Source organism: Pseudomonas ovata, assembly GCF_003131185.1.
Classification (GTDB): Bacteria; Pseudomonadota; Gammaproteobacteria; order Pseudomonadales; family Pseudomonadaceae; genus Aquipseudomonas; species Aquipseudomonas ovata.
In genome coordinates this window covers 1-57,671 of record NZ_QFFU01000030.1, presented here as the reverse complement: position 1 = coordinate 57,671, position 57,671 = coordinate 1, and the positions used below count along the sequence as shown (strand labels likewise).

48 protein-coding genes and 1 pseudogene are annotated in these 57,671 nt (G+C 62.9%); 25 read left to right on the top strand and 24 right to left on the bottom strand.

The window, feature by feature from the left end:
- Positions 1-442: 442 nt before the first annotated feature.
- Genes DGA31_RS30525 through DGA31_RS26495 form a run of 4 tightly spaced genes read right to left on the bottom strand, consistent with a single transcriptional unit; the run spans position 443 to position 6,822 of the window.
- Complete coding sequence (locus DGA31_RS30525; protein WP_109514514.1) at positions 443-3,427, bottom strand: bpX6 domain-containing protein; 2,985 nt, start codon at positions 3,425-3,427, stop codon at positions 443-445.
- Entirely contained in the window at positions 3,420-5,252 is a 1,833-nt protein-coding gene (locus DGA31_RS26505; protein WP_056837911.1) for a hypothetical protein, read from the bottom strand. The genes DGA31_RS30525 and DGA31_RS26505 overlap by 8 nt, the downstream gene beginning before the upstream one ends.
- Entirely contained in the window at positions 5,252-5,704 is a 453-nt protein-coding gene (locus DGA31_RS26500; protein WP_241509655.1) for a bpX5 domain-containing protein, read from the bottom strand. Before DGA31_RS26500 ends, DGA31_RS26505 begins: the two co-directional genes overlap by 1 nt.
- Positions 5,701-6,822, bottom strand: coding sequence for an AAA family ATPase (locus tag DGA31_RS26495; RefSeq protein WP_056837908.1), 1,122 nt, complete (start codon positions 6,820-6,822; stop codon positions 5,701-5,703). Before DGA31_RS26495 ends, DGA31_RS26500 begins: the two co-directional genes overlap by 4 nt.
- Positions 6,823-7,040: 218 nt before the next feature.
- On the opposite strand from DGA31_RS26495, the gene DGA31_RS26490 reads away from it, so the two are divergent.
- A complete protein-coding gene (locus DGA31_RS26490) occupies positions 7,041-8,432 on the top strand; it encodes an MFS transporter (RefSeq protein WP_109514513.1) in 1,392 nt (463 codons plus the stop codon).
- A 38-nt stretch (positions 8,433-8,470) separates the two neighbouring features.
- On the opposite strand, the gene DGA31_RS26485 is transcribed toward DGA31_RS26490, so the two are convergent.
- Positions 8,471-9,022: a hypothetical protein gene (locus tag DGA31_RS26485; RefSeq protein ID WP_152035084.1), complete on the bottom strand. Its 552-nt coding sequence runs from the start codon at positions 9,020-9,022 to the stop codon at positions 8,471-8,473.
- A gap of 382 nt (positions 9,023-9,404) precedes the next feature.
- Here DGA31_RS26485 and DGA31_RS26480 point away from each other — a divergent pair, with 382 nt between their 5' ends.
- The 3 genes from DGA31_RS26480 (at position 9,405) to DGA31_RS26470 (ending at position 14,203) form a co-directional block, all read left to right on the top strand.
- A complete protein-coding gene (locus DGA31_RS26480) occupies positions 9,405-11,162 on the top strand; it encodes a flavin monoamine oxidase family protein (RefSeq protein ID WP_109514511.1) in 1,758 nt (585 codons plus the stop codon).
- The gene (locus tag DGA31_RS26475) at positions 11,149-12,843 is read left to right on the top strand and encodes an alpha-keto acid decarboxylase family protein (protein WP_109514510.1); all 1,695 of its coding nucleotides are present in this window, start codon (positions 11,149-11,151) and stop codon (positions 12,841-12,843) included. The genes DGA31_RS26480 and DGA31_RS26475 overlap by 14 nt, the downstream gene beginning before the upstream one ends.
- Positions 12,844-13,117: 274 nt before the next feature.
- Entirely contained in the window at positions 13,118-14,203 is a 1,086-nt protein-coding gene (locus tag DGA31_RS26470) for an aldo/keto reductase (RefSeq protein WP_109514509.1), read from the top strand.
- A gap of 43 nt (positions 14,204-14,246) precedes the next feature.
- Here the strand turns inward: DGA31_RS26470 and DGA31_RS26465 are convergent, their stop codons facing one another.
- The 5 genes from DGA31_RS26465 to DGA31_RS26445 all read right to left on the bottom strand — a co-directional run bounded on the left by DGA31_RS26465 (position 14,247) and on the right by DGA31_RS26445 (position 19,785).
- On the bottom strand, positions 14,247-15,461 hold the full coding sequence (locus tag DGA31_RS26465) for an aldose 1-epimerase family protein (protein WP_109514508.1): 1,215 nt from the start codon (positions 15,459-15,461) through the stop codon (positions 14,247-14,249).
- A 283-nt stretch (positions 15,462-15,744) separates the two neighbouring features.
- Positions 15,745-16,758, bottom strand: coding sequence for a transketolase family protein (locus tag DGA31_RS26460; protein ID WP_109514507.1), 1,014 nt, complete (start codon positions 16,756-16,758; stop codon positions 15,745-15,747).
- Positions 16,755-17,615 carry a transketolase gene (locus DGA31_RS26455; RefSeq protein ID WP_109514506.1) on the bottom strand — a complete coding sequence of 287 codons (861 nt, stop codon included), beginning with the start codon at positions 17,613-17,615 and terminating at the stop codon, positions 16,755-16,757. Before DGA31_RS26455 ends, DGA31_RS26460 begins: the two co-directional genes overlap by 4 nt.
- Positions 17,616-17,633: 18 nt before the next feature.
- A complete protein-coding gene (locus DGA31_RS26450; RefSeq protein ID WP_109514505.1) occupies positions 17,634-18,932 on the bottom strand; it encodes an MFS transporter in 1,299 nt (432 codons plus the stop codon).
- Positions 18,933-19,035: 103 nt separating this feature from the next.
- The gene (locus DGA31_RS26445; protein WP_056837894.1) at positions 19,036-19,785 is read right to left on the bottom strand and encodes an SDR family NAD(P)-dependent oxidoreductase; all 750 of its coding nucleotides are present in this window, start codon (positions 19,783-19,785) and stop codon (positions 19,036-19,038) included.
- A 289-nt stretch (positions 19,786-20,074) separates the two neighbouring features.
- Here DGA31_RS26445 and DGA31_RS26440 point away from each other — a divergent pair, with 289 nt between their 5' ends.
- Positions 20,075-20,992, top strand: coding sequence for a LysR substrate-binding domain-containing protein (locus tag DGA31_RS26440; RefSeq protein WP_109514504.1), 918 nt, complete (start codon positions 20,075-20,077; stop codon positions 20,990-20,992).
- Here DGA31_RS26440 and DGA31_RS26435 read toward each other — a convergent pair.
- On the bottom strand, positions 20,986-21,693 hold the full coding sequence (locus tag DGA31_RS26435) for a phosphatase PAP2 family protein (RefSeq protein ID WP_109514503.1): 708 nt from the start codon (positions 21,691-21,693) through the stop codon (positions 20,986-20,988). The genes DGA31_RS26440 and DGA31_RS26435 overlap by 7 nt on opposite strands.
- 254 nt (positions 21,694-21,947) lie before the next feature.
- On the opposite strand from DGA31_RS26435, the gene DGA31_RS26430 reads away from it, so the two are divergent.
- Complete coding sequence (locus DGA31_RS26430) at positions 21,948-22,622, top strand: response regulator transcription factor (RefSeq protein ID WP_056837890.1); 675 nt, start codon at positions 21,948-21,950, stop codon at positions 22,620-22,622.
- Positions 22,623-22,919: 297 nt separating this feature from the next.
- Entirely contained in the window at positions 22,920-24,554 is a 1,635-nt protein-coding gene (locus tag DGA31_RS26425) for a phosphoethanolamine transferase (RefSeq protein WP_109514502.1), read from the top strand.
- Here the strand turns inward: DGA31_RS26425 and DGA31_RS26420 are convergent.
- Both DGA31_RS26420 and pmrG read right to left on the bottom strand, forming a co-directional pair.
- Entirely contained in the window at positions 24,538-25,356 is an 819-nt protein-coding gene (locus DGA31_RS26420; RefSeq protein WP_109514501.1) for a phosphatase PAP2 family protein, read from the bottom strand. The genes DGA31_RS26425 and DGA31_RS26420 overlap by 17 nt on opposite strands.
- Entirely contained in the window at positions 25,356-25,970 is a 615-nt protein-coding gene (gene pmrG, locus DGA31_RS26415) for a lipopolysaccharide core heptose(II)-phosphate phosphatase PmrG (protein ID WP_109514500.1), read from the bottom strand. Before pmrG ends, DGA31_RS26420 begins: the two co-directional genes overlap by 1 nt.
- Positions 25,971-26,269: 299 nt before the next feature.
- Between pmrG and DGA31_RS26410 the strand changes: the two genes are divergently transcribed.
- On the top strand, positions 26,270-27,892 hold the full coding sequence (locus tag DGA31_RS26410; protein ID WP_109514499.1) for a phosphoethanolamine transferase: 1,623 nt from the start codon (positions 26,270-26,272) through the stop codon (positions 27,890-27,892).
- Here the strand turns inward: DGA31_RS26410 and catA are convergent.
- The 3 genes from catA to DGA31_RS26395 form a co-directional block, all read right to left on the bottom strand.
- Positions 27,889-28,818 carry a catechol 1,2-dioxygenase gene (catA, locus tag DGA31_RS26405; protein ID WP_056837884.1) on the bottom strand — a complete coding sequence of 310 codons (930 nt, stop codon included), beginning with the start codon at positions 28,816-28,818 and terminating at the stop codon, positions 27,889-27,891. The two genes, DGA31_RS26410 and catA, sit on opposite strands and share 4 nt — an antisense overlap.
- A gap of 111 nt (positions 28,819-28,929) precedes the next feature.
- On the bottom strand, positions 28,930-29,220 hold the full coding sequence (gene catC, locus DGA31_RS26400; protein WP_056837883.1) for a muconolactone Delta-isomerase: 291 nt from the start codon (positions 29,218-29,220) through the stop codon (positions 28,930-28,932).
- A gap of 24 nt (positions 29,221-29,244) precedes the next feature.
- A complete protein-coding gene (locus DGA31_RS26395) occupies positions 29,245-30,369 on the bottom strand; it encodes a muconate cycloisomerase family protein (RefSeq protein WP_109514498.1) in 1,125 nt (374 codons plus the stop codon).
- A 102-nt stretch (positions 30,370-30,471) separates the two neighbouring features.
- On the opposite strand from DGA31_RS26395, the gene DGA31_RS26390 reads away from it, so the two are divergent.
- On the top strand, positions 30,472-31,338 hold the full coding sequence (locus DGA31_RS26390) for a LysR family transcriptional regulator (RefSeq protein WP_056837879.1): 867 nt from the start codon (positions 30,472-30,474) through the stop codon (positions 31,336-31,338).
- A gap of 167 nt (positions 31,339-31,505) precedes the next feature.
- Here DGA31_RS26390 and DGA31_RS26385 read toward each other — a convergent pair whose 3' ends face one another.
- Positions 31,506-33,596: a TonB-dependent siderophore receptor gene (locus DGA31_RS26385; protein WP_109514497.1), complete on the bottom strand. Its 2,091-nt coding sequence runs from the start codon at positions 33,594-33,596 to the stop codon at positions 31,506-31,508.
- Positions 33,597-34,228: 632 nt separating this feature from the next.
- Between DGA31_RS26385 and DGA31_RS26380 the strand changes: the two genes are divergently transcribed.
- The 6 genes from DGA31_RS26380 (at position 34,229) to DGA31_RS26355 (ending at position 43,250) form a co-directional block, all read left to right on the top strand.
- Positions 34,229-36,772 (top strand): TonB-dependent receptor plug domain-containing protein, encoded by a 2,544-nt coding sequence (locus tag DGA31_RS26380; protein WP_109514496.1) that lies wholly within the window; start codon positions 34,229-34,231, stop codon positions 36,770-36,772.
- Positions 36,773-36,914: 142 nt separating this feature from the next.
- Positions 36,915-38,561, top strand: coding sequence for an ABC transporter substrate-binding protein (locus tag DGA31_RS26375; RefSeq protein ID WP_056837871.1), 1,647 nt, complete (start codon positions 36,915-36,917; stop codon positions 38,559-38,561).
- Complete coding sequence (locus DGA31_RS26370; protein ID WP_109514495.1) at positions 38,558-39,508, top strand: ABC transporter permease; 951 nt, start codon at positions 38,558-38,560, stop codon at positions 39,506-39,508. The genes DGA31_RS26375 and DGA31_RS26370 overlap by 4 nt, the downstream gene beginning before the upstream one ends.
- 2 nt (positions 39,509-39,510) lie before the next feature.
- Complete coding sequence (locus DGA31_RS26365) at positions 39,511-40,425, top strand: ABC transporter permease (RefSeq protein WP_109514494.1); 915 nt, start codon at positions 39,511-39,513, stop codon at positions 40,423-40,425.
- A complete protein-coding gene (locus DGA31_RS26360) occupies positions 40,422-42,059 on the top strand; it encodes a dipeptide ABC transporter ATP-binding protein (RefSeq protein ID WP_109514493.1) in 1,638 nt (545 codons plus the stop codon). Before DGA31_RS26365 ends, DGA31_RS26360 begins: the two co-directional genes overlap by 4 nt.
- A gap of 276 nt (positions 42,060-42,335) precedes the next feature.
- Entirely contained in the window at positions 42,336-43,250 is a 915-nt protein-coding gene (locus tag DGA31_RS26355; RefSeq protein WP_109514492.1) for an SGNH/GDSL hydrolase family protein, read from the top strand.
- 110 nt (positions 43,251-43,360) lie between these two features.
- On the opposite strand, the gene DGA31_RS26350 is transcribed toward DGA31_RS26355, so the two are convergent.
- Positions 43,361-43,990 (bottom strand): LysE family translocator, encoded by a 630-nt coding sequence (locus DGA31_RS26350; RefSeq protein WP_056837862.1) that lies wholly within the window; start codon positions 43,988-43,990, stop codon positions 43,361-43,363.
- A complete protein-coding gene (locus DGA31_RS26345) occupies positions 43,984-44,394 on the bottom strand; it encodes a VOC family protein (protein WP_109514491.1) in 411 nt (136 codons plus the stop codon). The genes DGA31_RS26350 and DGA31_RS26345 overlap by 7 nt, the downstream gene beginning before the upstream one ends.
- Positions 44,395-44,521: 127 nt before the next feature.
- On the opposite strand from DGA31_RS26345, the gene DGA31_RS26340 reads away from it, so the two are divergent.
- Together DGA31_RS26340 and DGA31_RS26335 are read left to right on the top strand one after the other, a co-directional pair.
- On the top strand, positions 44,522-45,850 hold the full coding sequence (locus DGA31_RS26340; protein ID WP_109514490.1) for an aminotransferase-like domain-containing protein: 1,329 nt from the start codon (positions 44,522-44,524) through the stop codon (positions 45,848-45,850).
- Between the two features lie 86 nt (positions 45,851-45,936).
- Positions 45,937-46,221: a hypothetical protein gene (locus DGA31_RS26335; protein ID WP_421958011.1), complete on the top strand. Its 285-nt coding sequence runs from the start codon at positions 45,937-45,939 to the stop codon at positions 46,219-46,221.
- A 125-nt stretch (positions 46,222-46,346) separates the two neighbouring features.
- Here DGA31_RS26335 and DGA31_RS26330 read toward each other — a convergent pair whose 3' ends face one another.
- Positions 46,347-47,105: an SDR family NAD(P)-dependent oxidoreductase gene (locus DGA31_RS26330; RefSeq protein ID WP_109514488.1), complete on the bottom strand. Its 759-nt coding sequence runs from the start codon at positions 47,103-47,105 to the stop codon at positions 46,347-46,349.
- Positions 47,106-47,261: 156 nt separating this feature from the next.
- Here DGA31_RS26330 and DGA31_RS26325 point away from each other — a divergent pair, with 156 nt between their 5' ends.
- The gene (locus DGA31_RS26325; protein WP_109514487.1) at positions 47,262-48,170 is read left to right on the top strand and encodes an AraC family transcriptional regulator; all 909 of its coding nucleotides are present in this window, start codon (positions 47,262-47,264) and stop codon (positions 48,168-48,170) included.
- Here DGA31_RS26325 and DGA31_RS26320 read toward each other — a convergent pair.
- Positions 48,167-48,487 (bottom strand): annotated as a pseudogene (locus DGA31_RS26320) (type 2 periplasmic-binding domain-containing protein); the annotation flags it as partial. The gene DGA31_RS26325 and the pseudogene DGA31_RS26320 sit on opposite strands and share 4 nt — an antisense overlap.
- A gap of 87 nt (positions 48,488-48,574) precedes the next feature.
- Here DGA31_RS26320 and DGA31_RS26315 point away from each other — a divergent pair.
- The 5 genes from DGA31_RS26315 to DGA31_RS26295 all read left to right on the top strand — a co-directional run bounded on the left by DGA31_RS26315 (position 48,575) and on the right by DGA31_RS26295 (position 52,432).
- Entirely contained in the window at positions 48,575-49,537 is a 963-nt protein-coding gene (locus DGA31_RS26315) for an arsenic resistance protein (protein ID WP_109514486.1), read from the top strand.
- A 92-nt stretch (positions 49,538-49,629) separates the two neighbouring features.
- Positions 49,630-50,004, top strand: a complete 375-nt coding sequence (locus DGA31_RS26310; RefSeq protein ID WP_109514485.1) for a hypothetical protein — start codon at positions 49,630-49,632, stop codon at positions 50,002-50,004.
- 387 nt (positions 50,005-50,391) lie between these two features.
- Positions 50,392-51,735, top strand: coding sequence for an MFS transporter (locus DGA31_RS26305; RefSeq protein WP_109514484.1), 1,344 nt, complete (start codon positions 50,392-50,394; stop codon positions 51,733-51,735).
- 141 nt (positions 51,736-51,876) lie between these two features.
- Positions 51,877-52,149 (top strand): type II toxin-antitoxin system Phd/YefM family antitoxin, encoded by a 273-nt coding sequence (locus tag DGA31_RS26300; protein WP_191998710.1) that lies wholly within the window; start codon positions 51,877-51,879, stop codon positions 52,147-52,149.
- Positions 52,142-52,432, top strand: coding sequence for a type II toxin-antitoxin system RelE family toxin (locus DGA31_RS26295; RefSeq protein ID WP_109514483.1), 291 nt, complete (start codon positions 52,142-52,144; stop codon positions 52,430-52,432). Before DGA31_RS26300 ends, DGA31_RS26295 begins: the two co-directional genes overlap by 8 nt.
- A gap of 23 nt (positions 52,433-52,455) precedes the next feature.
- Here the strand turns inward: DGA31_RS26295 and DGA31_RS26290 are convergent, their stop codons facing one another.
- Positions 52,456-53,148, bottom strand: coding sequence for a tRNA (adenine(22)-N(1))-methyltransferase TrmK (locus DGA31_RS26290; RefSeq protein WP_109514482.1), 693 nt, complete (start codon positions 53,146-53,148; stop codon positions 52,456-52,458).
- A gap of 125 nt (positions 53,149-53,273) precedes the next feature.
- Positions 53,274-54,914, bottom strand: a complete 1,641-nt coding sequence (locus DGA31_RS26285; protein ID WP_109514481.1) for a methyl-accepting chemotaxis protein — start codon at positions 54,912-54,914, stop codon at positions 53,274-53,276.
- Positions 54,915-55,247: 333 nt separating this feature from the next.
- Here DGA31_RS26285 and DGA31_RS26280 point away from each other — a divergent pair, with 333 nt between their 5' ends.
- The gene (locus DGA31_RS26280) at positions 55,248-55,949 is read left to right on the top strand and encodes a DUF3053 domain-containing protein (RefSeq protein ID WP_056837840.1); all 702 of its coding nucleotides are present in this window, start codon (positions 55,248-55,250) and stop codon (positions 55,947-55,949) included.
- 33 nt (positions 55,950-55,982) lie between these two features.
- Here the strand turns inward: DGA31_RS26280 and DGA31_RS26275 are convergent, their stop codons facing one another.
- Positions 55,983-56,894, bottom strand: a complete 912-nt coding sequence (locus DGA31_RS26275; protein ID WP_109514480.1) for a LysR family transcriptional regulator — start codon at positions 56,892-56,894, stop codon at positions 55,983-55,985.
- A gap of 87 nt (positions 56,895-56,981) precedes the next feature.
- Between DGA31_RS26275 and DGA31_RS26270 the strand changes: the two genes are divergently transcribed.
- The gene (locus DGA31_RS26270; protein WP_056837836.1) at positions 56,982-57,359 is read left to right on the top strand and encodes a carboxymuconolactone decarboxylase family protein; all 378 of its coding nucleotides are present in this window, start codon (positions 56,982-56,984) and stop codon (positions 57,357-57,359) included.
- Positions 57,360-57,671: the final 312 nt, after the last annotated feature.

Sequence of the window (57,671 nt, the reverse complement as noted above, 5' to 3'; positions counted from 1 at the left end):
GGCAAGGCCAGTCAGTTAGCTGAAGTTTCGTCGAACGCAGGATGCTGTTGTGGGAGGCGGCTTGCCGGCGATGACGGTCTGACAAGCCCCGCGCCTGTACCGCCGCATTCGCCAGAGCGGCCGATTTCCAAGCCTTACACAATCCTGTGGGAGCGACCAGCGGTCGCGAAAGGGCCGGTAGATTCAACATCTTCAGTGCCAGATAGCCTGCATTCGCGACCGTTGGTCGCTCCTACGGGGGTAGGGCCAGTCAGCACAGACGCAGCAGATGTATTGCCTAGCTGGCCTCATCGCCGGCAAGCCGCCTCCCACAGGTTTGATGTGACCCTGAATTTCGGGCTTGGCACCAGACTGTGGAAGGCGGCCTCCCACAATTTGTGTGTCAGACGCAAAAACGGGTGAAAACCGGCCTGACTGATCGGCATTACCAGTACGTGGCGGTTCAATTGACCGAAATGTTGCGCTGGCGGCCTTCATCGATATCGAGATGACTGAACCGCCCCTCGCCATCAAAAAGCAACCAGTCATCCCCGCAACTGCGCACGATCACCTCATACAGGTCATGCTGCGGCCATTGCAGACGGGCACACAGGCGGTCACTGTCGCGGTGAATCATATGCCAGGCACTCTGCCGATCGCCGTTGACGTAAGCCACCAGCAGCCAGTGCGTGGAGGCCTTGAGGAGAACGGCATCGCTGTCATGCTCAGTGCTGGTTTCGTCCAGGCCCGGGAGGCGATAGCCCTTGCGGTCGCGGCCCTCCTCCAGCAGGAGGATGGGGGCCCCGGTGTCGACGTGCTTGAGGCGGTACTCCAGGAACTGGCCATCGAAGCAGAACACCTGGTCGCTGTCTTCATAGATCCGCGCCGGCATCGGTTCGCGTCCGGTCAGCCGGCGCTCGGGCAGCGTGTAGTGCCAGAACTGGTTATCGCCATCGGGGTTGTACAGCCACCAATGCTCATGCTTTGTGTCCTCGCGCAGGCAGATAATCTTCCCCGGCAGGTCGCTGACATGCCAGAGCGTGGCAAAGCCGTGGTCCACATCCACCACCCGCACCTGCTTGTCGCGACCGATGGTCCAGGCCGTGCCATCGAACGAGCGGGCATGGACATTGAACATCAGCACACCCAGGTCTTTGGCGGTGCGATTGACCAGGTCCAGCTTGCTGATGCGCCACACGCCATCGTGCCGGGCCAGCGCCAGGGCCACTTGCCGGCTGTGGGCAATGACCAGTTCCTGCGCCGGCACCGAGAAATGAAACAGTGTCTTGCCGCTGGCATCGATCACCGAGGCCCCCGCCTCACCCAAGGCCAGCAGGTAACGGTCATCGTCCAGCACGGCAGCGTCCAGGATCGCCCGGCTGCCCGCTTGCGGCGCGGTCCATTCCAGCGTGTCCGCCACCTTGTCCAGCGACGTGCGGGCCGCCGGCATCAGCAGCCTGGCCGGCAGGTCGGCCTGCAACAGCGGGTCCTGGCTCATTTTCATCAGTGTCTGCAACTGGCTCTGGGTCAGGCGCGTATGGCCGCAGGACTGGTCGGCCAGGATCGCGTGGACCGTCGCGCCACTGATCCAGGCCAGCGCAGCCTGTTGGTCCTGATGCTGCAACAACGCCTCGGCCAGCGCGGCGCGCTCGGTGTAGCGCTGCGGATCATCGCGCAGTTGCTCGACCCAGGCGCCATAACTGGCCAGGGTGTCGGGCAGCAGGATGGCGCGCTTGACCAACGCGCCGATGGCCAGGCGTCCACCGGCCGCCTCGGCATCGAGCAGCCATTGCGCCGCACGCGGGCGCTCGGCCGGCAGAGGCCAGACCACGTCCACCGCTTGCAGCCACAAGCCCTTGCCGATCAAGGCCTGCGCCCACTCCAGGCGCAGGCGGTCGGCCTGCTCGGGCCACTTGTCCTGCAGCATCGGCACGGCCTCGGCAAAGGCATCGTCGCGCCGGGCCACCAGCAAGGCCCGCTGCCAGTCGCCGGCCAGGCACAGCAGGCGCACGATCATCGCCGCCGGCATGTCCCAGCCCAGCGCCAGCTCGGCCGCCTGTTGATGGCGCCCGTGCTTTTCCAGGTAATCCAGCGCTTCCTGACGCACCTTGAGCAGCTCGGCCAGGACAAACACGGCCTCCTCGACCCGGCCTTCGCGGTCCAGGCGCTCGAAGGCCTGGCGGTACAACTGCTTGAGGTGCGCCTCCATGTCTTCTTCGAACAGCATCGCGCGACCGGGGCCGGTGTGCTGGCTGAGCTTCAGTTCATCGCGGCGCTGCGGCGTGCCGAAGGATTGCTCGGTGGCGCCCTGCCCGCTGCCGATGGGGATGGCATGACGCAAGGCTTCCTGCAGGTCGCCGTCCTCGAACATGGCCAGCATGCGCTGTACGTAGGCTGCCTGGCGCTTGCCGTACAGGTCAGACAAGCGCGAATGCCGGGTCAGGCGCGTCAGCCAGCGCCGCCAGGTGGCCGGTTTGTGCCAGCCTCGACGCGCGCGTGGCGCCAGCGCCGGCGGCGCCTTGCCCGGAGGCGCCGAATCATTGGCAGCCGCCTGTTGCGGGGCCTGGCGCCGGGCCTGCTGTGCAGCCTTGGCCGAGCCTGGTGCACCGCCCTGGCGGACCGGCACGTCACGCTGGCGCAGCAGTTTGCGCAGGCCCATCAGCAACAGCGTGAACAGCACGACCCCGATGAGCAGGCTGATCAGCACCGCGCCGATGCTCACGGAACCGGAGGGACGTGCTTGATCGAACTGCGCGGCCAGCGCGGACATCAGCATCACCAGCCCGAGAAACACGGCCATCTTCAGCCAGTCGGGATACGGGCCACTCGGCGCACGCCAGGGGTCACTGCGCGCAGCGGTTGCAGGCTGGGCGGACGGCGACTTATCTACCGCCTGGCGCTGACGCGCCTGCAAGGCCTGCATTACCCCTTCGCGCTCGGGGCTGGCCGGGCCCACGGCATCGCCCAGGATGTCACGTACATCGCTGGCGATTCCCAAGGGTTCCAGTTCCGGTTCGGGCAGGGTGCTGCGGCAATCGAAGGTCTCATGCAAGGGGTAATCGCTGATCGCCAGCCAGTCACCCGGCGCCAGCGCCGTGGCGTCACGCAGGTGCAAGGCGCTGACCTGGCTGCCGCGCACCAGCCACAGGTCGGCGGTCGGCAGGTGCGCCCGCTCCTGCTCGGTCAACGGCGCTGAACACAGGCCGCGCCCCTGGCGGATCAACGGCCAGCCGGCCAGGGTGTCGCAGTGCAGCGACAGCGGCTGGCGCCAGCACAACAGGTGGCCGTCGGCGAAGCGAAAGGCACGGGCGCCGGTCTGCCAGTGCTGCACGATCAGGCGCGCGCATTGCTGCTCGGTGAAGCGTTCGGCCGGCCACCACAGGCCCTCGACCTGCTGCTGGCCGGTCAGCACCGGACGGCGGATCAGTGTGGCGTCATGCTCAGGCATCGGTGCGTTCCTTGTGTTCATCCTTGAGCTGGTTGCACATCACCTGCAGGACCAGGGTGCGGCCCGAGACCGAATACACCAGCAGCTCCCGGGCCGTGGTCAGCACGGCGACCAGGCCGCTGAGGCTGCAAAAGCTCACGCGGGCAATCGGTTGGGTCGTGGTGAACAGCACCTGTTGCTGACCCTGGCTCCAGAGCCCGATGCTGTGTTTGTCCGGCGCCATCATCACCAGCGCGTAGTGGCGGCGGCCTGGTTGCAACACCAGGCCCAGCCCTTTCCAGCCGGGGGCCAAGTGAATGTGTTCGCTGTCCATTTGCAGGCTGTGGGCCGGCACCACCTTCCAGCTCTGGCGACCATTGTCGACGCGGCCCAATGCACAGCCGCCGAAATGCTTGCGCCACAAAGGGTTGGCGGCAAACAGCACCTCGGTGACGCCATCGGCATCGCCGAGCATGCCGACACAGGTTGTGGTGCCATCGACAGTGACCGTGTAGGCATACAAATGCCCGGCCTTGTTGTGCACATAGCCCATCCAGTGCGGGTCGACCATCGACAGGCCCAGCACGTTGTCAGCCAGGTAGCAGGTCTTGCCCGCCTCCGGCGGTGCTGGCGCCTTGCCGCTGTGGGCGACCCAGTACGCCAGATGCCCTTGGGTGTCGAGCACAAACAACCGGCCACCCTGACGGCTCGGCAACCAGGCCACCGGCAACCAGTTGGCCGTGCCCGGCGGCAGTTGCAACTGCTCACGCTCGGGCTTGTCGACCGGCCTCAGACCACGCACGTTCCAGAACCACAGCCAGTCGCTGTCGCTCAGGACGGCCGTCACGGTACGGCTCATGAAGGTCACGGCCAATGGCGTGCGCGCCCCGTTCCAGAAACTGTGGTGCACTTGCAGGTTCAGTTGCTGCTCCGAGGCCGGCAGGCGGATGACCACCATGCCTGGCTCGTCGAGCAGGCGCAGGGCAATGTGCTTGCCGGTTATCGAAATCACCGGCGGCAGGGTCAGCGACACCCGCGATACGGTCCCTTTGAGCACGGACCTGACCACCTCGCCCTCGAACTGGCCCTTGAGCAGTGGCACGGCCAGGCGCGCGTCCGGTATCGGCAGCGTCACCTGCCGGGTACTGCCGGCCTGCAGTTCGACACTCAGGCGCTGGCCGTCCAGGTGGCGCTGCACCTGGACCAGGTGGGTAAAGGGCGCCACCGGCGACCTGGGCAGGCGCAGCCCCACCCCCCAGCATTCCCCGGCGCGCTGCGGCTGGTCGGCCAGAAAGGCGCGCCAGGCCTGCCAGTGCCCGTCATTGACCACCGTCCAGGTCGCGGCATCCAGCAACTGACGCAGGTGCGCGACGCTGTCGAATGCATGCAGCGTCGGTGTTGCATCCTGGAGGATGCCCCAGCGCAGCTCGGCACCGGCCTGCCGGGCACGGCGCGCCAGCAGCATCAACAGCGCCAGGTGCACCAGCCGCGCCGCGCCCAGTTGCAGGGGGCCGGCATCGAACAGCACGACCATCAGCCGATTGGCCTGGCGGGCCCGGTACTGTGGCGCCAGGAACACATGCTCGCCCTCCACCGCCCGGCGCAGAAACTCGTCGGGCAGTTCTTCAGCCAGCAGCCATTCGCTGGACAGCAGGCGCTCATAAGGACCACGGCGTTGCAGGTCGCCCAGCCCGTCCGGTTCCGGCACACCGCCTTGCTGGCGGCCATGCAGCGGTCCGAGCAAGGGATTGAGGCGCCCCAGCAGGTCGGCAAACAGCGGCAGGTAGTCGGGCGCGAACCATTCCAGCCATTGGCGCCAGGGGTGCAGCGATTCAGGCAATTGCATCAGCGGTCCGCCCAGTGACTGGCGATGCGCTGCAGCAGCGCTGCGCTCAAGGGTAACTGCCGGTCCAGCGGCACCGCCGCCCTGGGCGCATGCCAGAGCAGCAGCGGCGAGCGGGCCAGGGCCTTGGCCAGCGCCTGCCCCAGCAGATCGACGGGCACCACGGGCTCCCAACGGGTCGGCAGCCACAGGCCGGGCGCACGCTCATCGGTGCAGGCGTATTCGATGCCATCGACCCACGGCAGGTCGGCAGCCGGACCGGTAACAATCAGCCCGTCGCGATGCGCGGTGGCATGCAGGCGGCGATCAGCCCCGTCAGCGTTCAGCAACAGACGGGCATGCAGACGCCGGGCCACCTCGCCCCAGGCCACGGCCGCCTGAGGCTTGGCCGGGTGCAGGCGCGGCTGCCAGTCCCAGGCCATCGCCGGGGCCGGACTCATGACTTGCCCGGTCATACCGCGAACGTCAACAGGCGGGTCAATTGGCCACGCGCCTCCTGCAACGGTGCCGGCATCGTCTGGCTGTCGAAGTTGGAGTCGATTTCGCGCAGCAGGCTTTCCAGTTGTTCATTGGAAGGCGGCTCGCTGCTTTGCAGGTAGGCCTGGGCGCTTTCCAGCAGGCGATTGAGCCGCGACATCGGCTGCAGGGTCGCCTCCTCCACAGCGCTGAACAGATGGCTGTTGCTCGACTGCGCCAGCAGTTCACCGAGGATCTCACGCCCGTGCTGCTGGGTTTCCTGGGTCGGCAGCACGTACAGCAGCGGCCACAGGTCGGCCTCGCTGGCCTCGACACGTCCACCGAGCAAGGCGGCGGCGGCAATCAGCCGCTGCGACTTGACGATGCGTCGGTCGGACAATGCGATGCCGGCTTCACGCAGGCGACGAATCGCCTGGGCCAGCAGCGGCCGCACCACCGTAAGGTCGACCTCGCCCAGCGCCTGGCTGAGCGTGTCGAGTTGACCCAGGTCGAGCAACGCCTGTACGCGGCGCTGCTCGCTCTGCCAGCCACCGGCCAGCATGGCTTCGAGCTGGTTGTCCGGCACCGAGTCGACAAACAGGTGCAGCAGGAAGCGATCACCGAACGCCTGCAAGGCTTCGTCGTCGGGCAGGCCGTTGGAGGCGGCGACGCAGACACGCAGCGGACACTGGATCTGGGTGTGACCGCGCCGGAAGCGCCGTTCGTTGAGTACACCCAGCAAGGTGTTGAGAATGGCCGTCGAGCCCAGGAACACTTCGTCGAGAAAGACGATATCGGCTTCGGGAAGCATGCCGCTGACGTCGGTTTCTACCGTGCCTTCACGCAGCTTTTTCAGGTCGACCGTGCCGAACAGTTCCGAAGGCTCGGTAAAACGCCCCAGCAGGTATTCGAAATAACGCCCGCCCATCGATTGCGCCACACGCCGCACCACCGCGCTCTTGGCGGTGCCGGGCGGGCCGATGACCAGGATGTGCTCCTGGGCGACGGCGGCCAGCACGATCAGTTCGGCCAGTTGTTCACGCCCGATCAGGCCCTCGGTGGCGGTCCGCACGACCTGACGGATTTGCGCGGCCGCGCTGTGCAATTGAGCGTTCATAACATCCTTTCCTGAACGGGAGTGGCTCTGAAGAGGCCTTATGGACCGGTAAAAAGCCGAAAAGATCCGTAACAGAGCTGACACGCCAGTCCCGCAGCGCGCCGCTTCACTCCCCCCCCCCCCCTCGATACAGCGCCTGCAAACCCGACATTTACATTTCAGGATGTGTTATCCAGCATAAGTTGGCATGACCCACTCCGCCGCCTGGGAACCGTTCCATGACCCTGTCTCGCTCGACAAAGATCGCCCTGTTGGTCGCCGCCACCTTCTTCATGGAAAACCTCGACGCCACGGTGATCGTCACCGCCCTGCCGGAAATGGCGCGCAGTCTTGGCGTGGCGGCGGTCGACCTCAATGTGGCCATCAGCAGTTACCTGATCGCGCTGGCGGCGTTCATTCCCATCAGTGGCTGGCTGGCCGATCGCTTCGGCGCCCGCCGGGTGTTTGCCAGCGCCATTGCCATGTTCAGCTTCGCGTCGTTGTTGTGCGGGCTGAGCAGCAGCCTTGAAGCGTTTATCGCCGCACGGGTCCTGCAAGGCATCAGCGGCGCGATGATGGTGCCGGTCGGGCGCCTGGCGGTGCTGCGCGCCACCGAGAAAAAAGACCTGGTCAAGGCCATCGGCTACATCACCGCGCCCGCCCTCATCGCCCCGGTGCTCGGCCCGCCACTGGGCGGCCTGATGGTGACCTACGCGAGCTGGCCGTGGATTTTCTACATCAACCTGCCACTGGGACTGGTGGCCTTTATCGCCACATTTTCATTGATTTCCGATGAGCGCACCGAGCGCCGCCGGCCCTTCGACTGGCTGGGCTTCATCCTGCTGGGCAGCACCTGTGCCGCGTTGCTCTATGGCTTTGAATGGCTGGGCCAGGACCTGAAGAATTTCTGGCCGGCCAGCCTGCTGTGCCTGGGCGCACTGCTGCTGGGCGTCTGTTCGGTCTGGCACATGCGCCGCAGTCCGCATCCGTTGCTCGACCTGAGCGTGCTGGGCATCCCGACCTACAAGGCCAGCCTGATCGGCGCCTCGCTGTTTCGCGCCTGCATCACTGCGCTGCCATTCTTGCTGCCGCTGATGTTCCAGCTGGCGTTCGGGCTGCCGGCCATGACTGCAGGCTTGCTGGTGATCGCGGTGTTCGCCGGCAACCTGGCCATGAAAGCCTGCACCACCTGGGTGATCAACCGTTGGGGCTTTCGCCAGGTGCTGCTGGTCAACGGCGCGCTGGGCGTGGCCGCCATTGCCGTATGCGCCAGCTTCACGGCGGCGATGGATCACCGGCTGATCATGGTGCTGCTGTTTCTGGGCGGCCTGTCGCGGTCACTGCAATTCACCGCCTACAACACCCTGGGCTTTGCCGACGTGCCGCAACCGCAGATGAGCAATGCCTCGACGCTGTTCAGCATGATCTTTCAACTGAGCATGGGCCTGGGCGTAGCCCTGGCCGCCCTGCTGCTACGCGGCGCGATGCTGCTGCATGGCAACGCCGGCACGGCCGATACAGCAGATTTCCAGCTGGCCTTCGTGCTGCTGAGTGTCATGGCGCTGGTGGCGATGTATGACAGTCTGCGTCTTGAGCCGCAGGCGGGTGCAGCGATTCTGAAGCGGCCTTGAAGGGCTGCGCATGATCGCTGACAGCGCGCGGTTTGGACTCAGGCGGTTTCAATCCCTGCCTTGCCCATCAACGCCATCATCCTGGAGTCCGAACTGACTGACGCGTTGAATGCCTGATGCAAGCGCTCATTCAAACCCGGAACGCAGGCGAGGGCCTTGAACCTTGTACCAACCTCCAGGAGGCCATTGTCTTCATACAGTTGATGCAGGTGTTTTTGCGTCAGTTGTGCAAACTCGGCCTGTTCTTCAGGGGAAGCATTGTCGAAACCGACGTTGGCGGGATCTCTATAGGTTGCAGCCTGACCCAGTGCTACTTCGTTGCTGAGGTCTCGCCCATACCCCTTCAACCAATCCGCAAGCGCATAGGCCTGTACGGGGGCAGCCTGGCTGGGCGTGGTGGATACGGCACCGGGCACCGTGGCGTGTGCCGGCGTAAAGACCGGCTTTGGTTTATCTGCCCTTACAGGCGTCGTGTCTACCCGGGGTGTTCTGGAACGAGCGGTTGGCAGACTGATAGGCGACGAACTTGAAACGTTGAATGGCATAGCGGCTCCCTGCACTTCGATGCGGTATTTAACTTCCACTTTCATGGGTCAACGAAGATTCAGCAATTTCTGCGCCAGCTTCTCTGGCCGGCTATTGGTGATCAGACAGGGCTGCCGGTCCGATGCAATGGGCCATGGAGCGGCTGTTTATTGGGGCAACGCATCGCCGACTCCGGCAAGAAATGGCCAGCATGACGTTATTTTTTCCTGTTCGTTCCAGGAAATTTTTTCATTTTCAATTGCATTTTCCCCCTCGATAAAGCGACCCACCTCGTCACGAGGTGAATTCTCTTCATCATCGCCTCCTGTGCGGCTTCATCGTACCGTCACCCGATGATGGCACATTGGCATTCCGCGAAGTCCTCATCGATACTGGCCCGCAGGTCGCCCAGCGCCTCCTCCTTTTACCTTGAATAGGGATATCTTCATGACGCCTCAAGAACTGGAACTTGATGTAGCCGTTATCGGCGGCGGGGCCTCGGGTACCTACAGCGCCTGGCGCCTGCAACAGGTACATGGCGACACGCAGAACATTGTGCTGTTCGAGTACAGCGACCGGATCGGCGGGCGGCTGTTCAGCATCAACCTGCCAGGTTTGCCGAACGTGGTCGCTGAGGTCGGTGGCATGCGCTATATGCCGGGCGCAGACGGCCATGTGCTGGTCGACACGCTGGTCGACCACCTCAAGCTGGCGACCCGGCCGTTTCCGATGGGCGCGCCGGAGCCGGTGGGCTCGAAGAACAACCTGTTCTACCTGCGCGGCAAGCGTTTTCGCTACCGCGACTTCGAGGAGGCGCCGGACAAGATCCCGTACGACCTGGCCTGGTCGGAGCGTGGTTTTTGCCCCGAGGACCTGCAGGTCAAGGTCATGAACTATGTGTACCCAGGCTTCGACACCCTCAGCCTGTGCCAGCAGATGCAAGTGCAGGTGTTCGGCAAGGAGATCTGGAAGTACGGGTTCTGGGACCTGCTGTATCGCGTCATGAGCAACGAGGGCTACCAGTTCATGAAGGACGCTGGCGGCTATGAAGCCAACGTCGCCAACGCCAGCGCCGTGACCCAGTTGCCGGCCACTGAATACAAGGACACCATCCGGTTTCTGACCCTGGCCGAGGGTTTCCAGAGCCTGCCGCTGACCCTGGCACGTGAATTTTCCGACCTGCCCGGCCAGTTGCCGAGCGAAAAACGTGTGCAGATGAACCAGCGCCTGGTTTCGATCAGTTACGCCGATGACACGGTCTACCCGTACCGGCTGCACTTCCAGAGCACCGTCACCGTCGATGGCCAGACCGATGACAGCGTCGGCAGCCAGGTGGTCAAGGCGCGCAAAATCATCCTCGCCATGCCGCGCCGCGCGCTGGAGCTGATCGAGGCGCCGATCTTCAGCGACCCATGGCTGAAGAACAACCTGGGCTCGGTGCTGATCCAGTCGGCTTTCAAGCTGTTTCTGGCCTACGAAAAACCCTGGTGGCGCTCGCTGGGGCTGGTGGCCGGGCGCTCGGTCACCGACCTGCCGATTCGCCAGGTGTATTACATGGGCACCGAGTGCGAGCAGGAAGGTGGCGAAGCGACCCTCAACTCATTGCTGATGGCCTCCTACAACGACCTGGGCACCGTGCCGTTCTGGAAAGGCCTGGAAGACGGCCCGCTGTTCACCGGGTTCACCCCCGCCAGCCTGGCCGGCAGGATCAAGGCCGAGCATGTGGTGCCGCGCACCGAGTTTGCGGTGAGCGACGAGATGGTCAAGGTCGCGCAGATGCAGGTCACCCGGTTGCATGACCAGGTCGAGCTGCCGGCTCCGTATTCGGCGGTCTACCACGCGTGGGACAGCGACCCTTACGGCGGCGGCTGGCATGAATGGAAAGCCAATTACCGGATCGACCAGATCATCTGCCAGATGCGCAACCCGGTCGAGGACCAGTCGATCTATATCGTCGGCGAGGCCTACTCCTATGGCCAGGGCTGGGTCGAAGGCGCACTGACCGTGGCCGAATCGACGCTGCAGGAATTTTTCGGCCTGGACCGTCCCGACTGGTTGCCGGACACCTATGCCTTGCTGCCAGTGCCCACGCCCTATGGTTGCAGCTTCGAACCCGGCCAGCCGGTGCCCGGTAGCGACACCAGAGCCATGCTCGAGAAGGTCACCGAGTTTGCCTGGAAAGGAATCCGCAATGGCGACCAATAACCTGTTCACCGTCGCCGACTACTTGCTGGCCAGGCTTGAGCAACTGGGCCTGGACAAGGTTTTCCAGGTGCCTGGCGATTATGTCGCCCACTTCATGGACGCCCTGGCACGCAACCCGAATATCGACGCGGTCGGTGACATCAACGAACTGGGCGCCGCCTATGCCGCCGACGGCTACGCACGTTATCGCGGCATAGGCGCGGTATCGCTGCAATACGGTGTAGGCACCTTCAGCGCCCTGAATGCAATCGCCGGGTCTTATGTCGAGCGCAACCCGGTGGTGGTGATCAGCGCCAGCCCCACGGCGGCCAACCGGCAGTTGATCCGCTCCGAAGATGTGCTGTTTCACCACTCCACCGGCGATTTGCAGGTCGGGCGCAAGGTGTTCGAGAACGTCACGGTCGCCTGTGAACTGCTCGACGACAGCCGCACCGCGCCAGCCCTGATCGACAAGGCCCTGGTCGCCGCGATCAGCGAGCGCCGGCCTATCTACCTGGAGGCCTGGCAGAACGTCTGGGGCGAGGCGTGCCCGGCGCCGCTCGGTGAACTGCGGGCCGTGGCCACCCCCTGCGATGCATCATCCCTGCTCGCGGCGGTCAGCGCCTCGGTGCAACGCCTGCGCGCCGCTTCACGGCCGGTGATCATGCTCGGCATCGAGATTGCCCGCTTCGGCTTGCAGGAGCAGGCCTTGCGCCTGATCGAAGCCACCGGCCTGCCGTTCACCACCACGCTGGAAGCCAAGACCGTACTCGACGAAGCCCATCCGTTGTTCATCGGCACCTACGCCGGCACCGCCTCGCGGCCTGAAACCCGCGCGTACATGCAAGGCGTCGACTGCATCCTGGCACTGGGCGCGATCTTCACCGACGATTACCTGAACCTGCTGCAGAACGACTTTGGCAACATCATCCTGGTCAATACCGCGCAGGCACGCACCGGCTTCCAGTACTACCCGCACATCGCCCTGCCCGGCTACCTGACGGCGCTGAGCAGCGCGCTGGGCCTGTGTGGCCACTTCCCGGCCCTTGAACAGCCCTTGACCGTGCATGCGGCCTGGCCGGCGCCGCTGCCGGACACCACGCCACTGGGCTATGAGGTGTTTCTCGACGCGCTGAGTTTTTTTGCCGACCAGAACGACCTGTGGGACGACAGCGCCCTGATTCTGGGTGAAAGCTCGTCGCTGTATACCGCCAGTAACATCCTGTGGATGCCCCGCGACAGTTTTGTGGCCGAGGCCATCTGGGGCTCGCTCGGCCATGAGACCGGCTGTGCACTGGGCGTGGCCATGGGCGGTGCACGACGGCCCATCGTGGTCGCCGGCGACGGCGGCTTCATGATGATGTGCCAGTCGCTGTCGACGCTGGTGCGCAACCGCATCAACGCCGTGGTGTTCGTGATGAGCAATGAGGTGTATGCCATCGAGCAGGCCTTCGTCGACATCACGGCCTTTCAGACCGGCCACTTCGCGCCATTCGACGTGCTGCCGAGCTGGGACTACCCGGCCCTGGCACAAGGTTTCGGCGCCCAGGGCCATACGATCTCGACCCTGGGCGAACTGCGCACGCTGCTACCGCAATTGCTCGACAGCCCACACACCACGCTGGTCCAGGTGGTGATCCCGAGAACCGACCTGGCGCCCCAGATTGCGGCCCTGGCCTCGGCCACCGATCAGGATGTCTGAGCCTTTGCAGGCGCGTGCGACAACGGCTGTACATGTGCCACCGCTGTCGCCGGCAAGCCGCCGCCCACAGGGTCGCAGTGCCTGTGGGCCTGAGGCTTACCGCTGTAAAAGCGATCTGCTCAGGTCCAGTGGCTGCACAAAGCCTGTGTCGAACCAGCCTGAAGGTATCAGCCGACCCTGCAGCGGCTCCCTGAAGTCTTTTTCATAAAAAAGTGCGAACCCGTGTGTACCAGGCGGCTCAGACCCTGAGTAACCCACGCAAACGGGAGGCAACATGCACTATCGACAACTCGGCCACTCGGGCCTGCTGGTCTCGGAACTGGTGTTTGGCACCGTGCCCTTTGGTGGCCGCGACAGTTTCGAAAAATGCGGCAGCGTTGACGTGCCAATGGCCAGGCGCCTGTTCGACATCGCGTTCGAGGCCGGGGTCAACCTGATCGACACCGCTGACCTGTATTCTCACGGCCTGGCCGAGGAAATCACCGGCAAGGCACTGGGCAGCAAGCGCAATGACATTCTATTGGCGTCCAAGGCGCGCAGTCCGCTGGACGACAACCCCAATAACTCCGGAGCCTCGCGCTACCACTTGATCCGTGCCTGCGAAGCCAGCCTCAAGCGGCTGAACACCGACCATCTGGACCTGTACCAATTGCACAACTGGGATGGCCTGACGCCCATCGAGGAAACCCTCGAAGCATTGGATCATCTGGTCAAGTCCGGCAAGATCCGTTATTTCGGCACCAGCAATTTCACTGCCTGGCAGATGATGAAAACGCTGGGCAAGGCCGAGCTGCACGGGATGGTCAAGCCCATCACCCAGCAGATCTATTACACCCCTGAATCGCGCGAGGCCGAGTACGAACTGCTGCCGCTGGGCATTGATCAGTCGGTGGGCACGCTGGTCTGGGGCCCGATGGGCGAAGGCCTGCTGACCGGCTCGACCCGCCGCGGCCAACAGCCACCGACCGGCACCCGGCAGGGCAACGACTGGCCGGAGCCCTACGTGCACGACCGCGAGCGTGCACTGGACATCATCGAAACGATGGCTGAGGTCGGCGAGCAACACGGGGTGTCGGTGGCACGGGTGTGCCTGGCCTGGCTCAAGGATCGACCGGGGATTACCTCGCTGATCGTCGGTGCCCGCAATGAACAACAGTTGCAAGACAGCCTGGCCGCCGCCGACCTGCAACTGACGCCCGAACAGACCCAACGCATTGAAAACGTGTCGCGGCGCCAGCCGTTGTACCCGTACTGGCACCGGGTGATCGCCGGCATGGACCGTATCGACCCGGCCGAGCAGCCGTTCCTGGATGAGCAGCGCCAGACCCTGGAAGCACGCAAGGACAAACCCCGCGCCTGAACAAACGGGCCGGTGCCGATCACGTCACCGGCCCGCAGGGTCATCACTCTTTGCTCAGGTCCACCAACGGCGCTTGCCGCACTTCTGTCGCACGCCCGTCCTGAATCGATGTGACCTGTTGCAAGGCCTTGTCCACCGCCGGTTTGTCGGCCAGCAAGGCGTAGCTGATGCTGAACTGACGCTGTTGTTTGGGGCCTATGGTCGGCACCAGGTTCAGCGGCCGCTGGTAACGGCGGTTGTAGGAAAAGCTGGTGCCCGGCTCCAGCCCGGTGACATAGCCCTGGCCGAGCGTATCGGTGTTTTTCCACAACGAGAACACCGGCAACTGCTGGACATTGAAGCCCACTGCAACGCCGAGGCTGGCCGCTTTGTTGTGCAACACGGTCAAGGTATCGCCCTTGGCGTCGCCATAGGGCACCACGTTGTAGACGGTTTCATCGTAGTCCGGCGTCGGTGCGCGATAGGTCTGCCAGTCGCCCAGGTCAGCCTTGGCCTTGTCGTTGAAGGGCGACACCTGTTTGACCGGTGCCGCAAAGCGAGCGCCCTCTTCCAGAAACGGTGTGCTGAAGTTGCTGTGGTACAGCGCCTGGTATTCCTTGGGGTAATCGCCGTTGTTGGTCAATGTGTCATTGAGCACAAAACGCGCCGCCCCAGGTTCGGTGACCAGTTCGGTTTGCACGCTGAAGTCGACTTTCTTGAACGCCTGCTCTTTCAGCTCGCCACGTACATGAATGGCATACGGCGGGGTTTGGTCGATATGCACGGTCACCTTGCTGGCCGGGATGTTCGCCGCGCGACCGTGCAAGGTCAGCAACTCGCCGTTGTCCATGCCCGGATGGCCGACCCACTCATAACCACAGCGGGTCACCAGCTCGTTGAAGCCTTCAAGCCAGCCCAGGCCGCCACGACCGTTAAGTTCTATGAACGCCGGGTTGACCACTTCCTTGACCGGCGAATCCCAGCCCATGCGCGCGTTGCCAACCTGGGCACTGAGCACATTCATGCCCCGCGTCGGCACCAGTGTCAGTTTCATCGTGCCGTTATCGATATCGATCAGGCTCACGCCTTCCTGACGGCCGCCATGCAAGGTGCGCATACTGATTGAAAAGGGTTTGTCGACCTTGACGCCAAGCTGCTCGCTGGTAATAAGCACATCGCTGGCGGGCTTGTCGCTGTCGAGCAGCACAAAGTCCCAGGCAACCGCGTGAGCACTGAGGGAAAAGGCGGCAATGGCCGAGGCAACAGAAAGCAGTTTCATGAGCGGATCCTTTCTTGGAATTATGATTTGCCGAAGAAGGTGAATCGATTCAGCGAAAAAGCAGTCTAGCGCCATTTTCAGCGGCGGTGTAGCCGGCAGACGCCACTTCACGGCACAAAAACGAAGCCCACCTTGCGGTGGGCTTCGTTTGTAGAGGCCTGTAGCGTCTTTGGGCCTGAGCCGGCAAACCGCTGAGTCGACACCGGCTTCGATCTGGACGTGCCACCGCTATCGCCGGCAAGCCGCCTCCCACAGGGTCCAGGGTGCCTGTCAGGCTCGTGGGCTACAACCAGCCCTTGATCTGCCGGCACACCGCCTCGGTGGAAATGCCGTAGCGGTCGTGCAGGGTCGGCAAGGCACCGGCATCCAGGAAGGCGTCGGGCAAGGCGATCTGGCGGAAGGTCGGGGTCACGCCGTTGCGCAGCAGCACGCCGGCCACCGCCTCGCCCAGGCCACCGATGATCGAGTGGTTTTCCGCCGTGACCACCAGGCGTCCCGGTTTGCGCGCTTCGGCCAGGATGGTCTGCTCGTCCAGCGGCTTGATGGTCGGCACGTGCAGCACCGCGACGTCCACGCCATCGGCGCGCAGTTGCTCGGCCGCCTCCAGGGCGCGCATGGTCATCAGGCCGCTGGCGATCACCAGCACGTCGTTGCCGGGGCGAATGACCTGGGCCTTGCCGATCTGGAACTTATAATCGTAGCGGTCCAGCACCAGCGGCACATTCCCGCGCAGCAGGCGCATGTACACCGGGCCCTGGTGGGCGGCGATGGCCGGCACGGCCTGTTCGATTTCCAGGGCATCGCACGGGTCGACGATCATCAGGTTGGGCATGGCGCGGAAGATCGCCAGGTCGTCGGTGGCCTGGTGGCTGGGGCCGTAGCCGGTGGTCAGGCCCGGCAGGCCGCAGACGATCTTGACGTTGAGGTTCTCCTCGGCAATCGCCATGCAGATGAAGTCATAGGCGCGCCGTGAGGCGAACACCGCGTAGGTGGTGGCGAACGGCACAAAGCCTTCGCGGGCCATGCCGGCAGCGGCGCTCATCAACAGTTGCTCGGCCATGCCCATCTGGTAGAAGCGATCCGGATGGGCCTTGGCGAAGATGTGCAGATCGGTGTACTTGGACAGGTCTGCCGACAGGCCGACGATCTCCGGGCGCTGCTCGGCCAGCGCAGCCAGGGCATGACCGAACGGTGCCGAACGGGTAGCCTGCCCTTCGCTGGCAATGGAGGCGATCATCGCCGAGGTGGTCAGGCGTTTCTTGCCCGGTTCGGCGGCGGTGTGCTTAACGGTACTCATACGGTTCTCCCGGCTTGAAACCCGGCATCAAGGTTGTCCAGTGCGATGTCCCATTCGTTTTCGTCGACGCGGATGAAGTGGGTTTTCTCGCGGCTTTCCAGAAACGGCACGCCCTTGCCCATGCGCGTGTCGCAGATGATCACCCGTGGCTGGGCGCCAGGGTGGTCGCGGGCGGCGTCGAAGGCCTTGACCAGAGCGTCCAGGTCGTTGCCGTCCACCCGCTGGGTGAACCAGCCGAACGCCTGCCAGCGGTCGACGATGGGCTCGAAGGCCAGCACTTCGCTGGAGTGACCGTCGGCCTGCTGGTTATTCACATCGACGATGGCGATCAGGTTGTCGAGCTTCCAGTGCGAGGCGGACATCACCGCTTCCCAGGTCGAGCCTTCGTTCAGCTCGCCATCGGACAGCAGGTTGTAGACGAACGAATGGCTGGCCTTGCGCTTGAGCCCCAGGCACGCCCCCACCGCAATGCCCAGGCCCTGCCCCAGCGAGCCGCCGGTGATTTCCATGCCCGGCGTGTAGGCGGCCATGCCCGACATCGGCAGGCGGCTGTCGTCGGCACCGTAGGTGTCCAGTTCATCCAGCGGGATGATCCGGGCCTCGATCAGCGCCGCATACAAGGCAATGGCGTAGTGGCCGATGGACAGATAAAAGCGGTCGCGGCCTTCCCATTCCGGGTCGTGCGGGCGCAGGTTCATGGCATGGAAGTAGGCCACGGCCAGCAGGTCGGCGGCGCCCAGCGCCTGGCCGACGTAGCCCTGGCCCTGGACCTGGCCCATCAGCAAGGCATGGCGGCGAATGTTATGGGCCCGTTCGGCCAGGCTTACCGTGGTGTTGGATGACATTTCAGCGCTCATTGCAGTGAACTCCTCGAATTAGCGATTGACCAGCGCCGCCGGGACCCGCAGCACCAGCGTGGCGCCGAACACCAGCACACCGGTGATCAGGTACATGCCGATGGCACTGGAGCCGGTCTGGGTGGTAATCCAGCCGATCAGGTACGGCGAGCAGAACCCCGCCAGGTTGGCAAAGCTGTTGACGGCGGCGATGCCGGCGGCGGCCGACACACCGCCAAGCAAGGTGGTGGGCAGCATCCAGAACAAGGAAGACGCTGAAAGGATGCCGGCCGCAGCCAGGCACAGGCTCATGATCGAGAACAACAGGTTGCCGCCCAAGGCGGCCGCCAGGCTCAGGCCGGCAGCCCCCAGGATCATCGGGATCACCAGGTGCCAGCGCCGCTCCTGATGCTTGTCGCCGCTGCGCCCGGCCAGCAGCATGGCGACGATGGCGCACATGTACGGCAGGCTGGTGAGCATGCCGATCTTCAGCGGGTCGGAAACACCGGCGTTGCGCACCAGGGTCGGCAGCCAGAAGGTGATGGCGTACTGGCCCATGACCACGCAGAAGTAGATCCCGGCCAGCAACCACAGGCGACGATCACGGATGAACTCGCCGACCGAGGCGTGGGTGACCTTCTGCCGGTTGTCTTCTTCAAGCTCTTTGTTGACCAGCTCTTTTTCTTCGGCGGTCAGCCAGGTGGCCTGGTGCACGCCGTCCTTGAGGTAGCCCAGCACCATCAGGCCGACCACCACGGTGGGAATGGCCTCGATGACGAACATCCACTGCCAGCCGGCCCAGCCATGTACCCCGGCAAAGGCGTTCATGATCCAGCCCGACAGCGGCCCGCCGACCATGCCCGACAGCGGAATGGCGACAAACCACAGCACGGTCATCTTGGCGCGGCGATACGACGGGAACCAGTAGGTGAGGTACAGCAACAGGCCAGGCGCCAGGCCGGCTTCGGCAACGCCGAGCAGAAAGCGCAGCACATAGAACTGCCAGGCGGTTTCGACAAAGGCGAACAGGGCCGAAATGAGGCCCCAGGTGATCATGATCCGGGCGATCCAGATGCGTGCGCCGACCCGGTGCAGGATGATGTTGCTGGGCACCTCGCACAGAAAATAACCGATGAAGAACATGCCGGCGCCCAGGCCGTAGACCGCCTCGCTCAGGGACAGATCGTTCATCATCTGCAGCTTGGCGAAGCCGACGTTGACACGGTCCAGGTAGGCACACAGGTAACACAGCATCAGAAACGGCATCAGCCGCCAGGCGGTCTTGCGGTAGGCGTTGGTACGCACGGACGCCGCCGCTTCAAGGGACAGGGTAGTCATGAGGGTCTGCTCTATTTGTTGTTATGGACCGCCGTATCCTGGCCGGCGCGTATGACAGGAATCGTCACCGGGCCGGTCGGCTACGGCTGGAGCTTCATGCTTATCAGTGGATCAACATGCCGCCGTTGACGTCCAGCGTAATGCCCGTCAGGTACGACGACAGGTCGCTGGCCAGGAACAGCGCCGCATTGGCCACATCCTGGGCCTGGCCCAGGCGACCCAGCGGGATGCCGTCGATGATCGCGTGACGGCGCTCATCCTGCATCAGGCCGCCGGTGATGTCGGTGTGGATCAGGCCGGGGGCGATGGAGTTGACCCGCACGTTGTCCGGGCCCAGTTCACGCGCCATGGCCTTGCCCAGGCCCAGCACGCCGGCCTTGGCGGCGCTGTAGTGCGGGCCGCCAAAGATGCCGCCGCCACGCTGGGCCGACACCGAGGACATGCACACGATGCTGCCCGATTGCTGCTGGCGCATGGTCGGGATCACCGCCTGGGACATGAGCAAGGTACCGCGCAGGCTGACGTCCAGCACCTTGTCGTAGTCGCTGTGGCCGATGTCGAGCAGTTTGAGCGGCTGGGTGATGCCGGCATTGTTGACCAGCACATCGATGCGCCCGAAGCGTTCAAGCACGGCGGCCACGGCAGCCTGCACCTGCGCCTGGTCGGCGACGTTGGCGGCCAGGCCCAGATGACCTTCGCCCAGGGAAGCGGCGGCGTCGCGGGCAGCGGCCTGATCCAGGTCGAGAATGACCACGCGGGCGCCCTGGCGGGCAAAGGTTTCAGCGGTGGCGCGGCCAATGCCGCGGGCCGAGGCGGCGCCGGTGATGATGGCGACTTTATCTTGCAGAAGCATGGGGGCATTCTCCCGATTGTTTTTATAGGGTCGACTCGCTTCGAATCGTGGACACAGCTTGTGCCCCGCCCCAGGCCTGAGCAATATCGTGCCTTTCAGCAAGTGCTGAAAAAAATTCAGCACTCGCTGCCCGGCCATGGCGATCATTCACCTCGCACCGAACCTGATGCAGGAGCGGCTTTAGCCGCGAAGCGGCGGCCGTGACAAAGCGGCGCCTGTTTCCCGGCGCAAGCGGATCGCCGCCCGGCCGCTCCTGCAGGCCCATGAAAACCACAAGGAAAACACCCCCATGCCCACCCCCTCCGACGCCGTCTTCAACCTGCCGCCGCTCAAGGCCATCCAGGCGTTCGAGCAGACTGCGCGGTTTGGCAATGTCGCCCGCGCCGCCGAGCAACTGAACCTCACGCCGTCGGCAGTCAGCCATCAACTGGCCAATCTCGAGGCGCTGATCGGTCGTCAGTTATTCCTGCGCAATGCCCGAGGCGTGACCCTGACCCCGGTGGGCGAGCAGTACCTGGCGGAGATTTCCGGCATCCTGCACAGCTTTGCCGTGGCCACCGAGCGCGCCAGCAGCGACGTCAGCCTGGACTGCCTGCGCCTGCACGCCTCGCCCAGCTTCGGGTTTCTGTGGCTGATGCCACGCATCGAAAGCTTTCGCCAGAGCCACCCGGACATTCAGATCAATCTGTCGTGCTCCTACGAATCGCTGCACTTCAGCCGCGACAAGATCGACGTCGACATCCGCCACGGCCAGCCGAACTGGCCGACGCTGGAAGTGCGCAGCGTGCGCAACGAGCACCTGGCGGTCATGGCCTCCCCCGCCTTACTGGCCAGGCGCCCGGTGCATGAAGCCGCCGACCTGCTGGGTTCGCCGCTGATCCTGTCCGAAGCCACGCTGATCAACTGGCCGCAATGGTTCGCCATGCATGGTCTGTCGCGCCCCGACAGCCCGTACTCGTTAAGCTTCGACCGTTCGTACATGTCGATGGAAGCGGCGCGCCTGGGCCTGGGTTTTGCGCTGGAAAGCACCCTGCTGGCCCGCGCCTTTATCGAGCGCGGCGAGCTGGTGGTGGTCGAGCCGCAGCGCCTGAGCGTGCCGATCAGCGCACACCACCTGGTGTTCCCCAAGGCCCATGCCGGATTTCCGCGGGTCAAGCGCTTTCTGGAATGGATGAAGACCGAACTGGGCGGTGATTTCAGTTATTGAGCCGGCGCCGGGCGGTACAGCAGCACGCGATAGCACGCCAGGCAGATCAGCCAGTCCAACAGCAGGGTCCAGACGTTGTGCGACAGAAAGTGGGCGCCTTGCAGCATGCGCCCAAAGGAAAACACCGCACCCAGTCCCAAGGCCAGCGCCAGGGCCCAACGTGCAGCGCGGGGATGGCGGTCACGCAGAGCGAAGAACAGCGCCAGCAAGGAAAACCCGGTGGACGCATGCCCGCCCGGCCAGCACAGCCCGGGCTTGAGGCTGGGCGCCCGCGGGCTGAGCAGCGGCGTGTGGGTCTCGACACCGCCGAACTCGGTCAGGCTCCAGGGGCATTGAACCTGGGTCAGGGCCTTGAGCGGGGTGACAATCGCCGTCGACAACCCCATGGCCAGCACCACATAGCCCAGGGGTCGACGCCATACGCGCAATGCCGCCACCCGCCAGCTCAGTACAAAGCCCAGCGCCACCAGCAGCACCAGTGCAATCACCGCCTGTTTGGCACGGTCATGCAGCACGTTTTCCAGCCAGTAACTGTGTGCGCCGACAAACCCCTGGCCCGGCACATAGAAGTGCCGGGTGATCGCGAAGTCCAGTGCCGTGGGGTCAAAGATCAGCAAAAGCACCATCAGAGCCACGGCAAGGCCCGCCCACAGATGAAAGTTGAAAGGCCGTGAAGCCGTAACCGGAACTGTTTCAGTCATGCATGAAGCTCCGCAATGTCGCGTAGGAAATTTTTTAACAGCCATCGTTCAGGATTGCTGTGCAAACTCTACGCATGACATCCTGAAGCCTGAGTGAACGAGATGTGAGAAAAGTGTCCGCGCACGACCGACAAGACCCGTTTCAGAGTAAATGACATTTTTCTCACATTTCATTGACACGGCCCGCACGCTGTTTTGACTAATCTCCAGCCTGACCGATCGTTCGCCGACGCCTGCACACGACATTAACGATAATGAAAATACTTGTGATTGAAGATAACCGTGATATTCACGACAACCTCGTGGAGTTCTTTCAGCTCCGGGGGCACGAAGTCGAAGGCGCACTGGATGGCTTGAGCGGATTGCACCTGGCCGCCACCCGGCCGTTCGACGCCATCGTGCTGGATATCATGTTGCCCGGCATCGACGGCAACAAGATCTGCCACGGCCTGCGCCAGCACTCACGCTCTGAGGTTGCCATCCTGATGCTCAGCGCCCGCGACACCCTGGAAGATCGCCTGGTGGGGTTCGATGTGGGGGCCGATGACTATGTCACCAAGCCGTTTGCCATGACCGAGGTCCTGGCCCGGCTTGAAGCCATCGTCGCCCGGCGCCTGGGTCAGCGCGGTCATCGCGTGCTGCAGGTGGCAGACCTGCGCATGGACCTGGACACCCTTGAAGTGCATCGGGCCGGCACCGCGATCAAGCTCAACCCTTCGCACCTGAAACTGCTGGAACTGCTGATGCGCAAGAGCCCGCACCTGGTCAGGCGCCAGGAACTGGAGCACGCCTTGTGGGGCGACGACCGTCCCAAGAGCGCCAGCCTGCGCAGCAACATTCATATCCTGAGGCGCGCCCTGGATGGCACGACCGAATGCGGGCTGCTGCACACCGTGCACGGGCTGGGCTACAAGCTGGGTGCAGCTTGAGGTATCGCACGGACCGGTAGGAGCGCGCTTGCCCGCGACCGAGTGCGCTAGCGCTCGCAAAATCTCGGAAACGCTGAAAATCTACAGCGAATGACCGCAAAATCTCGGAAACGCTGAAAATTTACGACTGCTACGCAGCCGGTCGCGGGCAAGCGCGCTCCTACAACACGGAGCAACAGCGTGGTGTCAGTCCGGCACCGGCCCCACCTGCACTAACGCTCATGTTTCATTCGTACGAACCTGATAACACCGCACTACGTTTAACACCATAGCCACCCTCTTGCGCAGTATTCCATCATGTTGAATATCAAGCCCGTTCGTCCCGAGTTTGTCACCGTACTCGCCAGTCTTTTTTTGCTGACCGGTTTCAATACAACGTTGTGGCACCACCTGCTCAGTATTACCGGCGCCGACAGCAACGGTTATTTATTGCCCTTGGTATTCGCTACCCTGCTGTTTATTGTGTTCAACCTGCTGTTGACATTAGTTGCCTTCAGGCGGGTGTTGAAACCGGTGCTGGTGGTGTTATTCATGCTGGCCTCGGGCGTGCTGTATTTCATGAACCAGTACGGTGTCATGCTCGACGCCGGCATGTTTCGCAACCTGATCGAAACCAACACCACCGAAGTGCTCGACCTGCTCTCGTTCAAGTTGTTCATGTACCTGGGCCTGCTGGGCGTACTGCCGTCCTGGCTGGTGTGGAAAATGCCGATCCGCTACCGCCGCTGGCCGGCCGAGTTGCTCAGCAAGGGGCTGATCGGTATCACCTGCGCGGCGCTGATGGCCGGGGTGGCCTTGCTCAACTACCAGGGACTGTCATCGTTGCTGCGCAATCACCACGAACTGCGCCTGATGATCGTACCCAGCAATTTCGTGGGCGCCGCCATCAGCTATGCCCACGAACAAATCGTGTCGGCCAAGGCACCGTTCAACACGCTGGGCGCCGATGCCCGGCGCAGTGCCGATGCCCTGGCGCACCCGCGCAAATCCCTGACCGTGCTGGTGATCGGCGAAAGCGCACGGGCCGAGAACTTCGGTCTGCTGGGCTACGCCCGTGATACCACGCCCGAGCTGGCCCGCGAAGGCGATGTGATTGCCTTTGGCAACGTGTACTCGTGTGGCACCGAAACCGCCGTCTCGGTGCCCTGCATGTTTTCCAACATGGGTCGCAAGCACTATGACGCGGCCACGGCGCGCCGCCAGGAAGGGTTGCTCGATGTGCTCAAGCGTGCCGGCTACGACGTGATCTGGCGTGACAACCAGTCAGGCTGCAAGGGCACCTGCGATCGGGTCACCGTGCAGGATGTCAGCAACGAGAAGGATGCCGGCCTGTGCGCCGGCCACGAATGCCGGGATGCCATTCTGCTGCGCGACCTGCAGGCCGACATCGATCACCTGCAGCACGACACCGTGCTGGTGCTGCACCAGATGGGCAGCCACGGTCCGGACTACTTCAAGCGCTACCCGAGCGAGTTCGAACGCTTTACCCCGGTATGCAAGAGCAACGCCCTGAACGATTGCTCGCGCGACAGCATCGTCAATGCCTATGACAACACGTTGCTGTACACCGACCATGTGCTGGCCAGCCTGATCGACATCCTGCGCAAGAACCAGGGTACGGTCGACACGGCCATGCTGTACCTGTCGGACCACGGGGAATCGCTGGGGGAATACAACCTGTTCCTGCATGGCACGCCATACATGCTGGCGCCGGAACAGCAGCGCCATGTGCCGATGCTGGCGTGGTTTTCCGACAGCTACCGGCAGTCGTTCGGCATCGATACCGACTGCCTGCTCAAGACCCGCAACGACGCCTTGAGCCAGGACAACCTCTTTCACTCAATGCTCGGGTTGCTCAGCGTCACCACCGACGTCTACAGCCAGCCGCTGGACATGTTTGCCCAGTGCCGCAACGTCAAGGCAAAGGGCTGATCACCCCCGTCAGCGGCTCGGCTTGCGTGCTGGCAGGCCGGGCCGGCGCTTGCAAGGCCGGGCGTCCGTAAAAGAGCAAGGCCACCAGCAGCGTACCGAGCCAGACGAAAATCCCCGACCACAGCGTGTGCGAGACATAGTGCCAGCCTTGCAACACGCGTGTGGTGCCATACACCCAGCCCAGCACCATCACGATGACCAGCACGGTATTGGCCCGTTGCCAGCGATGCCGGCGGGCCACGAAGTACAGCGCAAACAGACTGAATGCGCTGGACGCATGCCCGCCCGGCCAGCAGCGGCCGGCACCGGCCTCTGCAAACCACCGGAAGTTGTCGAACCAGGCCCTGTGCAGCTCGGCACCGCCATAAAGCGTGGTTTCGACCGGGCAATACACACTGGTGTGGCTTTTCAGGTAATGGATGAGCCCGGTGCTCAGCGCAAAGGCCACAACAATGAAAAGGAAGTCGCGTCGATGCAGGAAAAACCACTGCAACGTACCTGATACACGCACCGGCCATTGATTGCTGTGGGCTTTAAGCCGCGGCCAGGCAAACGACAACAGCGCACCGATGAGCGCAAACTCCCCTGTCCAGTCAGGCAGGATCCTGGCCCAACGGTGGGTGATGTTTTCAAACAAGCGGTTGTGTTCCAGTACAAAACCGCTGACCGGGTCGTACAACCGGTCACTGATGGAGCGGTCCAGAGCGGTCAGGTCGAAGACGAAAAAGACTGCCAGGGCCAGCAACAGCGGAAGCCCCAGGTACGTGCGATAAAACGCCCAGCGCGCTGTAGAGACGTTCATCAGTTGATGCTCCCGCCCGTGACCCGGGCCCACTGCGCAGCATCGAGCTCACCGAGAATGCTCGGTGCATGCACGCCGTCCACTTGCACAAACACGGCCTGGGCATAGTCACTGGAGCGCTGGCCGGCACGCACGCCCATCTTGCGCTCGAATTGATCGATGCAACCGCTGTGGGTCATGAGCACCAGGTTTTCATGGGCCTTCTTGTGCACCAGCACAGCGTCCTTGAAGTCGGACTCGCATTTGCCTACCCAGACCTGGGCCGCCACATGCCGGCCGCCAATCAGGTCGGCGGTCTGGCGTGTACGGGTCATGGGGCTGGCCAGCAGGCGGGCGTGGTCAAGGCCCAGCGCCTGCAAGCCTGCGCCGACCGCCTGGGCGGCGTATTGGCCATTGATCGTGATGCCATCGAGCGGGCCCAGACAGGCATCGGCAGAGCGGTCGCAACGCTCGGCGTGGCGGATCATCACCACCACACGGCCTTGTTGCCATTGTTGTTGCAAACCCGACCAGGCCGATCCGCTACGACTCAGGTCTATCACCGTGGTCGAGGTCAGCCACCAGCCGACCAAGGCGGCCAGCGTGACCACGGCGACGGCCAGCGCCATGACCATGGTCAGGCGACCGGGACGCCAGGCGCGTCGTTGTAAAACACCGGACAAAGGACTGTAAGCAATATGACTGGCCAACGCGTGGCTCCTGTTCAAGAACACAATGGCCGGCACGTTAAGGCGCTCGCTGTTTCAGACGGGTCAATACGATGTGAAAAAAAGGTCCGGCGGGATGATTCGTCTCCCGCCCATACAGCCGGCAAGAACGATGTCAGTAACGTGATAGTTCGTTGGCGGACTTTTCACTTAAATTTGATAAATCCCTCCCTACAGTGCGCGGCATCGCCAACTGAGTCATTCCCATGCCTGATATTAAACCGGTGCGCCCCGAGCGGGTGACCGCGCTCGCCAGTGTGTTCTTGCTGATCGCCTTTAACCTGCCGTTGTGGCGGCATCTTTTCGATATTACTTCCGCCGATACAACCGGCCTGCTAGTGCGGGCCTCGTTCGCGCTCATGGTGGCGTGCGTGTTTAATATCGTGTTGACACTGGTGGCGTTTAAACGGATTTTCAAACCGGTGTTAATCAGCCTGTTCATGATCAGTTCGGCCATTACTTATTTCATGAACCAGTACGGTATCGTGATCGATATCGGCATGTTGCGTAATACGGTAGAAACCAACACCACCGAAGTACTCGGGCTCATGTCCCCCTGGCTGTTCTTATACATGGCCCTGCTGGGTGTATTGCCTTCGTGGCTGCTCTGGAAAACCCCTGTCGACTATCGCCCCTGGCCCCGCGAACTGCTGTTCAAAGGCTTGATCGGCATGGGCTGCGCACTGCTGCTGGGTACGGTCGCACTGCTCAACTATCAAGGCCTGTCATCGCTGTTTCGCAACCATCACGAGTTGCGCCTGCTGGTCACCCCCAGCAACTATCTGAGCGCCACGTTCAGCTATGTACGCGAACAAGTCAGCAGCGCTCAACAGCCCTTTAACCGCCTTGGCGAAGATGCGCGGCGCACGGCGCAATGGGACAAGCATTCGCGTAAATCCCTGACCGTTCTGGTGATCGGTGAAAGTGCCCGTGCCGAGAACTTCGGCCTGCTCGGCTACTCCCGTGACACCACCCCGCAACTGGCCCGCGAAAACGATGTCATCGCGTTTGGCGATGTGCATTCGTGCGGCACCGAAACCGCCGTCTCCGTGCCGTGCATGTTTTCCGGCATGGGCCGCCAGTCTTACAACGCTGCTACGGCCAAAAACCGCGAAGGCCTGCTGGATGTAGTGCAACGTGCCGGTTTCGATGTGATCTGGAGGGATAACCAGTCGGGCTGCAAAGGCACGTGCGACCGGGTTCAGTTCCAGGATGTCAGCAACATGAAAGACCCGACACTGTGTGCCGACAATGAATGCCGCGACGAGATTCTGTTACGCGATGTACAGGTCGATATCGACCACTTGCAGCGCGACACCGTGCTGGTCTTGCACCAGATGGGCAGCCACGGCCCGGAATACTACAAGCGCTATCCAAAGGCGTTCGAGAAGTTCACCCCGGTGTGCGAGAGTAATGCACTGAGCGACTGCTCGCGTGAAAGTATCGTCAATGCCTACGACAACACGCTGCTGTACACCGACCACGTACTGGCCAGCCTGATTGATGTGCTGCGGCGCAATCAGGACAAGGTCGACACGGCGATGCTCTACCTGTCTGACCATGGCGAATCACTGGGCGAGTACAACCTGTTTTTGCACGGCACGCCGTACATGCTGGCACCGGAGCAACAACGGCATGTGCCGATGCTGGCGTGGTTTTCGGAGAATTATCAGGCTGAATTCGGGATCGATACCCGCTGCCTGATCAAGGAACGCAACAAGCCGCTGAGCCAGGACAACCTGTTTCATTCGATGCTGGGCTTGTTGGGGGTCCAGACCCAGGTATATGACCCGGATCTGGATCTATTTGCAGCGTGCCGTGGCCGTTAGGCTTCCAGCGCGCGAACCCGTTCGCGGCGGCTTTCTTCTTCGGTCTGCTCGGTCGGTTGCAGCTCGAAGTCGAACTCGATCTCGGCAAAGCGCCCTTCTACGCCGCGTGCGGCGCTGCGCTGGGCATCGTCGATGAAGTCGATCTTGGCAATCAGCTCATCACGGGTGGCGTAGGCGAAGTCGTCATGCAGGTACGGGTCGCCGTCCAGGTTGATCTGGGTGGTCAGGTGACGGTGGCCCGGTGCCGAGATGAAGAAGTGGATGTGCGCCGGACGCTGGCCGTGACGGCCCAATTGATCGAGCAGGCTCTGGGTCGGACCGTCCGGCGGGCAGCCGTAGCCGGAGGGCACGATGCTCTGGAAGCGATAGCGGCCCTGGTCGTCGGTCTGGATGCGGCGGCGCAGGTTGAATTCGGACTGCGAAGGGTCGAAGTACGAGTAGGTGCCGCCGGTGTTGGCGTGCCAGACGTCAACGATGGCGTTGGCCAACGGCTGGCCGTTGACATCACGGACCTGGCCTTGCATGAACAGCAGGGTGCCGGCGTCGGTGCCATCATCCAGGCGCGCTTCATGCAGGCTCAGCGGAGCGCCGGCCACATACAGCGGGCCTTCGATGGTGCGCGGGGTGCCGCCGACATGGCCGGCCTGTTCGTCCTCGGCGTCCAGCAGCAGGTCCAGGTAGTGCTCCAGGCCCAGGCCGGCGACCAGCAGGCCGGCTTCCTGTCGCGAGCCCAGTTCGTTGAAATAGTTGACCGCTTTCCAGAACTCTTCCGGGGTGATCTGCAGGTCTTCGATGATCTTGATCGAGTCGGTGAGGATGCGGTGAACCACGGTTTTCATCCGCTGGTTGCCGGCTTCCTGGTCAAAACCCGAAGCGTTTTCGAAGAACTTCTGCACTTCTGCGGTGTGGGCAATGCGTACGGTCATGATGGCTTTTCCTCGTCATTATTCTTGTTCAGGCGTGGTGCGTAATCGCGGCTGGAGCGGTTTGCGGCTGGCGCGGTTCGCCGCCCGGCCGCTCCTGCAAACGAAGCCTTATCAACGGTCGTCGTCGTGGACCGAAGACGGATGCCGGCACAGCGGCGTGACTTCGATGTCCATGTACGGGTACAGCGGCAATTGCATCAGGGTGTCGTGCAGCGCCTGGTTGTCCGGCACGTCGAAGACACTGAAGTTGGCATACAGCCCGGCAATGCGCCACAGGTGACGCCAGGTGCCTTCGCGCTGCAGGCGCTGGGCCAGTTCCTTCTCATCGGCCTTGAGGCGGGCGGCCTGCTCGGCGGGCATGTCGGCCGGCAGTTTGACGGTCATGCGCACATGAAAAAGCATGGTGAGGTTCCTTTTCGTTCAGGTTCAACGACGCGCAAAGCGCGCCAGGCGTTGTTCGTCGATTTCAAGGCCCAGGCCCGGTGTGGTCGGGATCAGCAACTGGAAGTCGCGGTACACCGGCGACTCGACCAGGATGTCCTCGGTCAGCAGTAAAGGCCCGAACAGTTCGGTGTGCCATTCCAGCTTGTCGAGGGTGGCAAAGGCATGGGCCGAGGCCAGGGTGCCGATGCTGCCTTCGAGCATGGTGCCGCCGTACAGGCCGATACCGGCTGCCTCGGCAATTGCGGCGGTGCGCAGGACGGCACGCGGGCCACCGGTCTTGGCGATCTTGAGGGCGAAGATCGGCGCGACGCCCTGTTGTGCCAGGGCGAAGCTGTCCTGGACCGATTCGATGGCTTCGTCGGCCATCAGCGGGATCGGGCTGTGGGCGTTGAGGCGCACCATGCCGGCACGGTCAAAACGCGACAGCGGTTGTTCGATCAGCTCGACACCGGCGTCGGCCAGGCGGCGGCTGGCGGCAATGGCCACCGCTTCGCTCCAGGCCTGGTTGATGTCGACCCGCACGCTGGCGCGGTCGCCCAGGGCTTTCTTGATCGCGGCCACGTGAGCGATGTCGCGGCTGACATCGCCAGCGCCGATCTTGAGCTTGAAGTGCCGGTGACGGCGGCGGTCGAGCATCTGCTCGGCTTCGTCGATGTCGCGTCCGGTGTCGCCGCTGGCCAGGGTCCAGGCCACTTCGACGCCATCACGCACCCGACCGCCGAGCACTTCGGCCACCGGCAGGCCCAGGCGTTTGCCCAGGGCATCGAGCAAGGCGGTTTCCACGGCGCTGCGGGCGAAGGTGTTGCAGCGAATGCCACGGTCGACCCGTTGCATGGCGGCATTGAGGTTGCTGGCGTCCTGGCCGATCAGCAGGGGCGCGAACCAGGTGTCGAGGTTGACCTTGATGCTTTCCGGGCTTTCGCCGGCATACGCCAGGCCGCCGATGGTGGTGGCCTCGCCGACGCCAACGATGCCGTCACTGCAACGGATGCGCAGGATCACCAGGGTCTGGCCGTGCATGGTGTGCATGGCCAGCTTGTGCGGGCGGATGGTCGGCAGGTCGACAATCAGGGTTTCAAAGCTTTCTATTGTTATCGCGGCGGTCATGGGGCTGTCCGGCTCGTCAGGGTGATCATGGCTGCATGATTGACGCTGTCGGCGCACAGGGTCCAATATTGATTAAGTCTTGCTTCATACCCAGGAGGTATCGTGGAGCTGCGTCATTTGCGTTACTTCAGAGTCGTGGCCCAGACCCTGAATTTCACCCGCGCCGCCGAGCAGTTAAACATCGCCCAGCCGCCGCTGAGCCGGCAGATCCAACAACTGGAAGAAGAACTGGGCGTGGAACTGCTGGAGCGCTCCAGGCCGCTGCGCCTGACCGAGGCCGGGCGGTTTTTCCACGAGCATTCGGCGCAGTTGCTCGAGCAGCTCAAGCGCATCAGCGACGATACCCGCCGGGTTGCCAGCGGCAGCAAGCGCTGGCTGGGCATCGGCTTTGCACCCTCGACCCTGTACGGCCAGTTGCCGGAGCTGATCCGTCGCCTGCGCGGCTTTGGCGACGTGGAACTGGGCTTGTCGGAGCTGATCACCTTGCAGCAGGTCGAAGCGCTGAAAAGCGGCCGCATCGACATCGGCTTCGGGCGCATGCTGTTCGACGATCCGGCCATCACCCAGGAAGTGCTGCGCGAAGACCCACTGGTGGCCGCCCTGCCCGCCGGCCACCCGCTGCTGGCCGGCCCGGTCAGCCTGGAACGCCTGGCCGCCGAGCCGTTCGTGCTCTATCCCGGCAACCCACGGCCCAGCTACGCCGACCATGTGCTGGGCATCTTCAATCGCCAGGGCCTGAAGATTCGCGTGGTGCAAACGGTCAATGAATTGCAGACGGCCATCGGGCTGGTGGCGGCCGGCATCGGCATCACCTTGGTGCCCGCCTCGGTGCAGCGCCTGCACCGCGATGACATTGGCTACAGCGAGCTGCTCGACAGCAGCGCGACCTCGCCGATCGTGATCAGCTGGCGCGCCGGGGATGGGTCAGAGTTATTGAGGCAGTGCTTGCGCGAGGTCAAGGAGATGTAGCGGGCATCATACAAGCGTGAGCAGGGTACAGTCCGATGCCAGACCCGAAATCCAGTGCCACATCAAACCTGTGGGAGGCACGAGCCCTGGGGCAACATCAATCCGGTCGGTGGCGCCTGACAGGGTTGGGGCCAGTCCTTTTCTCCCCCCAACCCCGCCTGTTCAGATCACAAGGTCCACTTCAGCGACACCATCAGGTTGCGCGGGTCGCCATACACGCCGCTGCCGGAACCGGTAGGAATGCCCTGCCAGTATTTCTCGTCGGTGACGTTATTGAGATTGATACGGCCGTCCCAATGCTCGTTGAAGCGGTAGCCGGCCATCAGCCCCAGCACGGCATACGCGTCCTGCGTGGCATAACCGCTGCCGACCACGTTGAAGGTTTCGCTCTGGGCAAACACGTCGGCTCCCACGCGCCACTTTTCCAGGCCGCCGCTCAGGTTGTAGCTCGTGGCGGCCTTGAACAGGTGCTTGGGCTGGTTGGGCGCAAACAGGCGGCCTTCATTACGCTCGTTGGCGTCCTTGACGTACTGGCTCAGCACGTAGGTGTAGGACGCGGAAAACTGCCAGTCCGGGTTCAGGGCGCCGGTCAGTTCGGCGTCGATGCCACGGCTGCGCACTTCGCCGGCGGCTTCGTAGCAGGTGCGGTTCTGCGCCTGGCAAGCGGCAGGCTGCGAGGTCAAGGCATAAGCGCGGTTTTCCTGGGTCATGTCGAACAAGGCCAGCGAGGCGTTGAGGCCACCGTTGAAGTATTCGCCCTTGATACCGATTTCGTAGCTTTCGCCGGTCATCGGGTCGAGCACCGAGCCGGCGCTGTTCTGCTCGCTTTGCGGCTTGAAGATCTCGGTGTAGCTGGCGTACACCGAGTAGGTGTCGTTCAGGTCGTAGATCACGCCGGCGTAGGGGGTGACTTCCTGGGTGACCTTATAGGCATCGCCGCTGACGCGGTCTTCGTAGTCAAACCAGGTCAGGCGGCTGCCGATGATCACGTGCAACGGATCGATCGGGTTCAGGCGCACGGCGCCATAAACGCTTTTCTCGGTGCTGGTGTTACGCGTCGCGTAAGGCGTGCAATCGCTCAGGGAAGGCTTGCCGATTGCGCTATGGCTGAAGTTGTAGGGGTCGATACGCGTACCGGCGTTCCAGAAGCCGCCGACCTGGTCGAATTTCTCCTGCCGGCGGCTGGTGCCCAGCACCAACTCATGTTCGCGACCGAACAACTGGAAAGGCCCGGACAACGTAGCATCAATGTTGGTCTGGGTGTCGTTGTTCTGGTACTGGCCAGAGTACTGGGAAAGATCGCTGCCGGAGTACAACAGGTAATTGGAAAACGTATCCGCCTCGGCCCAGATCTTCTGCGCCGCCACCTTGGCGGTCCAGCCGTTATCAAAGCGGTGGGTGATGTCGGAGAACAGGCTGTAGTTGTCCTTGTCCCAGTACGACCAGTCGTTGCTCAGGAAGGTCGAGCGCGACAGGCCCAGGTCTTCGCCGTTCGGGCCGCTGGGCAGGCTGCCCCAGTCGGAGGTGTTGTCATCACGCTGCTTGGAAGCGCCAAGGGTCCAGGTGGTGCGGTCGCTCAGGTCGGCCTCGACAATGCCGAAAAAGGTCTGGCGGTCATTCTCGCGCACATCCTGGAAGCTCTTGTCGCTCTGCCCGGCCGCCACGACGCGGCCACGCAGGGTGCCGGACTCATTGAGCCTGTTCGAGGCATCGACTTCAAGGCGATAACGGTCCCAACTGCCGGCGCTGGTGGTCACGCTGACCCGGGGCGTGGCGGTCGGGCGCTTGCGCACCAGGTTGAGGGTGGCCGCCGGGCTGCCGGCGCCGGTCATCAGGCCGGTGGCACCGCGCACCACCTCGACCCGGTCATACATCGCAAGGTCGGCGCCGGAAATGGTGTCCTGGGTAAAGCTGCCCACCGTGGTCGGCAGGCCGTCGTACATCAGGTTGTCGATCTTGAAGCCGCGCGACAGGTATTCCAGGCGGTCCGAGCCGTACTTGCGCAAGGTGATGCCGGGGGCGTACTTGACCAGGTCGTTGAGGTCGTTCATGCCCTGGTCTTCGATGCGCTGGCGGGTGATCACGCTGACCGACTGCGGGGTTTCGCGAATCGACAGCGGCAGCCTGGTCGCCGTGCTCATGGCACCCGTGGTGTACGACTGCGTGCCTTCGGTGGTCGCAGCACCCTTGAGACTGCCCTGCGCATTGATGTTCACGCTGTCCAGGTTCACGGTGCCGGTCACCGGCTCGGTGGTCATGGCCGGGGCGGCGAAGGCATGGGCAAGAAGGAACGGGGCATCGTGTTTTCCTACAGTGAGCGGTGCAAGGGCTTGCGAAAGGCGGCGAGGTTAACATCCTTTAACAACAGCAAATAGCAACGATTAGCAATTACATGCGCATCTTGTCGGATTAATCGTTACAAGTTGTACGACATCCCTCCTCCGCTGAAACCATTGAGCCAGAGCCTTTATCTTCGATGCCTTTGATTAAAAACCACGGGGCTTGTATCGCGCCGTCCTCCCTGACGGGCCAGGACCTATCCAGAACCGCACCCATCACCCAGCCTCTTAATCAATTTTTTGCATAAACAATGACTTTATAATTATTTATTTTCACTATTAGGTTATTCCTAAAAAGAATTTCCAAGACGTTTTTTATAAATATACGATTCAATCCAGACCACCGGGACACGCTGCAAAGCATTCATCCCGTCCCCTAACCGGCCACCGCCGGACAGTGCGCAATACCCGAGCGACTTCACCACCACCGCATCGCTCCAGAACCCTCAGACACGCGCTGCACCGCTCACACCAGCGGGCAGGCACCAAAGCCAAACAGGCCATGCCGCCACACAGCGGTATCGTCAACGCTGTCATCTGGAAATGCACCCATGAACCATCCGCTCTCAAGCCCTGCGCGCCCCCTGCTCCGAACCGCCCCGGCCCGCGCCGGCCTGGCCTTGTCGAGCCTGACCCTGGCCTGCCTGCTGGCACCGGCGGCGCAGGCCGAAACCGACGGTGAGGCGCGCCTGGACACTGTCACGGTGATCTCTACCGGCGTGCGCGGGGCACAACGGACCGTGGCCGACAGCCCGACGCCCATCGACATCATCAACGCAGACCAACTGCTCAAGACCGGACGGGCCGAGTTGTCGGAGGCCATCTCCAAGCTGCTGCCGTCGTTCAACTTCGGCGCCAATACCTCGGGCTTTCAGTCCACCACCCGGCCGCTGACCAACCGGGGCCTGGAACCGGCCTACACCCTGGTGCTGGTCAACGGCAAGCGGCGGCACAACGGGGCGATGCCGGCGGGCGGCAATATCGACACCAGCGGCGCCAATGCGGTGGACCTGGACCTGATTCCGGTCAGTGCCGTGGAGCGTATCGAGGTGCTCAAGGACAGCGCGGCGGCGCAGTACGGTTCCGATGCGGTGGCCGGGGTCATTAACGTGATTCTCAAATCCGGCGCTTCGGGCGGGCATTTCGAGACCAGTTACGGCCAGTTGACCGACGGCCAAGGCGAGAACATCAAGCTGGCCGGCAACAAGGGCTTCGCCATTGGCGACGGCGGCTTTGTGCAACTGTCGGGCGATGCACGCAAGCGTAACCAGGCGTTTTTGTATGACAAGGCCGACGCCAACTACCGTGGCTATGCGCCCGGCGATGCCCGCCAGGACAGCTGGGACCACCGCGCCCTGAAAAACGGCGACCCGGACCTGGAGGCCTTCAACCTGGGCTACAACGCCGAGCTGCCGGTCAGCGACAGCACCCGGCTGTACTCCTACGCCACCTATGGCGAGCGCAAGGCGCAGATCTACAACAACAAGCGCCTGGCCTACAGCACCGCGTCCATCCCCGAGCTGTACCCGGACGGCTACGACCCGCTGAACAACATCAAGGACACCGACTGGCAGTTCCTGGTCGGCGGCAAGGGCGAGATCGGCGAATGGAACTGGGACCTGTCGACCACCTACGGGCGCAACAAGAACCATCACTCCAGCGACCTGACCATCAACCCCACTTACGGCCCGGAATCACCCACGTCGTTCAATGACCTGGCCACGCTGCAGTTTGATCAGTGGGTCAATAACCTGGACATCACCCGCCACTTCGACAGCCTGCCGCTGCTGCCGTTTGCCGTGCAGGTCTCGGCCGGCCTGGAGCATCGCTGGGAGCGTTTCCAGACCTTTGCCGGCAGCGCCGATGCCTACACGGTGGGCAGCTACACTTACCCGCAGTTCCTGGCCGACGGCAGCCGTAATCCGCTCTATACCCTGAGCACCAACAGTGGCCTGAGCGGCGGCCCCAGCCGGGGTGCGCAATCGGCATTGGTGATCCGCCCGGAAGACGAAGCGGACCTGGACCGCAACAACTATGCCGCCTACCTGGACGTCGGCCTGAACCCCAGCGATCGCTGGTACGTGGGCCTGGCCGGGCGGGTCGAGCACTATGACGACATCAAGAAGAACACTTTCGCCCTCAAGCTCAACTCGCGCTATGAACTGACCGACACCGTGGCGGTGCGCGGCACCCTGGGCACCGGTTTCCGCGCCCCGTCGCTGACCCAACTGGGCTATTCGGTGGCCGACAACCGCACCGGGGTCAACGCCGACGGCGTGGTGGTGCCGGCGCTGCGCTACACCGCCACCCCCGGCAGTGCGCTGGCCAAGGCCTTCGGTGCCAGTGAACTGGACCCGGAAAAGACCCGCAACATCGGCCTGGGCCTGACCTGGCAACCGGCGCGGCACACCAGCGTGACCCTGGACGGTTACGTGGTCGACATCGATGACCGCATCGTGCTGTCGCAGGACATCTATGACCGGGGCGATGGCGCGGTCAACAGCACGCTGCGCGGGCTGGGCGTGGCTGAAGGGTCGTGGGTCACCTACTACACCAATGCCTACGACACCCGCACCCGGGGCCTGGACCTGGTGCTGGACCACAGGACCGCGCTGGGGGGCTTTGGCGACGTGCGCTGGAGCGCGGCCTTCAACTGGAACAAGACCACGATCCAGGACCAGCGCAACACCCCGGCCGACCTCAGCGCTTCGGGTATCTCGGTGGTCGGGCATGCCGCCGAAGGCAACCTGGTGGCCGCCTCGCCCAAGACCAAATGGGTGCTGGGCGCCAACTGGAGCATTGATCGCTTTGTGATCAACCTGCAAACCACCCGCTACGGCAAGGTCGAGACCTGGGCGCAGAACGCCAGCGCCGACCGCAGCTTCGATGCCAAGTGGATCACCGACCTGGACATCGCCTATTCGCTCACCGACAACCTGACCGCCAGCGTCGGCGGCACCAATATCTTCAACGTCTACCCCGAACGCAACGGCGTGGTCGCCAGCCCTTCCAACGGCGGCCAGGGCATCTACGGCAACCCCTCGTTCAGCCCGAACGGCGGGTTCTGGTACACCAAACTGGCGTATGACTTTTGAGGGTGCCTGACGGGCGCATACAGCCCATACAACTGTAGCGCGCTGCCATCGCTATCGCCGGCAGAGCCGCCTCCCACAGGGTCGCGGGTGGCTGTCGGACCTGTGCTGCCTCAATAAACAGACTTGATACAAGGACACAACCATGACCAACGCTGTTTTCCCCGGCCGCCTGCTGGCCTCTTTCGCCCTGACCCTGGCCCTGGCCGGTTGCTCGCCAGCGGGTGACGAGGCCGCCAGCAAGACCCTGAACATCGCCTTCTGGGGCGACAACACCACACTGGTCAGCGTCGACCCGTTCCAGGTCTACTGGCTGGAACACCGGGTGCTGCTGCGCAATGTCGCCGAATCGCTGACCGACCAGGACCCGGAAACCGGCACCCTCATTCCCTGGCTGGCCAAAAGCTGGACGGTCAGCGACGACGCCCTGAGCTACACCTTCAAACTGCGCGACGACGTGACCTTCAGCAACGGCGAACGCTTCGATGCCAAGGCGGTCAAGACCGCCTTCGACAGCAACAAGGCCTTTGCCACCGAGCTGCCGGCGGTGTTCGGTGCCACGTACCTGGCCGGTTTCGACCATGCCGAAGTGGTCGACGACTTCACCGTCAAGCTGGTGCTGAACAAGCCCAACGCCGGCTTCTTGCAGGCCACCTCCACCACCAACCTGTCGATCCTGGCGCCGGCCTCCTACCAACTGACGGCCAAGGAGCGGTCGCTGGGCAAAATCATCGGCACCGGCCCCTTTACGCTGGAGCATTACACCCCGGAAACCGGTGCCCGGCTGGTCAAGCGCAAGGGCTATCACTGGGCCTCGGCCAATATGAAAAACCAGGGAGAAGCGCATCTGGACAGGGTCGAAATCAGTTACATCCCCGAAGAAAGCGTGCGCAACGGCCTGTTCCTGCAAGGCAAGGCTGACATCCTCTGGCCGCGCAACCCGTTTTCGGAAGTCGACCTCAAGCTGTTCCAGTCCAGGGGCGCGACCATCCAGAGCCGTTCGCTGCCGGGACCTGCGCTCAATCTGTTTCCCAATACCCGTGGCGAACGCCTGCTCGGCGACAAGCAGGTTCGCCTGGCGCTGCAAAAAGCCATCGACCGCAAGAGCTACGCCAGCACTGTCTACAACGCGCAATTTCCGGTGGTCAGCGGCCTGTTCGATGTCACCACGCCGTATTTCAAGGACCAGAGCGCCAAGCTGGTCTACGACCCGGCCGGTGCCGAGCGCCTGCTCGACAGTGCCGGCTGGGCCAAGGGCACTGATGGCTACCGCTACAAGGACGGCAAGCGCCTGAGCCTGAGCTACAACATCAGCCCGGCCGAAAGCGCCGGCGACGTGCTGATCCAGGACCAACTGCGCAAGGTCGGCATTGACCTCAAGCTCAGCGTCGTCACCCGCGCCGAGTGGGTGGCCAACAACTCAGCGGGCAATTACGACCTGAGCACCAACTACATGACCCGCGCCGACCCGATCATCCTGCAGACGATCCTTGACCCGCGTGCGGCCAACAGCGCGGCCCTGGCCACCAATATCTATGCGCCGCAGACCCTGGAAAAAGCCAAGGCGCTGTTCGACGCCGGCATCACCGCCACACAAAGCGCACAGCGCGCCCAGGCCTACGGCGAACTGCAAGACCTGCTGATCGACGAAGGCTCGGCGCTGCCGGTCTACGAGCGTGTGTGGCAGGCCGCCACCTCGGCCAAGGTGCAGAATTTCCGCTGGACCGCCGAAGGTTTCGCGCTCTTGGGCGACATCGAACTGGGTGGCAACAAAGAGGCCGCCAAGCCATGAACCGCTACCTGATCGGCCGCGTCGCCCAGGCCCTGCTGGTGTTGTGGGGGGCCTACACCATCACCTACTTCATCCTCTACATGCTGCCGGGCGACACGCTGTCGATCATGCTCAGTGCCTCGGGTCTGGAGGCCGATGCGCTGTCGCCTGAAGACCTGGCCCGCGCCCGCGCCTACTACGGTCTGGACAAAGGCATTTTCGAGCAGTATCTCGACCTGGTCTGGCGTGCGCTGCAGGGCGATTTCGGTCAGTCGCTGTCGCTCAACCGCCCGGTGGCCGAGTTGCTGGGCGAGCGCCTGCCGCAAACCCTGGCGCTGGCCGGCATGGCCATCGCGCTGTCACTGGTCGGCGGCGTGGGCCTGGCCTACCTGACGTCCTACGTGCGCTTTGCGCCACTGAAAGTCGCCCTGGCGCGCCTGCCTTCGCTGGGCTTCTCGGTCCCGGTGTTCTGGATGGGCCTGCTGCTGATCCAGGTCTTCGCCTTCAGCCTGGGCTGGTTTCCGGCCACCGGCAGCCAGGGCTTCGACAGCCTGATCCTGCCAGCGGTGACCCTGGCGATTCCCAGCGCGGCGGTGTATGCGCAAGTGTTGCAACGTGGCTTTCAGGGTGTCTGGAACGAGCCCTACATCGCCACCGCCTACGCCAAGGGCCTGAGCCGCGCCCAAGTGCAACTGCGCCACGGCTTCAAGAACGCCGCCCTGCCGATCCTGACCCTGATCGGCCTGCAGGTCGGCAATACGGTGTCGGGCGCGGTGCTGGTCGAAACCATCTTTGCCCGCTCCGGCGTCGGTCGCCTGGCCCAGGAAGCGGTGTTGCGCCAGGACATTCCGGTGGTGCTGGGCATCGTCGCGGTGTCGGCGGCCGCCTTTGTGCTGGTCAACCTGATCGTCGACCTGCTCTATCCCTGCCTCGACCCCCGAATCACCCACACGCCCAAGGTGTCGTAACCATGATCCCCACCGATACCCGCTTGCGGCATGACCACACGCCAACCCTCACACCAGCCGCCAAAGTCCAGACCTGGCACCGACGCAGCCGTCTGCAACGCCTGAGCGCCACACTGCTGCCGCTGCTGCGCCGCCCAGGCTTCAGCGCCGCCGTGCTGATCATTGCCTTTGCGCTGGTGGCGGCGCTGGTGCCGGCCTGGCTGACCGGCTTCGACCCTTACGCCACCTCCCCGGTCGACAAGCTTACCGCGCCCAACCTGACCCACTGGTTCGGCACCGATGAACTGGGCCGCGACCTGTTTACCCGTGTGGTGTACGGCGCCCGCCTGTCGGTGCAGGCCGCCTTGCTGGCGGTCGGCATCGCGCTGGTGGGCGGCCTGGGGCTGGGGGTGCTCTCCGGCTTTGCCGGCGGGCGGGTGGATGCGCTGATCATGCGTCTTGTCGACGTGCTGCTGGCCCTGCCCGGCCTGCTGCTGGCGCTGGCCATCGTCACCGCCATCGGCTTTGGCACCGTGCCGGTGGCCATCGCCGTGGGTGTCGGCATCATTCCAGGCTTTGCCCGCACCACCCGCGCCGAAGTGCTGCGGGTCAAGACCCTGCCCTATGTCGAAGCCGCGCGCCTGGGCGGTGCCAGCTGGGGCCGCACGCTGCTGCGGCACATTCTGCCCAACGCCTGGGGCCCGGTGGCGGTGTTGGCGACCCTGGATTTTGGCGCGGCGATCCTGGCCACGGCCGGCCTGAGCTTTCTCGGTTTTGGCGCCGCGCCGCCGGCCGCCGAATGGGGCACGCTGATCGCCAATGGCCGGCACTTTCTGATCACCGCCCCCTGGGTGTCGCTGCTGCCGGGCCTGTTCGTCGTGGCGGTGGTGTTCAGCCTCAACCATATCGCCCGCACCCTTGAGGAGAACCCACGATGAGCCTGCAACCGGCCCTGATCGATGTCCGTCAACTGGCCGTGACGTACGGCAATGCCGCGCAGCCGACCCTGGCGGTGAATCAGGTCAGCTTTACCGTCGCCCAGGGCGAGACTGTGGCCATTGTCGGCGAGTCCGGCTCGGGCAAGTCGACCCTGGCCAATGCCATCCTTGGCCTTCTGCCGGACAACGCCCGCATCACCGGCGGCCAACTGTGGGTCGACGGCACCGACTTGAGCCACGCCAGCGAGCGCCAGAAACGCCAGCTGCGCGGCTGCACCATCGGCCTGGTGCCGCAAGACCCGATGGTCAGCCTCAACCCGACCCAGCGCATCGGCCAGCAGATCGCCGAAGCGTTGATCCTGGCCCACGGCCGCCGCTATCCTGCGGTCGACGCCGACATCCTGACGCTGCTGCAACAGGTCGGCCTCGACAAACCGGTGCTGCGTGCCCGCCAGTACCCGCACGAATTATCCGGCGGCATGCGCCAGCGCGTGCTGATCGCCATCGCCTTGGCCGGCAACCCGCGCCTGATCATTGCCGACGAACCGACCAGCGCTCTGGACGTGACCGTACAACGCAAGATCCTCGACCACCTGCAAGGCCTGGTGCGCGAGCGTGGCATCTCACTGCTGATCATCACTCACGACCTGGGCGTGGCCACCGACCGCGCCGACCGTATTCTGGTGATGAAGCAAGGCCAACGGGTGGAACAAGGCCCGCCCCGGCAAATTGTCAGGCACCCGCAACACGACTATACCCGCGCCCTGCTCGCCGCCGCACCGGCGTTCGGCCAGCGCCGCCAGGCGCCATTGCCGCTACCGTCCGCATCATCCTCGGGCCCGATCCTGAGCCTGCAAGGCGTAGGCAAGGTCTTCGACCTGCCCCGGGTCAAGGGTGAAGACCACCAGTTCGTGGCCTTGCACGACCTGAATCTTGCAGTCTATCCGGGCCAGACCCTGGCCATCGTCGGCGAATCCGGCTCGGGCAAAAGCACCGCCCTGCGCATCGCCCTGGGCCTGGAAAAACCTACGCAAGGCCGGGTGCTGTTCGAGCAACAGGATGTCACCGGGCTGAGCTGGCGCCAGTTCCGCCCGCTGCGCCGACGTATCCAGCTGGTGCAGCAAAACCCCTTCGCTGCCCTGGACCCACGCTTCACCATTTTCGACAGCATCGTGGAACCGCTGGTGTCGTTCGGGCTGCTCAAGGGCCAGGCGCTGGAGCAGGCGGCACGCGAGCTGATCGCACGGGTGCATCTGCCGGTGAGCTACCTGGACCGGTTGCCCCGGGAACTGTCCGGCGGCCAGCGCCAGCGCGTGGCCATTGCCCGCGCCCTGGCGTTGAAGCCGGACTTGCTGTTGCTGGACGAACCGGTGAGCGCACTGGACGTGTCGGTGCAAGCGCAGATTCTGGACCTGCTGGAAGAACTGCAGCGCGAACTGGGGATTGCCTATGTGCTGGTCTCGCACGACCTGTCGGTGGTGGCCAGCGTCGCGCACCAGGTGCTGGTGCTGCGCAATGGCCAGGTGGTGGAACAGGGCGATGTGGACCGGGTGTTCAATGCACCCGAGAGTGAGTATACGAAAGAGCTGATTGCGGCGATTCCGGGGCGTGGGATGGAGGGTGTGGCAGCGTGAGGCACGCTATAAAATAACTTATTCATTTTATTGAATATCAAACTCACCGCTCGTAGGAGCGCGCTTGCCCGCGACCGGCTGCGTTAGCAGTCGTAAAATTTCAGCGTTTCACAAATTTTTGCGAGCGCTTCGCACTCGGTCGCGGGCAAGCGCGCTCCTACCGCACCTGTCGCTATGGGAACACAGCGTGCGCGCCCGGCTAGATCAAGGTCGCAAATACCGGGCGCCGGCACGCGCGCCCTCGGTAGACTCGGTGCACCAACCCGGAGAATGCCCATGCTTCGACAGGCGTGCACTACGCTACTGCTGACCTTTCTGGCCTCTGCCGCCCAGGCCGCGCCAACCTACGATCACCTGTATGCCTTCGGCGACAGCTACTCGGATAACGGCGCCGGCGAGGTCTTTACCCGCACGCTGGTCAGCCAGAACATCAAGGAGGCCCAGGCCCTGCCGGGTGAGCTGTACTGGCAAGGTCGCTGGAGTAACGGCCCCACCGCTGTAGAAGGCCTGGCGCAAGCGCTGCAAGTGCCCTTGACCGACTATGCCATCGGCGGCGCGAAAAGCGGCCACGGCAATTACTACACCTGGATGTTGCCCGCACGCGACACCGGTGTACTGGGCCAGGTCGATGCTTATTTGAAAGCGACGCCCGGCAACAAGGCCAATCCCGAGTCGCTGTATTTCCTGTTTGTTTCAGCCAACGATTTCTTCGAGTGGGCGGATTTTTCGCACACCGAATCCATAGAGCAACTGAGCAGCACCGCCACGGGCAATATCCGCCAGGCCGTCGAGACCCTGGCGAGTGCCGGAGCGCAGCAGTTCATGGTGGTCGGGACCACGGACCTGAGCCGTGTACCAGCGGTGGTGCAAGGCAAGCAGGTTGAACAGGCCACCCGATTCCAGCAGGCGCTGGAACGCGACGTGCCTGCCGTGCTTGAGACGCTGGCGAAAGCGCGGGATGTGAAGATCGTTTATTTCGATCACCTGGCGTTCAGCACCGCGGTTCGGGCAAAACCCCAGGCGTCAGGCTTTCGGGATCTGGACACGCCATGCCAGGCCACCTACCCGCAGGTCAAGCCGGTGTGCAGCGACCCGGATACGCATTACTACTGGGACGAATGGCACCCGACGCGCAAGGTGCATGCGCTGGCAGCGGATGCCATGTTCAAGGCGCTGCAAGCGCGTCAGTGACTACGGCTCGGCGTCACCCCACTCAAGACGGGCTGACCACGCCCGTGTCGGGTTACTGATCGATAGCTCAGCGACAGGATCGATCCCGGGCGCTTGCCTGCCCTTGGCGTTCAAGCGGGCCGCGACGTGAACACCAGGCGAACCGCAAGCAGCACCAAGACGCCGGCAAGGCCCCACGACTGCCATTTGGCAGACTCACCCTTGCCGGACGCGTACCCCCGGATGACGCCTCCCACCAGGCCCAGCGCAATGTGGAAGAAGGTGGCGATCAGGGTCAGCACCAGCCCCAGCGTCACGATTTGCCGGGCGACCGATGAACTGCCGGGCACCACAAACTGCGGCAAGAACACCATGAAGAACAGCAGCGCTTTCGGGTTGAGCAGAGAGTTGAGCATCGCGCGCATGAACACTGACATCAGCGAGGCCTGGAGGGCGGTGTGCAGTGGACCTGTGGCGCGAACCCGCAGAGCCTTCCAGGCCATCCACAGCAGATAGAACACGCCGGCCCAGCGGATCAGGTCGAACGACGGTGGCCATTGTGCGATGGCGGCCGTAACACCGGCGGCGGTCAGCGCTGTCAATACCAGGTCAGCGGCGCTGATGCCCAACGCCGCCGCGACGCCGCCACGCCAGCCGTAGCTGGCGCCGTGTGCAAGCACAAAGGCCATGTTGGGGCCAGGAGACATCAGCAGCAGCAACACCGCACCCGCAAACAGCAATAACGTCGATGGCTCTACCATACGGGCTCCAGATCGCCGCGATGGACGATATGCAGCTTGTTGCCATCAGGGTCTCGGAGGTAGGCGCCGTAATAGCCCTCGCCATACCAGGGCCGCTCACCCGGAGCGCCTTCATCCGTACCGCCCTTGAGCATTCCTGCGGCGTAGGCGGCGCGTACAATGTCAGGCGTCTGAGCATGAAACGCAAGCATGCTGCCATTGCCCGGCGTGGCCACAAGGCCATTGCGCGGCAAGTAGACGTAGAACCTGGGCAGTGTGTGCGTCGGGTGGACCCAGCATGCCGAGGCGGGACCGCCATCCGGGGTCACCACGCGGCGGATCAGCCCAAGGGGCGCAAGCACGGCGTCATAAAAGGCCGCTGCGCTGTCGAGGTCGGTGCATCCCACGGTAACGTGACTGAACATGTCTCAATCGATTCGACGTCACTGAACGGTTGCGTCCTGCGCGTCGAACTCGCCTCCTTGCCTTGTGTGACATCGGAGACTACGCTCGCCACCTGATACACACAAAGAATTGTTCTAGATACATTCAATGACAACGCCACGGTACAAAACCATTGCTGACCAGCTCGCGGAAAACATTCGCAGCGGGCGTTTGCGCCCTGGCACCCAGCTGCCGACAGTACGCGCGTTGATGAGCGAACATGGCATCGCGCTTGCCACAGCCGCTCGCGTTTACCGCACGCTGGAATCAATGGGCCTGGTGGTGGGTGAAACGGGACGCGGCACCTTCGTGCGCGACACGTCGCTGCCACGCGACCTCGGCCTGCAGCCGGCATCCTCAGCCGGAGTCATTGACCTGACCTTCAACAGTCCAGCGGTTCCAGGGCAGGCAGAGCTGCTCAGGCAAGCGCTGCGCAGCATTGCCTTGTCGGGGGATCTGGACGCCTTGCTGCACAGCGCCCCCCATGGCGGGCGGACGCATGAGCGCGAAATCGCGGCAAAACACCTGCGCAATCGAGGGGTTCGGGTGCCCGGCTCGCAGGTGTTGATCGTCAATGGCGCGCAGCAAGGGCTGGCACTGGCACTGACGGCGCAGCTTAAACCGGGCGATGTACTGGCGGTCGACGCGCTCACCTACCCAGGCATCAAAGCGCTGGCGGTCGCCCATCACCTTGAGCTTGTGCCCATACCCCTGATAGATGGCAAAACCGGGCTCGACGCGCTGGCGGCCAGTTGCAGGCGGCGCCCGGTACGGGCGTTCTATACGATGCCAACCCTGCACAACCCCTTGGGATCGATCATGCCGGCCGCCGACCGTCAGCGCCTGGTCGCCCTGGCAGAAGAACATGACTTTGCGCTGATCGAAGACGGCGCCTATGCGTTTCTGGCCGAGCCGGCCCCCAAGCCGCTGTTCATGCTCGCGCCGGATCGCACGATCTACGTCTGCGGCCTTTCCAAAAGCGTCGCCTCGGGCTTGCGAATCGGATTCATCGCCGCGCCTGTAGCGCTCATTCCTGCGCTTGAACAAGCCGTGCGCGCCTCGACATGGAGTTCGCCATCGATCACCGTCGAACTGGCCTGTCGCTGGATCGAAGACGGCGTGGTGGATGAGCTGGAAGCATTGAAGCGCAAGGATGCCGCCATGCGGCAACAACTGGCCCGGCGCATTTTCGACGGCATCAATCTGATCGCGCACCCGAACGCGTATTTTCTGTGGCTGCCGTTGCCTGAAGACATGCGGGCCGAGAGCGTAGTAGCGGCGTTGCGGCGCGACAACATCATGGTAACGACAGCCAAACCCTTTTCGGCGGCCTCCAATGCCCCTAATGCACTGCGCGTGGCACTGGGGTCGGTGCCGGTTGCAACGCTTGAGCTGGCCTTGAAAAAAGTGAGAACGGCCTGCGGTTATCAGGACTGACAGGCGCCTGGCGTATCGATCAGCGTGATCGCTTTCTAACAGAATTGTCATCCTCCCCTCACCTTCGCGTCAGCCATGGCTGCGTAATGTGTGTTTCAACGCTTGAGGTGCCGATTGGCTCAGCAGGTGCTGCCACCCACTTGAATGGTAATCCCATGAATTCGATCAAATCGCTGGTTCTGATCATCGTCGCGCTGTCCTCCACATCGGCACTGGCCCATGACGGCAGTGAGCGCGCCAGTCCGGCCGCGCAGAAAATGCGCATCGCACAGGAAGAACGCTTCAATCAGCAAAACCGCGACGCCGCCACCGAATATGTTCGCGCTGACGAGCAGCCGCGTGCTGACCAGCCGAAGAAATCGGAAGGCTGAGGCCTGTCGATGACCTGATTCACCTTTTGGAAGCGCTCACGCTCCTTTGGTCAAGGTGAACCCTTGGCGCCCTTGCGGGCGCCTTTTTTGCTGTTGATCATGAGCCGCAGGCGTGGCGGCAGCCGCTATAGCAACTGCCCGCCCGAAATGTCAAAGGTCGTGCCGTTGGCCCAGGCCATGTCATCGGACAGGATGGCGGCGACCGCAGCGCCGATATCGTCCGGCAGACCGACACGCCCCAGGGCGATGCCTCGGGCGACGAAAGCGTTTACATCCTGATTGTCACGCACCACACCACCCCCAAAGTCCGTGGCGATGGCGCCCGGGGCAATGGCATTTACCCGAATCTGCCTCGAACCCAGCTCTACGGCCATGTACCGGGTCAGGACCTCGACGGCCGCCTTTACAGCGGCATAAAGGCTGTAGCCCGGCAGGGTGAAACGCACAAAGCCGGATGAAACGTTGAGGATACGCCCGCCGTCCTGCATGAGTGGCAGCAGCCTTTGCGTGAGAAACACCGGGCCTTGAAGATGCGTCGCGACGAGTGAACCAAACTGTTCCTCGGTCGCATCGATAAAGTTCGAAAACAGGCTATTGCCGGCGTTATTGACGAGAAAATCGAATCGCTCGCGACCAAAGTCGGTCAGCAGCGTACGCGTCACGGCTTCTGAAAACGCCTGGAAGCTGGCGGTGTCAGTGATGTCGAGTGCCAGCATCGTGGCTTTGCCGCCTTGTGCCTCGATCTGTTGTTTGAGCGCCAGCGCTTGTGCCGCGCCGCTGCGGTAGGTGCCAATGATATGAATGCCACGCCTGGAGAGGTGAAGGGCCATGTGACGACCAAGGCCGCGGCTGGCGCCGGTGATGAGTGCAATCGGGTGAGTCATGGTTATCCCTGCTGGATGAAGTGCGCATTGCAGCGTTTTCTTGACCTGCCCACGATAAGCAACGGGTGTTATTCAACCCACGCCCGATCAACTCAATTCATTGCCTGATTGTCTCAATCGACTTGTGCCATGACTTTTGGCTGACATACTCAGCCCATGAACGATGACCTTGTCCAGCACCTCGATATAGCCCTGCGCCATGCGCCACCGGGTCTGACCGTAACGCCGATCCCGCGTATGGACCTTTGCGTCGGGCAAGGCTCTGGCAACCAGGCGCCTTGCCTGTATCGCTCGATGATCTGCTTCATCCTGCAAGGCTCCAAACGCATTGCGATCAACGATCAGTTGCTCAGTTACGACCGGGAGCACTACCTCATCAGCGCCCTCGACCTGCCCTTGACCGGCCAGATCCTCGATGCTGAAGGGGGGCGCCCTTACGTGGCCGTCTCACTTGTACTGGACCCGGCCCTGCTGGCGCAATTGGCCGCGAGCATGCCGCCGGTTCGTGAATGTGCGCCCAAGGGGGTGGGCATCGCGATCAATCCGATGACCGCTGCGCTGCGCGATACTGTGTTGCGCTTACTGTCATTGCTTGACACCCCTGCCGACATCCCGGTACTCGGCCCGATGATCGAACGCGAATTGCTTTATCGTCTCCTGCAAGGTCCGCAGGGACGATTGTTGCGTCAGATTGCCCAACCCGAGGGGGCCTTGGGCAGTATCCGGCGGGCCGTGGCCTGGATCAGGGATCACGCCAACAGCCGGCTTCGTATCGACGCCTTGTGCGAGGCCAGCGGCATGAGCCGGGCCAGCCTGCACCGTCATTTCCAGGCCATGACCGGCCTGAGCCCTGTGCAGTATCAGAAGCTGCTCAGGTTGCAGCAGGCTCGCCAGCTTTTGCTGGCCGGCGAGCATCGTGCGGCTGATGTGGCGTTCGCGGTCGGTTATGAAAGCGTCTCACAGTTCAGCCGCGAATATGCCCGGCAATTCGGGGCGCCGCCTGCGCGCGATGTGCGCAAGATACGGCAGGCGATCGGCAATCCAATCCGTGCAGCCCTCGACTAAGGCTGGGCCCTCAATGCCTTGATGATGAACGCATGAAGGCTATTGACCGCTTTCGACCCACGCGACGCCTTGCTGCGCAGAATCGAGACCTGCATGGGTTCGATGCTGGCAAGCCCATGTTCGCCGCTTAATACCTGCAACGAGGCCTGCACGTTGCACTGGGTGATGGCGGCAATCGCCAGCCCGCCTTCGACGGCGGCCACCTGGCCCGCCAGGCTGGAACTGTTGTAGACCACCTTGAACTGGCGTCCTTGCTGGGTCAGGGAGTACACCGCGTAGTGTCGGGCCAGGCTTTCGCTTTCATAGACGGCAATCGGCTGATTTTCAGCTATTGCAGGCAGACGCCTGTTCCAGCCATTACCCTAGCGCCTCGACAACTGAACTCAGGGTGTAAGGGGCATTGCGTGAACAGAGAAACACTTGAACAGAACCAGATCCCCGTTTACTTCGCGGCGGTCGGTGTCGCTGCGCTGGGCGGGTTGACCGCACCCGTAGCGGCTCAGGCACTGAGCGCCTGGGTCACGCCGGCCATTGCGGTCTTGATGTACGCCATGTTCCTGCAGATTCCGTTTCTGGACCTGCGCGCCAGCTTAAGCAACAAGCGCTTCATGGCCGCCTTGCTCATGGCCAATTTCGTGGTGATTCCGCTGCTGGTCTGGGGACTGACACGCGGCCTGCTCGATCATCCGGCGATTCTGGCCGGGGCCTTGCTGGTGCTGCTGACGCCCTGTATCGACTACGTGGTGGTGTTTACCCATATCGGCAAGGGCGACTCGAAGCTGATGCTGGCGGCCACACCCGTCCTGTTATTGCTGCAACTGGTGCTGCTGCCCCTGTATCTGATCTTGATGCTCGATGCCAGCAATACGGTAGTTATCGCGGCCGGGCCGTTTGTCGAGGCCTTCCTGGTGCTGATCGTGCTGCCCCTGGTGCTGGCGGTGCTGACCTCGGCCGGGGTCAAACGAGCCTTGTGGGTGCAGCGCTGGAACCAGGCCTGGGCGTGGATGCCGGTGCCGGCGATGGCCGCGGTACTGATGGTGGTGATCGGTTCGCAGATCGCTTTTGTGGTGCAAGCATTTGACCGGTTATGGCCGGTCGTTCCGGTCTACCTGGGGTTCATGCTGCTGGCGCCGGTGGTCGGTGCCCTGGTGAGCAAGGTCTTCGGATTGGCAGCCGCGCCGGCCCGGTCGGTGGTGTTCAGCAGTTCGACGCGCAATTCGCTGGTGGTTTTGCCCCTGGCGCTGGCGTTGCCAGAGGAGATTCGCGGGTTGGCGGCGGCGGCCGTGATCACCCAGACGCTGGTCGAGCTGGTGAGTGAACTGGTCTATATCCGGGCGATTCCGGCCTGGGTATGGCGACGCTCCTGAAAACAGGCATGGCCGCCCGGCACCCGTTGAACCGGCGGCCATCGGCATCGTCTGATCAGGTGCACCGCCTGCCCGCCCCTGAGGATGAACCGATGAAATTCGTGACCGCTGTCCTGTTATCCAGCCTGAGCCTGGGCGCCCTGGCAGCGCGACCGCCGCTGGACCTGCCCAGTTGTAATTTGTCCGCGCAACGCGCGCTGCAAGGCCAGGTCGACGAGCATGTGACCGACCCCGGACAAGCGCACATTTACGTGCGCGCCGATGCGCTGGTGGGTGATATCAATGCCTTGCACCTGGACCGTCGATTGACTGAACAACAAGCCAGCAAATTGTTAGGCCGGGTCAACGATGTCCGGGCGCAGACCGATGGCTTCGTAAAAGAGCAAGGATTCCTGAGTGCAGCCGAGCGGGAGAGCTTTGATCGTGAGTTCGATGCTGTTACCCAAGGCATGTGCCCCAGGACATAGCATTGAATAGCATCAATCACTTAAGGCTGAGTCCATGAAGACTCTTATGGATCCAGCCAAAGCGTACAATTTAATACGTTCGATAATCGAACAAAATAAAAGACCTCATAAAATAAAAACAACCTTTTGTTTTTAATAGTAAATCTACCAAAAACAAGCTTTCAAAGCGCTTATACCCGCCTGTTTCCTTCACGCTTGCTGATTGCCACTGGATCCACAACTTGCTTGACTGACGACTGCGGCGTTTCATGCAGTGCCGACCGTCGAAAACAATAACAAGGGTGTGGTCATGAATGACTTCTCGATCGGATGCAGGCTGCGGCGTGCATCCACCTCCGTATGGCTGTCCCGCCATTGCTGTAACCCCTGCCGCGCCGAGGTGCGACCATGAATGTCGACCTCAAGGCAATGGTGGATCAACGCCCCATGGTGCCCATGCAGTGGCTGGCCATCGGGATTTGTATCGTGCTGAACATGATCGATGGCTTCGATGTGCTGGTGATGGCTTTCACGGCGGCTTCGGTGTCGGCCGAATGGAGCCTGAACGGCGCCCAGATTGGCTTGCTATTGAGTGCCGGGCTATTCGGCATGGCCGCCGGCTCTTTGTTTATCGCCCCGTGGGCAGACCGCTTCGGACGTCGGCCCTTGATTCTGTTCTGCCTCACCCTTTCAGGCATTGGCATGCTGCTGTCGGCGTTCAGCCAGACGGCCACGCAACTGGCGCTGTTGCGAGCGTTTACCGGCCTGGGTATTGGCGGAATCCTGGCCAGCAGCAATGTGATTGCCAGTGAATACGCCAACCAGCGCTGGCGCGGGCTGGCAGTCAGTCTGCAATCGACCGGTTATGCCCTGGGCGCGACGCTGGGCGGATTGTTATCGGTGTGGCTGCTGACCCGCTTCGGCTGGCGTTCCGTATTTCTCTTTGGTGGCGCGGTGACACTGGCGGTGATTCCGCTGGTGCTGCTGTGGCTGCCCGAGTCGCTGGATTTTCTGATCGCCCGCCGTCCGGCCAATGCGCTGGCACGAGTCAACCGCCTGGCCTCGCGCCTGGCCCTGCCGACCCTGGCTCAATTACCGCTCGTGCATACGGCACCGGCTTCAAACCGCGACCGCCTGGTGCAGTTGCTGAGCCCGGCAGCACGACGCACCACCCTGCTGATCTGGCTGCTGTTCTTCCTGGTGATGTTCGGGTTCTATTTCGTGATGAGCTGGACACCGAAGCTGCTGGTGGCCGCCGGGCTATCAGCACAGCAAGGCATCAGTGGCGGCGTGCTGCTGAGCGTGGGCGGCATCTTTGGCGCCGCCCTGATTGGCGCGCTGGCTTCACGCTGGCCGCTGACACGGGTGCTGTCGCTGTTCATGCTCATCTCGGCGGGCTTGCTGGTGCTGTTCACGCTCGGCGCATCTTCGGTGACGATCGCGCTGGGCCTGGGCTTGCTGATCGGCCTGTTCGTCAACGGCTGCGTGGCCGGGCTGTATGCGCTGTCGCCCATCGTCTACGACGCCTCGGTACGCGCCACCGGTGTGGGCTGGGGCATCGGCATCGGGCGCATCGGCGCGATCGTGTCACCAACGGTCGCCGGCTTGCTGCTTGATGGCGGCTGGCAACCACTGCACTTGTATGGCGTGTTTGCCGGTGTGTTTGTGCTCGCGGCGGCGGTGTTGTTGCTGCTCAAGCCAGGCACGCCCAAGGTGGCGGTGCGAACGGAGGTGCGCGTCGGTCAGGCTTGAAGAAGTCACTGGCCACCCCTTCCAGGCCACGTGCCCAGGGTGAGTTAGCCCGTTGGAAAATTAACTTCATATCGCTATCGGCTGAGCCTATGCTGTTGCCTTGTGATTAGCACTCTGAATGACACTCAGTGGAGTTTCTAAATGGCATTTCAAATTCTGGCAGAGGTAGCCGCCTCGGTGACCGACCTTAAGCGCGACCCGATGGGCACCGTGCGCGAAGGTCAGGGACAAACGGTGGTGATCCTTAACCGTAACGAGCCTGCATTTTATGCAGTACCCCCCGCACGCTATGAAGCCATGCTGGAGTTGATCGACGATATGCGACTGGCAGAACTGGTTCGTGCGCGCCAAGACGGTCCGACTGTAACGGTCGATATTGACGACCTGATCGAGCAGGCCAGCGCCAGTGCCTAGGTTCACCCTTGAGTTCAACGAAAAGGCACTCAAAGAATGGAAAAAGCTGGAACCTGCACTGCAGATCCAGTTAGCCAAGAAGCTTAAAGAACGTCTCGAACTGCCTCGAGTCGAGGCGGACCGTCTACATAGCCTGCAGGATTGCTACAAAATCAAACTGCGCTCTGTGGGCTACCGCCTCGTCTATCAGGTCGTGGACAACCGGTTGGTGGTTACTGTGATCACTGTCGGCAAACGTGAACGATCAGACGTTTACGAAGCTGCTCGCAAACGAATCGAATAGTGCTTCAGTGAACAGTGTTACGCTCACGCCAGTACCTTGCTGATCCACTGCACTTCGCGCTGAAGCGTCTGCAACTGCACTTCAGGCACCACCTGTGCGTTTTTCAGGGTGCCCAGGACCTTGTGTTTCTGTCGCAACCGGGTTTGCCACTTGAGCACAAAGGCCGGGCTGCGGGCGTGCATCAGCAGCGGGCCGAAGTACAGCTCCTCTGCGCTGTAGGCCACCGATCCCGTGGGCTCGGCAACGATGATTTCGTAATCGAAGCGGTGTTCGCGCAGCACCGCTTCGGCGGTGATCCGGTAGCCGTTGTCCATCAGCCACTGGCGCAACGGCGGCTCGCCGCCGTTGGGTTGCAGCACCAGGCATTCACGGCCATTCAGACGCGGTTTGCCGCTGTCGAGGATGTCGCGGATGGTTTCGCCGCCCATGCCGCACAGGCTGATGGCGGTGATGGCATCATCCGCTTCGATGGCGGCCAGGCCATTGGCCTGGCGCACGGTGATGCAGTGCTCCAGACCGTTATCACGCACGGTGCGCCGGGCAGCCTGGAACGGCGTCAGGGCCAGTTCGCCGGCCACGGCTGCGGTGATCAAGCCTCGATGCATCAGCGCCACCGGCAGGTAGGCGTGGTCGGAACCGATGTCGGCCAGGCGTGCCCCGGCGGGCACCTGCGACGCCACACATTCCAGGCGTTGGGACAATGTCTGCGGGTTCACCTGGGCTCCTTTGCACCTTGTTCAGCCGGCGCCTGTGGCCGGATCGGGTCGCGACTTTGGTTCGGGGCGCGACTGTAGCGGGCAATGCCGGATCTTTCAAATGCCGGCACAGCCTGGCCGCTTCATCACCGGACCTTGAACATCGACACCTTGTCGCTCAGGCGGCTGGCCAGTTGCGCCAGTTCGTCGCTGGCCGCCGCCACCTGTGACGAGCCGGTGGCGGTGTGCACAGTCAGTTCATGGATGCGGCCGATGTTCCTGGCCACATCATCGGCGACGCTGCTTTGTTGCACCGAGGCGCTGGCAATCTGGGCATTCATGTCGTTGATGGCGCCGACTTCGTGGCGCACCTTGTCCAGCGAGGCCTGGGCCTTACGGGTCTGGGTCACCGTGTGGGCGGCCCGCTCGCAGCTGTCGCGCATGGTCTGCGCGGCGGCTTCGGTGCCGCTTTGCAGGGTGCCGATCATGTCGCGGATTTCCTGGGTCGACTGCTGGGTGCGATTGGCCAGCGAGCGCACCTCATCGGCCACCACGGCAAAACCGCGACCGTGTTCGCCGGCGCGGGCAGCCTCGATGGCGGCGTTGAGCGCCAACAGGTTGGTTTGCGCCGCAATCGAATTGATGACATCAATCACCGTGCCGATCTGCTCGCTGTCGCGTGACACCTGCTCGACGGTGGCCGTGGTCTGGGTCAGGGTGAGCGCCAGGGTTTCGATCGACTGCGAGGTCTCGACCACCATGCGATTGCCGCTGGCCACTTCGGTGTCGGCCAGTTGCGTGGCATCGGCGGCCTTCAGGGCGTAGCCGGACACTTCGTTGACGGTGGAGGCCATTTGCGCGATGGCCGTGGCCACTTGCTCGGCCTCGCGGCTCTGGCGACCAATGTGCTCGTTATTGAGCGCCGAGGTGGCGGTCAGGCGCGTGGAGGCCTGACTGACTTCCTGGGCGGCCATCCGCACTTGGGTGATGGTGTCCGACAGTTGCCCCAGCGCGGCCTTGAGTACGCCCATCACACTGGCCGGGTGGCGCGTGGTCAGGGTCTGTTGCAGGTCGCCGGCGGCCAGGCGCTCGATGGCCTGGGCCACCTCGGTCGGCTCGGCACCCAGGGTCGAGTTGACGAAACGGATGATCTGCATCGCCAACAGGATACTCAGCAACAAGGCCACGCCGGTGGCCAGCAGCATCAGGCCGCGAAAGGCGCTGGCGGTGGCCTGTACATCGTTGAGCTGGGCCTTGATCGAGGCCTCTTCGGCGTCAATCAAGGCATTGATGCGCTTGAGCCATTCGCTGTACAGCCCTGAGGTACGCTGCAACAGCAGGGCCTGGCTACCGGCAATATCGCCCGCCTGACGCTGGTCGATCAGCGTTTTTGAAGAGGCCAACGTCTGTTGCTCAATGTCCTTGATCGACGCCAGCAGGGTGCGCTCTTCAGCGCTCACCTGCCGGGAACCGAACAACCGGTCCATGGGCGCAGCCGAATCGGCATAGTCTTTTTCCAGGCGGCTGATCTCGGCCAGGTGCCGGGCCAGGTCCTGGGGATTATCGACCAATACGGCATCACGGATGGCAATGGCGCGGTTGTGCACGCTGCCGCGAAAGTTGATGGCGTAGCGCTGCACCATGGCGGCGTTGTCGCTGACGTTGGCCAGCGTGCTGTCGATATAGCCGACCCGCTGGATGCCGACGGCAGTGATCAACACCAACAACGAGACGATGGCCGCAAAGCCGAGGCCGATGCGGGTCGAGAGGGCAAGCGGTTTGTTCATGGGCGGGACTCGTCGGGTCGAGGGCCGAAGCCACCCGACATCAAAATGACATCAGCTTTGGCGGCGACGTTAACCGAAGCCGGCAACAGTGCCTAATTAAAATTGCAGGGCGCAGGGATAGTTATTGGTAATGAATCCTTGGCCTTGTACGCGGTCGCGATTGCGCGCTGCCTTTATGCACCGTCGTCATTGAACCTCTATAGCCCTGGCTACGTCCTATCGCCTGCAAGTGCGATTGCCTGGCTGCCCGGCGCAGCAGCGACGCTTTGTCTGCATCGCGCAGAGGCTGTCTCTGTCGTGGGCTTGTCATGTATTTCTGGAGACCCTGCCGACATGAACGTCTCGTTCCGCCCCCAATGGCTACTCGCCCTCGCACTTCCCCTGGTCCTTGCCGCCTGCGGCAACGACGAACCCGAACAGCGCGCAGCGTTCACGCAGTTCCTGCAGACCCGCATCGTCGACAAACCCGGCGTGCGCGTGCCGCAACTGACCCCGGAAGAATCCAAGTCGTTTGGCGACTACACCCGCCACTACGCGGTGATTACCGACTTCAACGGCGCAATGGACACCACGGTCAAGCCCTTGGGCGAACTGGTGCAGAAAGGTGCGATGCGCTCGGTGGCCGATGTGATTGCCCGCCGCGACGACATCAAGGCGATCCAGACCGGCCTCAACGACATGGGCGTGCAGCTCAAGGCGCAGCAAGCCAAGGCCGACACGGCCCATGCCCAGCTCAAGCAGCCGGATGACCTGAAAGGCGTGTATGACAAGGCTTATGACAAGACCGTCAGCGTGCCGGCCAACACCCTGCTCGACGTGCTGCCGCAAATCAACGGCACCCTGGATGGCAGCCTGAAAGTGGCTGACTACATCAATGCCCACAAGGACCAGATCGACATCAACGGTCCGGTAGTGACCGTCAAGGACCCGAAAGTGCAGGCAGAACTGAACACCCTGCTGCAAAACCTGAATGAACAGGCCAAGACCGTGCAGCAGGCTCAGGTTCGCTTGCAATCGGTGATGCTCGGCAAGTAAGCCGCGTTTACCCGGTGCAGCGCCTTGCAGCGCTCACCGGGTATCTGGCGGGCGCTGGGCCTGCACCAGGGCCAGGAAATGCGCCAGGACCGGCGATTGATTGTGCGGGCTGTACGCCACCGCAATACCGCTCGACAATCCATCGTCCGCCCCCTTGAGCGGTCTGAACACCACCCCTTTGCGCCTGACTTGCGTCAGCGACGCCGGGATCAGCGCCAGCCCCTGCCCTTCGGCAATCAAGCCCAACAGAATGTGATGATCGTCAGGCTCGGACAGTGTCCGGGGCTTGAAGTCGATACGCTCGAAGAACGCCTGGCAGTGGTCATGAAAGCCCGGATTGAGCCGCCGTTCGAAGCGAAACAGCACTTGCTCGCGAAGATCAAAGAACCCCAGCGTACGCTTGCGCGCCAGTGGATGGTGCGCGGACAAGGCGACGCGTAGCGGCTCTTGCCGCAGGGTCTGGACCGTGAGCCCCTTGGCCTCGGTGTGCAGCCCGATAAAGGCCACGTCCATCGAGCCGTTATTGATCTCGCGCACCAGGCGGATCGAGTGTTTGCCCTGGGTGACAATCGCGCAGTCGGCAAACCGCTGCCTTAAAGGCTCGAGCACATCAGGGATCACGCTGCGATCAAACACGGTGGTGTAGCCAATGCAGAAGTGTCCGCCCTTGCCGGCGCGTGCCGCCTGGGCGGCGGCGATGGCTTTTTCGGCCTGAGCCAGGGTGCGCCTGACCTCCGGCAAAAATGCAGCGCCCGCCGCGGTCAATGTCACCCCGGTACGTGTGCGCTGGAACAGCTCGACACCCAACAGGTTTTCCAGCTGACGGATCTGCCGGCTCAAGGGTGGCTGGGAAATGTGCAGGCGCGCCGCTGCCCGGCCAAAATTGAGCGTTTCGCTCACCGCCAGAAAATAACGGAATTGTCGCAGGTCGATGGCTTCGTTCATGCCGAAAAGGTATCACTAAAAGGGTATTGGCTGAACCGTCGAGACCGGGCCTACAGTCGCCTTCTCCATCACTACGAGGCGCAGACCATGGACAACGAACGGTATATCAGGGGTTGGGCAAAACTGCAGGAAGTGGATGGCCTGGCGGGGGAGCGTGTCATTGACAGCCTCAAGGATATTGCCCCGGACTTTGCCCGGTTGCTGATCGAGTTTCCGTTTGGCGATATCTACTCGCGACCAGGGCTCGACCTGCAGACCCGTGAACTGGCGGTCGTGGCCGCGCTGACCGCCATGGGCAATGCCACGCCACAACTGAAAGTGCACATCCACGGCGCCCTGAATGTCGGCTGCTCGCGTGAGCAGGTGGTGGAAGTGATCATGCAGATGGCGGTGTATGCCGGCTTTCCCGCAGCGCTCAATGGCCTGTTCGCCGCCAAAGAAGTCTTCAACGCCGAAGCCTTGTAGGAGCGCGCTTGCCCGCGACCGGCTGCGTTAGCAGTCGTAAATTTTCAGCGTTTCGCAGATTTTGGATGTGCTCACAGCCATAAATCTGTGGCGTTTCGCTGATTTTGCGAGCGCTACGCACTCGGTCGCCGGCAAGCGGGCTCCTACCGGGATTCTTCAGCGTGCCGCTTTGGCGCGTTGTCAGTGAAACAGAGTAGGTTCTCATCAAACACAAAATAACTTGTTGATGCATTGGATATTACATTGACCCCTTGTAGGAGCGCGCTTGCCCGCGACCGGCTGCGTTAGCAGTCGTAAAATTGTGGCGTTTCA

Coding starts and splice junctions, on each gene's coding strand:
- DGA31_RS30525 (WP_109514514.1), bottom strand. CDS start 3,427: ATGCCTGAGCATGACGCCACACTGATCCGCCGTCCGGTGCTGACCGGC.
- DGA31_RS26505 (WP_056837911.1), bottom strand. CDS start 5,252: ATGCAATTGCCTGAATCGCTGCACCCCTGGCGCCAATGGCTGGAATGG.
- DGA31_RS26500 (WP_241509655.1), bottom strand. CDS start 5,704: ATGACCGGGCAAGTCATGAGTCCGGCCCCGGCGATGGCCTGGGACTGG.
- DGA31_RS26495 (WP_056837908.1), bottom strand. CDS start 6,822: ATGAACGCTCAATTGCACAGCGCGGCCGCGCAAATCCGTCAGGTCGTG.
- DGA31_RS26490 (WP_109514513.1), top strand. CDS start 7,041: ATGACCCTGTCTCGCTCGACAAAGATCGCCCTGTTGGTCGCCGCCACC.
- DGA31_RS26485 (WP_152035084.1), bottom strand. CDS start 9,022: ATGAAAGTGGAAGTTAAATACCGCATCGAAGTGCAGGGAGCCGCTATG.
- DGA31_RS26480 (WP_109514511.1), top strand. CDS start 9,405: ATGACGCCTCAAGAACTGGAACTTGATGTAGCCGTTATCGGCGGCGGG.
- DGA31_RS26475 (WP_109514510.1), top strand. CDS start 11,149: ATGGCGACCAATAACCTGTTCACCGTCGCCGACTACTTGCTGGCCAGG.
- DGA31_RS26470 (WP_109514509.1), top strand. CDS start 13,118: ATGCACTATCGACAACTCGGCCACTCGGGCCTGCTGGTCTCGGAACTG.
- DGA31_RS26465 (WP_109514508.1), bottom strand. CDS start 15,461: ATGAAACTGCTTTCTGTTGCCTCGGCCATTGCCGCCTTTTCCCTCAGT.
- DGA31_RS26460 (WP_109514507.1), bottom strand. CDS start 16,758: ATGAGTACCGTTAAGCACACCGCCGCCGAACCGGGCAAGAAACGCCTG.
- DGA31_RS26455 (WP_109514506.1), bottom strand. CDS start 17,615: ATGAGCGCTGAAATGTCATCCAACACCACGGTAAGCCTGGCCGAACGG.
- DGA31_RS26450 (WP_109514505.1), bottom strand. CDS start 18,932: ATGACTACCCTGTCCCTTGAAGCGGCGGCGTCCGTGCGTACCAACGCC.
- DGA31_RS26445 (WP_056837894.1), bottom strand. CDS start 19,785: ATGCTTCTGCAAGATAAAGTCGCCATCATCACCGGCGCCGCCTCGGCC.
- DGA31_RS26440 (WP_109514504.1), top strand. CDS start 20,075: ATGCCCACCCCCTCCGACGCCGTCTTCAACCTGCCGCCGCTCAAGGCC.
- DGA31_RS26435 (WP_109514503.1), bottom strand. CDS start 21,693: ATGACTGAAACAGTTCCGGTTACGGCTTCACGGCCTTTCAACTTTCAT.
- DGA31_RS26430 (WP_056837890.1), top strand. CDS start 21,948: ATGAAAATACTTGTGATTGAAGATAACCGTGATATTCACGACAACCTC.
- DGA31_RS26425 (WP_109514502.1), top strand. CDS start 22,920: ATGTTGAATATCAAGCCCGTTCGTCCCGAGTTTGTCACCGTACTCGCC.
- DGA31_RS26420 (WP_109514501.1), bottom strand. CDS start 25,356: ATGAACGTCTCTACAGCGCGCTGGGCGTTTTATCGCACGTACCTGGGG.
- pmrG (WP_109514500.1), bottom strand. CDS start 25,970: ATGGTCATGGCGCTGGCCGTCGCCGTGGTCACGCTGGCCGCCTTGGTC.
- DGA31_RS26410 (WP_109514499.1), top strand. CDS start 26,270: ATGCCTGATATTAAACCGGTGCGCCCCGAGCGGGTGACCGCGCTCGCC.
- catA (WP_056837884.1), bottom strand. CDS start 28,818: ATGACCGTACGCATTGCCCACACCGCAGAAGTGCAGAAGTTCTTCGAA.
- catC (WP_056837883.1), bottom strand. CDS start 29,220: ATGCTTTTTCATGTGCGCATGACCGTCAAACTGCCGGCCGACATGCCC.
- DGA31_RS26395 (WP_109514498.1), bottom strand. CDS start 30,369: ATGACCGCCGCGATAACAATAGAAAGCTTTGAAACCCTGATTGTCGAC.
- DGA31_RS26385 (WP_109514497.1), bottom strand. CDS start 33,596: ATGACCACCGAGCCGGTGACCGGCACCGTGAACCTGGACAGCGTGAAC.
- DGA31_RS26380 (WP_109514496.1), top strand. CDS start 34,229: ATGAACCATCCGCTCTCAAGCCCTGCGCGCCCCCTGCTCCGAACCGCC.
- DGA31_RS26375 (WP_056837871.1), top strand. CDS start 36,915: ATGACCAACGCTGTTTTCCCCGGCCGCCTGCTGGCCTCTTTCGCCCTG.
- DGA31_RS26370 (WP_109514495.1), top strand. CDS start 38,558: ATGAACCGCTACCTGATCGGCCGCGTCGCCCAGGCCCTGCTGGTGTTG.
- DGA31_RS26365 (WP_109514494.1), top strand. CDS start 39,511: ATGATCCCCACCGATACCCGCTTGCGGCATGACCACACGCCAACCCTC.
- DGA31_RS26360 (WP_109514493.1), top strand. CDS start 40,422: ATGAGCCTGCAACCGGCCCTGATCGATGTCCGTCAACTGGCCGTGACG.
- DGA31_RS26355 (WP_109514492.1), top strand. CDS start 42,336: ATGCTTCGACAGGCGTGCACTACGCTACTGCTGACCTTTCTGGCCTCT.
- DGA31_RS26350 (WP_056837862.1), bottom strand. CDS start 43,990: ATGGTAGAGCCATCGACGTTATTGCTGTTTGCGGGTGCGGTGTTGCTG.
- DGA31_RS26345 (WP_109514491.1), bottom strand. CDS start 44,394: ATGTTCAGTCACGTTACCGTGGGATGCACCGACCTCGACAGCGCAGCG.
- DGA31_RS26340 (WP_109514490.1), top strand. CDS start 44,522: ATGACAACGCCACGGTACAAAACCATTGCTGACCAGCTCGCGGAAAAC.
- DGA31_RS26335 (WP_421958011.1), top strand. CDS start 45,937: ATGTGTGTTTCAACGCTTGAGGTGCCGATTGGCTCAGCAGGTGCTGCC.
- DGA31_RS26330 (WP_109514488.1), bottom strand. CDS start 47,105: ATGACTCACCCGATTGCACTCATCACCGGCGCCAGCCGCGGCCTTGGT.
- DGA31_RS26325 (WP_109514487.1), top strand. CDS start 47,262: ATGAACGATGACCTTGTCCAGCACCTCGATATAGCCCTGCGCCATGCG.
- DGA31_RS26310 (WP_109514485.1), top strand. CDS start 49,630: ATGAAATTCGTGACCGCTGTCCTGTTATCCAGCCTGAGCCTGGGCGCC.
- DGA31_RS26305 (WP_109514484.1), top strand. CDS start 50,392: ATGAATGTCGACCTCAAGGCAATGGTGGATCAACGCCCCATGGTGCCC.
- DGA31_RS26300 (WP_191998710.1), top strand. CDS start 51,877: ATGGCATTTCAAATTCTGGCAGAGGTAGCCGCCTCGGTGACCGACCTT.
- DGA31_RS26285 (WP_109514481.1), bottom strand. CDS start 54,914: ATGAACAAACCGCTTGCCCTCTCGACCCGCATCGGCCTCGGCTTTGCG.
- DGA31_RS26280 (WP_056837840.1), top strand. CDS start 55,248: ATGAACGTCTCGTTCCGCCCCCAATGGCTACTCGCCCTCGCACTTCCC.
- DGA31_RS26275 (WP_109514480.1), bottom strand. CDS start 56,894: ATGAACGAAGCCATCGACCTGCGACAATTCCGTTATTTTCTGGCGGTG.
- DGA31_RS26270 (WP_056837836.1), top strand. CDS start 56,982: ATGGACAACGAACGGTATATCAGGGGTTGGGCAAAACTGCAGGAAGTG.